Source organism: Agromyces litoreus (genome assembly GCF_040496015.1).
In the GTDB taxonomy this organism is placed as follows: Bacteria; Actinomycetota; Actinomycetes; order Actinomycetales; family Microbacteriaceae; genus Agromyces; species Agromyces litoreus.
On the sequence record NZ_JBEPKA010000006.1, the window covers coordinates 56525 to 111202 of the forward strand.

The following is a 54678-nucleotide window of genomic DNA, read 5'->3' on the forward strand; positions in this document are numbered from 1 at the left end:
CATGCTACGCCGGGGCGTCGAGGAGCTCGTCGCGATCCATCGGCCGGACGCGCCGGGATCCGCGTCAGCGTCCGGAGAGCCGGCGCCGCAGCAGCTCGATGCGCGACTGCAGCTGCGTCACCGTGGCCTGGGCGACCTCGGGGCCGCCGCACGCGCGTCGCAGCTCGGCGTGCACGAGCGAGTGCGCCTGCCCGGACTGCCGGGCGTAGAGGCCGACGAGGCTGTTCAGGAGGGTGCGCTGCTCCTTCAGCGTGCGGTAGAGCGCGACGGGCTCGGCCGCGCCGTCGTCGGCCGGCGCGTCGACGGTCGACGCCGCGTGACGTCGACGGTCGTTCGCGCGTCGCGCCTGCCGCGCCTGCCGGTGGCGCAGCAGCTCGGACACCTGCTCGGGCTCGAGGATGCCCGGGATGCCGATGAAGTCGAGCTCCTCGTCGCTGCCCGGCTCCGCGAAGGTGCCGAAGTCCGTCCCGTCGTAGACGACCCGGTCGAAGGTCGCGTCCGAGCCGAGCGCCTGCCAGGTGAACTCGTCCTGCAGTTCGTCGGACGCCTTCTCCTCCCGGTTCGCCGACTCGAGGAGGCCGTCCTCCAGCCCTGGGTCGTCCTCGTCGCCCGAGCGCCGGTCGAGCGCATGGTCGCGCTGCCGTTCCAGCTCGCCGGCGAGGGCCATCAGCACCGGGACGTTCGGGAGGAACACCGATGCGGTCTCGCCGCGACGCCGGGCACGGACGAACCGGCCGATGGCCTGCGCGAAGAACAGCGGGGTCGATGAGCTCGTCGCGTACACGCCGACGCAGAGCCGCGGCACGTCGACGCCCTCGGACACCATGCGGACCGCGACCATCCACCGGCTCGTGCCCGAGGAGAACTCCTCGATCCGGCTGGACGCCTCCTTCTCGTCCGAGAGGACGACGGTGACCTTCTCCCCGCTGATCCGCTGGAGGATCTCGGCGTAGGCGCGCGCCGTGGACTGGTCGGTCGCGATCACGAGCCCGCCGGCGTCCGGGATGGCGTGGCGCACCTCCGACAACCGGCGATCCGCCGCCTGCAGCACCGACGGGATCCATTCGCCGGTCGGCTCCAGCGCCGTCCGCCAGGCCGCGGAGTGGATGTCCTTCGTCGCGTCCTCGCCGAGGCGCGCCTCCATCTCGTCGCCGGCCCTGGTGCGCCACCGCATGTTCCCCGCGTAGACCATGAACAGCACGGGGCGCACGACGCCGTCCTGCAGGGCGCGGCCGTACCCGTAGTCGTAGTCCGTGCGCGAGAGGCGCACGCCCTGCTCGTCCGGCGCGTAGTCGACGAACGGGATCGGTGCGGTGTCGCTGCGGAACGGCGTGCCCGTCAGCGAGAGCCGCCGCGCCGCGGGCTCGAACGCCTCGCGGATCGCATCGCCCCACGACAGCGTGTCGCCGCCGTGGTGCACCTCGTCGAGGATGACCAGGGTGCGCCCGGAGAGCGTGAGCTCGCGGTGCAGCGCAGGGCGGACCGCGACCTGGGCGTACGTCACGGCGACGCCGTGGAAGTGACGGGCGGTGCGCCCGTGCGCGTTGCGGAACCCCGGGTCGAGCCGGATGCCGACGCGGGCCGCCGCATCGGCCCACTGACGCTTCAGGTGGTCGGTCGGGGCGACCACGGTCACCCGGTCCACGGTGCCGCGGGCGCGCAGCTCGGCGGCGAGGCGGAGCGCGAACGTCGTCTTGCCGGCACCCGGGGTGGCGGCGGCGAGGAAGTCGCGCGGCTCGGTCTCGAAGTACCGGTCCAGCGCCTCGGCCTGCCACGCACGGAGCTTCGAGGCCGTTCCCCAGGGCGCACGCGCCGGGAACGAGGGTGAGAGGTGCTCGGCCGCCGAGGTGCCCGGCAGGTGGGCGCCGGAGGGGGTCGCTGTACTCACTCTGCAGCACTGTAGTCGAGCCGGCCGACACGTTCGGCCCGGCGGCGGTGCGGCCGTGGACGACGCGCCCGGGCGGGCCGCCGACCTGTGCAGAATGGGGGGATGGTCACCCAGCAACACCCATGGTCGCGATACGTCGCCGTCGGCGATTCGTTCACGGAGGGCATCGGCGACCCCGAGCCCGAGGCGCCGGGCGGCCACCGCGGCTGGTCCGACCGGGTGGCCGAGGTGCTCTCCCGCGGCAGCGACGACTTCGCCTACGCCAACCTCGCGATCCGGGGCCGGCTGATCCAGCAGATCATCGACGAGCAGGTCGAGCCGGCCCTCGAACTGCGCCCCGACCTCATCACGATCTCGGCGGGCGGCAACGACGTCATCCGCCCCCGCACGGACCCCGACGAGATCTCGGCCCGGTTCGAGTACGCGATCGAGCGGCTGGCGCGCGACCGCGCCACGATCGTGATCTTCACGGGCGTCGACGTCGGCTTCTCCCCCGTCTTCCGCGGCATCCGCGGCAAGGTCGCGATCTACAACGAGAACCTCCGCGCCATCGCCCAGAAGCACGACTGCCTCGTCGCCGACCAGTGGGCGCTCGCCGAGATCCAGGACCAGCGGATGTGGGATCGCGACCGGCTCCACCTGAACTCGCTGGGCCACCACGAGGTGGCGCGGATGGTGCTCCGGGCCCTCAACGTCGAGAACGACCTGGAGCCGATGAAACCCGAGCCCCTGCCCGAGCGGTCCTGGCGCGATGCGCGCGTCGAGGACCTCTCCTGGGCGCGGGAGTACCTCGTGCCCTGGGTCATCCGCCGCATCCGCCACCAGTCGTCGGGTGACACCGTCACCGCCAAGCGACCCGAGGCGGGTCCCTTCGCCTCGCGGCCGACCGAGTCCGACTGACCCGCCGGCGGCGTCCCGCCCGGCGGCGTCCGACGCACCGCGACCCGGGTCAGCCGGCCGGCGTCGGACGCGGGGTGGGCGGGTCCGCCGCGACGCCCTCGTCGAGCCCGCCGGGGTTCGTCAGGCGCCAGACGGCACCGGGGTCGTCGATCGACGCGTCGAGCACGATCGGGATGCGGATCACCTCCGAGCCGGCCGTGACCACCGCGGTGCCCACCTCGTCGCCCTCGTCGGCCAGCCGAAGCGGCTCGGCCTCGACCGCGACGTCGACGGGCGTGTCGCCCCACACGAGGACGGTCGCGCCGTCGGCGGCGCGCGCCGAGGCCGCGTCGCCCCACGGCGTCGCGTACGCCGCGAGCGGCCGCCCGGCCTCGAGCGCCTGCACCTCGTGGAAGCCGGGTGCGATGGAGTCGATCAGTCCGGCCACCGCGTCGCGCACGAGCGCGTGCGTGTCGCCGCCGAGCACGACCCCGACGAGGGTGACCGTCGTGTCGGCGACCGGGACGTCGGCCGAGAACAGCAGGTTGGCCGCGTCGTCGGTCGTGCCCGTCTTGATCCCGTCGACGCCGTGCGTGCCGAGGAGCTTGTTCGAGTTGACCAGGGTGCCGAGCTCGGGGATCTGCGCCGACGACGTCGAGACGATGTCGGCGAGCGTCGGGTTCTCGAGCGCGAGCTCGCCGAGCCGAACGAGGTCGGCGGCGGTGCTCACGTCCTGCAGCGACAGTCCGCTCGTGTCGACCACCGCGGTCTGCGTCAGGCCGCGGTCGGCCAGCCAGGCGCCCGCGCGCGCGACGTACGCGTCGACCGATCCGAACGCCCAGTTCGCCAGCGAGATGCTGTAGTTGTTGCCCGAGGGGAGCATCATCGCCTCGAGGCTCTCCCGCAGCGTGAGCGACGACCCGGCCACGACGGGCGCGACCGAGCCGTTCTGGGCGACCATGTCCCAGTAGATGTCGACGTCGGCGTCGGTGTACGCGATCTCGGGGCCGCCCTCGCCCTCGCCGATCGGGTGCTCCTCGAGGATCACGAGCGAGGTGATGACCTTCGCGATGCTCGCCATCGGCATGGGCGTCTGCTCGCCGCCGGCCGCCATGAGTCCGTCGAAGCCCACCGCGCCGACCGCCCACGTCCCGAACCCGGGCTGCTCCAGGGCGGGCGCCTCGGGCGTGATCGGCGCGGGGTCGTCGACGGTCGGCCGTGCGGTCGGGATGGGCGCCCCGAGCGCCGAGGTGGCGTACAGCCCGCCGCCGAGCAGCAGCAGCAGCACCGTCGCCAGCGCGCCGAACACGACGATGCGACGACGGCGGTAGACCGCGGCGGACGGACGGGCGGGGCGGGCGGGGGCGGGCTGGGGCGTTCGGGACATCCGTTGCAGGATACTCAACCGGCCTCGGTGAGCGCGTAGAGCGCGACGGCGCCGGCAGCGGCGACGTTCAGGGAGTCCACCCCGTGCGCCATCGGGATCGTCACGATGGTGTCGGCGGCATCGAGCGCCCGTCGGGACAGGCCGTCTCCCTCGGCGCCGAGGACGAGGGCGAGCTTCGCCGGCGGATCGTCGGCGAGTGCGCGCAGCGTGACCGCGTCCTCGGCGAGTGCGAGGGCGGCGACGTGCACCCCGTGGGCGGTGAGCAGGGCGCGCGCCTCCGGCCAGTCGGGCAGGCGGGTCCACGGCACCTGGAAGACGGTGCCCATCGAGACGCGCACGCTCCGCCGGTACAGCGGGTCGGCGCAGCGCGGGGTCACCAGCACGGCGTCCGCGCCGAGGGCGGCGACCGATCGGATGATCGCGCCGACGTTCGTGTGGTCGACGATGTCCTCGAGGATGACGACCCGGCGCGCGTCGGCGAGCAGCTCGCCCGGGTCGGGCAGCGCGGGCCGTTCGAACGCGGCGAGCGCACCCCGGTGCACCCGGTACCCGGTGATGGCCTCGAGGCCCGCCGCGTCGGCGAGGTGGACGGGGATGTCGAACGGTTCGAGGTGCGGCGCGAGGTCGGCGAGCCACTTCTCCTCCATGAGCACCGACCGCGGCGTGCATCCCGAGGCGATCGCCCGCCGGATGACCTTCGCGGACTCGGCGATGAAGATGCCGCGCTCGGGTTCGGTGATGCTGCGCAGGGCCACGTCGGTCAGGCGCGCGTAGTCGGCGACGGCGTCGGATGCCGCGTCCGTGACGTGTTCGATGCGCATGGGTCCTCCCGGTTCTCGCGCGGTCGGCGGAAACATGCCGGAAAAGCCGCATGTCTAGAATCGCAGCACCGTCGAAGGGAGACGTTCGTGGTCACTGGGCTCGAGGCGCCGGCGCCGTCGGATGTGCTGCTCGACGAGGCTATCCGCCTCATGCGCGGCTCGCGCGTGGCGGTGCTCACCGGCGCGGGCGTGAGCACGGACTCGGGCATCCCGGACTATCGCGGCGAGGGCGCCCCGGTGCGCACGCCGATGACCGTGCAGACGTTCCTGGCGTCGGAGTCGGCGCGCAAGCGGTACTGGGCGGGCAGCCACCTGGGGTGGCGGAGCTTCGGTTCTGCTCGGCCGAACGACGGGCATCGCGCGCTCGCGGGCCTGGAGGCCGGAGGGGTCGTGTCGGGCGTGGTGACCCAGAACGTCGACGGGCTGCACCGCCGGGCCGGGAGCACCCACGTCGTCGAGCTGCACGGCGCCTCCGATCGCGTGGTGTGCCTGAGCTGCGGGCAGATGTTCGCGCGCCAGTCGGTCGCCGACCGGCTCGCGGAGCTGAATCCGCATGTCGACCTCGACGTCGCGATCCGGCCGGCGCCCGACGGCGACGTGGAGGTCGACGACGTCGACGCGATGGTGATCCCGTCGTGCACGGTGTGCGGCGGCATCCTGAAGCCCGACGTGGTGTTCTTCGGCGAGTTCGTGCCCACGCCCGTGTACCGGGCCGCGGCGGCACTCGTGCAGCGCGCGGACGTGCTGCTGGTGGCCGGGTCCTCGCTCGTCGTGAACTCGGGGGTACGGCTGCTGGAGATCGCGCGGCGTCGACGGGTGCCGATCATCGTGGTGAACCGCGGCATGACGAAGGGCGACAGCCGGGCGACGGTGAAGCTCGACGCTGGCGCGTCGGAGACGCTGACCGCGATGGCGAGCGCCCTGCGGTGACGGACCGCCTCCCGTCCCGTCCCGGGGACGGCCCGGGTCCGCATCCGACCGATGGGGTGACGATCGTGATGGTCCGTCACGGCGAGACCGACTGGAACCGCGAGGGCCGCATCCAGGGATCGACCGACGTTCCGATGAACGCGACCGGTCGCGCACAGGCCCGGCTGGCGGCCGCACGACTCGCCTCCCGCGGTCCGTGGTCCGGAATCGTGACGAGCCCGCTCTCCCGCGCCGCGGAGACCGCCTCGATCATCGCGGGCCGGCTCGGCCTGCAGGGGCCCGTCATCGAGGCCGGGATCGCCGAGCGTCGTCACGGCGCCCTCGAAGGCCTCACCGTCGCGGAGCGGCGCCGGGTCGAGGCCCGCGCAGTGCCGATCGCGGGGCTGGAGGCGCGGACCGCCGTCGTCGCGCGGGCCGTCCCTGCGCTGGCGGCGCTCGCCACGGCGCACCCGGGCGGCTCGGTCGTCGCGGTGACGCACGGCGGTGTCATCCAGTCGGTGCTGCTCCACCTGCTCGATCGGGCCGCGCTGCCGAGCGGCGCGGTCGCGAACGGCTCGTTGCACGTCGTTCGGGTCGCGCACGGCGTGCTCGAACTCGTCGCGACCGATGCACTGCCGGCCGAGGAGCCGTCCGCGACGGCGTGACCGCGATCCCCGTGGGGATCAGCGGCGCCGGCGCGCGTGGGCCGCGCGCCCGGTTCCCGACCCCACCTCGACGAGGAGCTCGAGGAGTCGCTCGGCCGAGGCGGCCCACGTGAACCGCGCGGCGGCGGCGAGGGATGCCTCGGAGCGGCGTTCCCACTCCCCCGGCAGGTCGAGTCCGGCGATGGCCCGGGCGGCGGCGTCGGCGTCGTCGACGGGGAAGTACGCGGCGGCGTCGCCGCCGATCTCGCGGAAGATCGGGATGTCGCTGACGACCACGGGGGTCCCGAGGCGCATCGCCTCGACCAGCGGGATGCCGAAGCCCTCCGCCTTGGACGCCGTCACGAGCGCGGTGGCCTCGGCGAGGACGGCGGCGTACTCCTCGTCGGATGCGCCGTCGTGGAACACGAGCCGCGCCTCGGGCGCGAGCCGGGTGAGCCGTCGACGCTCGTCGTCGGTGATGCGGCTCATGAGGTGCAGCTCGTGGTCCGGGAGCGCGGCGACGGCCCGCACGAGCGTGTCGACGCCCTTGTAGGGCATGAAGGAGCCCATGTAGACGAGCCGGCCGCCACCGGGTCGGCGGCGCGGCAGCTCGGGCGTGCCGAGGGCGTCGGCGGCGTTCGGGACGACGGTGAGCGGCCGGGACGTGAGCCGATGGCGCCGGATCAGCGCCGCCGTGGTGTCGGAGACGGTGACGACGGCGTCGGCGCGGTTCAACAGCATCCGCTGCGGCCACCAGGCCAGGTGGTAGAGGCGCCAGAGCGCGCGCACGAACACCGGGAGGTCGCGCGGCGGCGTGCGGTTCTCGTAGTAGATGAGGTCGTGCAGCGTGAGCACGAGGCCGTACGTGCGCCCCCACGAGCCCATCGTCTGCATGGGCGAGAAGACCACGTCCGGACGGAGCTTGCGGACCTGGCGCGCCACCCACGGCTCCCGCACGCTCGTCGGTGCGCTCACGAGCTCCCACGGCAGCGGCGGCAGCTTCGCCAGCTGCCGGCGGTCGCTGATGAGCATCGTGATGGGATGGCGCTCCGCGAGCTCTCCGACCAGGCCCGCGGTGAAGCGGCTGATGCCGTCGTGGTGGCCGACCCGGACGTACCGGCAGTCGACGACGATCCTCACGCGCGCTCCCCCTCGGCGAACACGCGGATGTGTCCCGCGGCCGCGTCGGGCGTCTCGTAGTGGATGAGGTGGCCGACGTCCGGGATCACGGCGAGCGTCGCATCCGCGAACAGCGGCCGGAGCCGGATCTGGGCGGCGAGCGGGGTGATGTCGTCCTGCTCGGCGACGACGAGCAGGGTGGGCACGTCGATCAGGGGCGCGTACTCGCGGACGTCGTGCCCGACCGAGGCCTCGAACGCCTCGAGGACCGCATCGCGATCCTCGAACGAGGAGAAGTAGCGGTCGTGCTGGTCGTGGATGAACCGCCGCAGCTCGGGGTCGCGGGTCTTGGCCATCGTGACGCTCATCACCCGCACGATCGCGGGGTTGCGCAGCAGGGCGAACCCCGCCCGCTCGGGCAGCGCGGCGGCGGCGCGGTAGTACGCGATCGCGAGGCGCGTCATGACGGCGCGCGGACCCTCGAGCGCGGGAGCGCCGATCGGATTGAGCAGGACCAGCCGGTCCGGCGCGAGTCCGGCGGCGACGGCGGCGCTCGTCACGATCGAGCCGAACGAGTGGCCGAGCAGCGTCCACTCCCCGCCGCGTGCGGAGACGTCGGCGGCGCCGCACGCGACCGCGAAGTCGGCGAGCCATTCGGCGTATGCCTCGATGTCGTGCGGGCCGCGTTCGAAGGTCGCCGACGCACCGAAGCCCGGCAGGTCGGGCACCGCGATCCGGTAGCCCGGCAGCTTCGCGACGACCGGCTCGAGGCCGTGGTGGTCGCCGCGGAAGCCGTGCACCGCGACGATGAGCGGTCCGTCCTCCGGGCCGTACTCCCACCATGCGGTCGAGCTGCCGCGGACCTCGGCGCGGTGCTCGCGGACCGGGATGCTCTCGAGGTCTGCGGCGTACGGTGAGGCGATCATCCGTGTCATCCTACGGCGCGGCACCTGAACGCTGTCGGGGGCCGCGGATACGGTGACCGGCATGGAGCACTCCCCCGTCGCATCCTGGGCCGACACGCTCGCCGTGTTCGACCTCGAGACCACCGGCATCGACATCGACACGTGCCGCATCGTCACCGCCCACGTCGGCGTGATCGGGCGCGACGGGGCCGTGCTCGAGCAGCGCCAGTGGCTCGTCGACCCGGGAGTCGAGATCCCCACGGCCGCCACCCTGATCCACGGCGTGACCACCGAGCGGGCACGCCTCGAGGGGCTGCCCGCGGTGCAGGGCGTCGAGGAGATCGTCGCGGCGCTGCGCGACGCGGCGCGGCGCGGCCTTCCCATCGTCGCGTACAACGCGGCGTACGACCTCTCGGTCCTGCGCCGGGAGGCCGAGCGATACGGCCATGAGCCGTTCCTCGGCCCGGGCCACGTCATCGACCCGCTCGTGATCGATCGCGCGGTCGACCGCTACCGGCCCGGCAAGCGCACGCTCACGGCCGCGTGCGAGCACTACGACGTCGAGCTGACCGCGGCGCACGACGCGGGCGCCGACGCGATCGCGGCGGGCCGGGTGGCGCAGGCGATCGCCCGCGCGTTCCCCGACCTCGCCGCCGTCGCCGTGGGCGACCTGCACGCCCGGCAGGTCGACTGGTCGCGCGAGCAGGCCGAGAGCTACCAGGACTGGCGGCGCCGCAACGGCGAGCCCGAGTTCACGACCACCGGCGCCTGGCCGCTGCGCTGAGGGCGGAGCCGCGCGGGCCGGAGGGCCTCGCGGTCGCGCCGTGCGCGTGCGATCCTTGCCCCATGACGGCACCTGTCCCCGATCGGTCCGCGATCGACGCCCTCGTCGAGGCGAGCGCGCTGTGGATCCTGGGCGACAGCCCGCCGGGGTTCCTCGTGGACGCCGCCGTCGAGGCGACCGTGGCCGGGCTCGACGCGCCGGCCCTGCACGAGCTCGCCGGCATGAGCGATGCCGACTCCCCGTGGGCGCTGCGCGACGCCCTCGGGCGTTCCCTCGAGCAGCTCGGGTCGGGCGTACCCGATCCCCTCGCCCCGGAGACGGTGCAGCTCGCTCTGCGCGAGCTCGCGGTGCAGTTCCTGCACGAGCGGATCTCGGTCCGCGAGCTCGTCGATCGGGCGCGGTCGGTGCTCGACGAGGGGACCGGCACCCCGACCGACGCGCGCGCGCTCGTGGCGGTCGGCGAGGCGTTGGACGCCGAACGGATCACGGCGCATCAGGCGCAGGTCGATGCGCTCGACTGGGCGGCCGGGCTCACGCGGGTCCCACGCCCCGGCGCCGACTGAATCGCGACGAGGCGCACCGCGCTGCGCGGGCATGACGAAGGGGCGGACGACCGGAGTCGCCCGCCCCTTCGTGGAGCGTCTTACGCGCCGAAGCCCTTGAAGCGCTTGTTGAACTTCTCGACGCGGCCGGCCGAGTCCATGATGCGCTGCTTGCCCGTGTAGAACGGGTGCGAGGCCGACGAGATCTCGACGTCGATCACCGGGTAGGTCTCGCCGTCGAGCTCGATGGTCTTGTCGCTGGTCACCGTCGAGCGGGTGAGGAACGTCTCGCCCGAGGCGAGGTCGCGGAAGACGACGGCGTTGTACTCGGGGTGGATGTCGGTCTTCATGAGAATCCTTGCTGGTCGGATGATGGGGTCGCCCTGCGCCGGGGCAGGGAAGCGTGTCGGCCGTCGGGCCAAAACACGATTCTAGCAGAGGCGCGACGTGCGATGCGTCACCGGGCGGCGCGCGCGGTGTAGCGCCCGTCTCGCTCGGTGAGCTCGATCGGCATGCCGAACGTCTCGGTGAGCGTCTCGGCCGTGAGCGCCTCGGCGATCGGACCGGCGGCGCGGATCTTCCCGTCGGCCAGCAGCATCGCGTGCGTGAAGCCCTCGGGGATCTCCTCGACGTGATGCGTCACCATCACGATCGCGGGCGACGATCCGGACGAGGCGAAGCCGCCGAGCAGTGCGACGAGCTCCTCACGGGCGCCCAGGTCGAGGCTGGCGGCCGGCTCGTCGAGCAGCAGCAGTTCGGGATCGGTCATGACCGACCGGGCGATCTGCACCCGCTTCTGCTCTCCGTCGGAGAGGCTGCCGAAGCGACGCTCGGCGAAGCCCTCGAGGCCCCACTCCTTGAGCACGCGCTTCGCGCGACGGTCGTCGATCGTCTCGTACTCCTCGTTCCAGCGCCCGGTCACCGAGTACGCGGCGGTGATCACGGAGTCGATCACGGTCTCGTTCTTCGGGATCTGCCGGGCCATCGCGGTCGAGGCGAAGCCGATCATCGGACGCAACTCGAACACGTCGACCTTGCCCAGCGACTCCTGCAGCACCTCGGCGGTGCCGCGCGTGGGGTGCATGGCCGCCGCCGCGATCTGCAGCAGCGTCGTCTTGCCGGCGCCGTTCGGGCCCAGGATCACCCAGCGCTCGTCGGACGTGACGCTCCAGTCGATGTCGTCGAGGATCGTGTTGCCGTCGCGGACCACCGACACATGCTGGAACTGGAGAACCGTAGACGCCATGGCTCCCATGCTAGTGGGACGCACGGGACGCCCCCGGCCACCCGTGGACGGCTCAGCGCCCCGCGAGCACGCGCTCGTAGAGCGCCCTGGTCTCGGCGGCGATCGCGTCCCACGCGAAGTGCTCCTCCGCGCGCCGACGGCCCGCCGCACCCATCTCACGGGCCCGCGCGGGGTCGGCGACGACGCGCTCGAGCGCCGCCGCGAGGTCGGCGACGAAGCGGTCGGGGTCCAGCGGCGTCCCGGTGCCGTCGTCATGCTGTTCGATCGGGACCAGCACGCCGGTGACCCCGTCGTCGACGACCTCCGGGATGCCCCCCGTCGCCGTCCCGACGACCGCCGCGCCGCACGCCATCGCCTCGAGGTTGACGATGCCGAGGGGTTCGTACACCGACGGGCAGACGAAGCAGGTGGCCGCCGTGAGCAGGGCCGTGAGCTCGCCGCGCGGCAGGTGGCGGTCGATCCACACGACGCCCTGGCGGGTCTGCGCCAGCTCGGCGACGAGACCCGACACCTCCGCCATGATCTCCGGGGTGTCGGGAGCCCCCGCGCACAGCACCAGCTGCACCTCGGGCGGCAGCGACCCGGCCGCCCGCAACAGGTACGGCAGGCCCTTCTGGCGCGTGATCCGACCGACGAACACGATCGACGGGCGGTCCGGATCCAGGCCGAGCGACCGGGCGAGGTCGGCGTCGGGGTTCGGCGTCCAATCCGCCAGGTCGATGCCGTTGTAGACGACCGAGACCCGCGCCGGGTCGATCCCCGGGTAGGACCGCAGGATGTCCCGCCGCATGCCGTCGCTCACAGCGATGACCGCATCCGCGTCCTCGAAGGCGGTCCGCTCCACCCAGCTCGACACGCGGTACCCGCCACCGAGCTGCTCCGCCTTCCATGGACGTAGCGGCTCCAGGCTGTGCGCCGTGACCACGTGCGGCACCCCGTGCAGCTGCTTCGCCGTGAATCCGGCGAAGTTCGCGTACCACGTGTGCGAATGCACGAGGTCGGTCCCGGCGGCGTCCTGGGCCATGAGCAGGTCGACGCCCATGGTCGAGAGCGCCGCGTTCGCCCCCGCGAACTCGGCCGGCGTGGCGTAGGCCGTCGTGTCGGGTTCCTCGCGCGGACCGCCGACGCAGCGCACCTGGACCTCGATGTCGTGGCGGAGCGCCCGGACGAGCTCGGCGACGTGCACGCCGGCGCCTCCGTAGATCTCGGGCGGGTACTCGCGCGTGAGCAGGTCGACTCGCATGCGGCCACGTTAGCCCCATGGGGACGCGAGGCGTCAACACCCCTGTCGCCCGCGGCGTCCCTCTGGCTACGCTGGGCTCATGGTTACGCGGAAGATCTTCGGCATCGTGCTCGCGGGCGGTGAGGGCAAGCGCCTCATGCCACTGACCGAGGATCGGGCCAAGCCGGGGGTCCCGTTCGGAGGGCAGTACCGCCTCATCGACTTCGCGCTGTCGAACCTGGTCAACTCCGGCCTGCGCCAGATGGTCGTGCTGACGCAGTACAAGTCGCACAGCCTCGACCGGCATGTGTCGCAGACCTGGCGGCTCGACGGCATGCTCGGCTCGTACATCGCCTCCGTGCCGGCGCAGCAGCGGCTCGGCAAGCGGTGGTTCTCCGGCTCGGCCGACGCGATCCTGCAGAGCCTCAACCTGATCTACGACGAGCAGCCCGACATCATCGTCGTGGTCGGCGCCGACCACGTGTACCGCATGGACTTCAGCCAGATGATCCAGGCGCACATCGACTCGGGCGCCGACGCGACCGTGGCCGCCATCCGTCAGCCGATCTCGCTCGCCGACCAGTTCGGCGTGATCGAGGTCGACTCGAAGTCGCCCGACCGCATCCACCGGTTCCTCGAGAAGCCGAAGGAGCCGGAGGGGCTCCCCGACTCGCCGGACGAGGTGCTCGCGTCCATGGGCAACTACGTGTTCAACGCCGACGCCCTGATCGACGCGGTGCTTCGCGACGGCGAGCGCACCGATTCGAGCCACGACATGGGCGGCGACATCATCCCGGCCTTCGTGGCGCAGGGCAATGCCGGCGTGTACGACCTCAAGCGCAACGACGTGCCGGGCTCGACCGACCGCGACCGGTACTACTGGCGCGACGTGGGAACGATCGACTCCTTCTTCGAGGCCCACCAGGACCTCATCTCGGTGCTCCCGGTGTTCAACCTCTACAACCAGGAGTGGCCGATCTTCAGCCAGCAGGTGAACTCGCCGCCCGCGAAGTTCACGCGCGACGCGCGCGGCTCCCTGGGCACCGTCATCGACTCGATCGTCTCGCTGGGGTCGGTGATCTCGGGCGCGCACGTCGAGCGCAGCGTGCTCGGTCCGTGGGCCATCGTCGGCTCGGGCGCGAACGTCTCCGACTCGATCCTGTTCGACCGGGCGCGCATCGAGGCCGGCGCCACCGTGCGCCGCGCCATCCTCGACAAGGAGGTCGTCGTCGAGGCCGGAGCGCACATCGGCGAGAACCGCGAGGAGGACCTCGCGCGCGGATTCGTCGTGACCGACAGCGGCATCACGGTGGTGGGCAAGGGGTCGCACGTCCGGAAGCACGCGTGAGCCCTGCGTCCCCGGGCCGCTCCGGCGGCCTCCTCGTCGTGCTCGACGCCGACTCGACCCTGATCCGCGAGGAGGCGATCGAACTGCTCGCCGAGGCGGCCGGCACCCTCGAGCACGTCGCGTCCGTCACCGAGCGCGCGATGCGCGGCGAGCTCGACTTCGCCGCGAGCCTGCGGGAACGCGTCGCGACGCTCGCCGGGCTCCCCGTCGCCGAGGTCGAGGCGGCGCGGTCGCGGCTCACGCCGACACCCGGCGTGCACGAGTTGATCGACGGCGTGCACGCGGCGGGCGGACGGGTCGCCGTCGTCTCGGGCGGCTTCCACGAACTGCTCGACCCGCTCGCCGAGCGGCTCGGCCTCGACTTCTGCCGCGCGAACCGGCTCGAGGTCGCGGACGGGCGACTCACCGGGCACGTGCTCGGCGACGTCGTCGACGCCGAGGCGAAGCGCCGCGCGCTCGAGGAGTGGGCCGCGGCCTCCGGGACGCCGCTCTCGCGCACGATCGCCGTCGGCGACGGCGCGAACGACCTCCGCATGCTCGATCGTGCGGCGCTCGGCGTCGCGTTCTGCGCGAAGCCCGTCGTGCGGGCGCAGGCGGATGTCGCGATCGATCGCGCCGACCTCAGCGGCGTGCTGGCGCTCGCGGGCCTGCGCGGCTGAGTCGATCGGGAGGCCCGGGCTGGGAGTCGCATCCGAACCCCGCCCGGCACCGACGGATGCGCCTAGCCTGACCCCATGACCAGCCGCACCGTCGCACGCTCGTCCGCCGCGGCCGCATTCGCCGCGCTCCTCGTCGCCGCCGTCGCCTCGCCGGCCGTGGCGGCACCGCCGTCCCACGCAGGCGGTGGCGCGGTCGAATCGGTCATCGCGCTGCCGGACGGCTTCCAGCCGGAGGGCATCGCGATCGCCCCCGGCGGCACCGCGTACTTCGGGTCGCTCGCGAACGGGGACATCTACGCCGCCGACCTGAAGACGGGGACCGGGGAGATCGTCAGCGACGGACCGGGGACGCCCTCGGTCGGACTCGACCTCGACGCGCAGGGGCGACTCTTCGTCGCCGGCGGTCCCGTCGGCGATGCGCGCGTCGTCGACCCCGACTCCGGCGAGGTGCTCGCGTCGTACCAGCTGACCACGGATCCGGCGTTCATCAACGACGTGATCGTGACGCGGGATGCGGCGTGGTTCACGAACAGCCAGGCCGCCGAGCTCTACCGGCTCCCGATCGGTCCGGGCGGAACGCTCCCCGACCAGTCCGAGGTCGAGACCGTGCCCCTCGGGGGTGAGTGGGTGCAGGTGCCCGGCTTCAACGCGAACGGGATCGTCGAGACCCCCGATCATCAGGCGCTGCTCGTCGTGCAGACGTCGACGGCCACGCTCTACCGCGTCGATCCGGCGACCGGCGACGCCACCGCCGTCGACCTCGGCGGCGCGAGCGTGCCGAACGGCGACGGGATGCTCGTCATCGGCCGCACGCTCTACGTCGTGCAGAACCAGCTGAACCAGGTCGCGGTGATCAGGCTCGACCCGTCCGGCACGACCGGCGAACTCGTCGACACGCTCACGAGCCCCGACTTCGACGTGCCGACGACCGTCGACTCGTTCGGCCACGGGCTCGTCCTGCCCAACGCCCGCTTCGGGACGCCGGCCACCCCGACGACGCCCTACCAGGCGGTGCGGATCGACCGCTGAGCCGCGCCGCGCGGTCGGGGTCGACTCCGCGCCCGCGACGCCCCGTGTCGTTCCCGACCCGAGGTCAGTGCCCCATGCCGAGGCCGCCGTCGACGGGGATCACGGCGCCGGAGACGTAGCCGGCGTCCTCGCCGGCGAGCCAGGTGACGACCCGCGCGACCTCGCCGGGCGTGGCGAAGCGACCGGCGGGGATGTTCTTCTTGTACTCGGCCTGCTGGGCCTCGGGGAGCGCGTCGGTCATGTCGGTCTCGATGAAGCCGGGCGCGACGACGTTGGCGGTGATGTTGCGGGCGCCGAGTTCGCGCGTGAGCGAGCGGGCCATGCCCACGAGGCCGGCCTTGGACGCGGAGTAGTTGACCTGGCCGGCCGAGCCGTACAGGCCCACGACGCTCGAGATGAGCACGATGCGACCGAAGCGCGACTTGAGCATGCCCTTCGACGCGCGCTTGACCACGCGGAAGGCGCCCGTGAGGTTGGTGTCCACGACGCTCGTGAACTCGTCCTCGCTCATGCGCAGCAGCAGGGTGTCGCGGGTGATGCCCGCATTCGCGACCACGACCTCGACCGGTCCGAACTCGGCCTCGATCTCGGTGAACGCGCGGTCGATCGAGTCCGCGTCCGTGACGTCGGCTCGGACCGTCAGGCTGCCCTCGGGCCCCTCGCCCGAGCGGGCGGTCACGGCCACGCGGTGGCCCTGCGCCACGAACTCCTCGGCGATGGCGTAGCCGATGCCGCGGTTGCCTCCGGTCACCAGCACCGTTCGGCTCGTGGTCATGGCGGGACTCCGTCTCTGTCGGGGAACGCGGCCGGCGTGCGTGCGGCGGCGCGATCGAGGTGAAGGCGCGGCCCGCGCGCCGCGTCCCAGCATAGAGGTTGCCGAGTGCGCGTCATCGGGCGGGTGCAGCGGACGTAGGCTTGACGGAGAGGAGCGCCGCAGTCCACGGCGACCACCATGAAGCACGAGCCCCTGCAGTCGATCACCTCGCTGCCGCCGTCCCCCGAGGAGGAGCGGCGGGCACGGATGATCAAGTACACGGTCATGATGTCGATCCGTGTCGTGTGCATCATCGCGCTGCTGTTCGTCCAGGGATGGTGGCTCCTCGTCTTCGCCGCCGGTGCCGTCTTCCTCCCCTACTTCGCCGTCGTGGTGGCCAACGTCGCGACATCGCGGCGCAGCGAGGTCGAGCGACCCGGCGGACTGGTGGCGCTGCGACGACCCGACGGCGGCACGGACTGGACCGAGGCCGACCCGGCTGCGGGCGACGGTGGAGCGGACTCCGCCGGGCCGTCATCGCACGACCGGGAGCGCGAGCCCGGCCGGCAGGAGGGCGACCGGTGATCGGCCTCTCCTCCGCCGCCCCCCAGGGCGGCTGCTCACGCGCGGGGTGCCGCGAGGCGGCGGCGTGGCGCATCGACTGGCGCAATCCCCGCATCCACTCGGAGGACCGGGTGAAGACCTGGCTCGCGTGCGACGAGCACGTCGACTACCTCCGCGACTTCCTCGCCTCGCGATCGTTCCCGGTCCGGGTCGAGGCGTTCGCGGCGACGGACGGCGGGCGCTCGTGAGCGACTGGCGCTTCCTGGCCTCGCCACGGTGGGCAGGCTACCTCGCACTCGTCATCGTGTTCGCGATCGCGTGCTCCGCGCTCGGCACGTGGCAGCTGAACCGGCGAGCGGAGGCGCTCGCCGAGGTCGCCCGCATCGACGCCAACTACGATGCCGCGCCCGTCCCGCTCGCGGACGCGCTCCCCGACCCGGCCGGGTTCGACATCGACCAGCGCTGGCAGGTGGTCGCCGCGACGGGCGAGTACCTCCCGGCGGAGGAGGTCGTCGTGCGCAACCGGCCGTACCGCGGCAGCACCGGATTCGAGGTGATCACGCCGCTCCGGCTCGCGGACGGCTCGGTCTTCATGGTCGACCGCGGCTGGATTCCCCAGGACTCGGATGGCCGTCCCTCCGCCGTGCCGGCGCCTCCGCCCGGCGAGGTCGAGGTGATCGCGCGGTTGAAGGCCGGCGAGGGCACGATCGCCGGGCGCACGTCCTCGGGCGCCGAGCTCGCGACGATCGACCTCGACGAGATGGCGGATCGGGTCGGTGCGCCGACGTACACGGGCGCCTACGGCATCCTGGTCTCCGACGGCGGTGGACCTGCGGAGGCTCCGGCGGCGCTGCCCCGCCCGATCCGCGACGAGGGCCCGCACCTCTCGTACGCCCTGCAGTGGTTCCTGTTCGCGCTCATGGCGTTCGTTGCGCTCGGATGGTTCGCCGACCAGGAGCGCAGGGCCATGCTCGCGGAGCCGGGCGAGGCCGGCGAGGCGGACGCGGACCGGCACGGACCCGGCGCGGCTCCGACCCGAACGGGTCCTCGGCCGCGGCCCGCGGCGACACGACGGCCCGGCAGGCCCGGGCGTCCCTCCGACGCCGACGTCGAGGACGAGATCCTCGACCGCCGCTGACGCCCGACCTCCGTTCAGCCGAGCGAGAAACCGCCGTCGCTCGTGAGCACCTGGCCCACGACCCAGGCGCCGGCGGGCGTGGCGAGCCATCCGATCAGCTCGGCCGGATCCTCGGGCCGGCCGTACCGGCCGAACGGGAGCGTCGCGAGTCGCTCCTGCAGCTCCTCGAGCGGCCGATCGGTGGTCTCGGGATCCAGGTAGCCGGTGTTCACGGGGCCCGGGTCGATCGTGTTCAGGATGATCCCGAGCTCGAGCAGTTCGGCGGCGACCGTCGCGGTCACTCCGGCGAGGGCCGCCTTGCTGGTCGCGTACGCGACCTCGCCGCGCATGGCCCCGTGGATCTGGCCGGACGTCATCCAGAACACCCGTCCCCGGGGCTCGGCGAACGGCCGCTCGCTCGGCACGAGCTCGCCGGGACGACGCCGGCTCCCCTCGGGCGCACCTGAGCGGGTCCGTGCGAACGCGGCCGTGAGGAGCAGGGTGGAGCGCGTGTTGGCGTCCCAGAACGCGTCCAGCCGGTCCGGGGTCATGTCGAGGATGCCGCCGTCATCGCCGCTCTTCGCATGGTTGCAGACGAGGAGGTCGAGTTCGCCCGTGAGGCCTCGCGCCGCCTCCAGCAGCGCCTCGATCCGGCCGGCGTCGGTGAGGTCGGCGCCGAAGTCGCCCATCGCCGCGCCGGGCGCGAGCGCCGACCGGACGCCGCCGCGGACCGCGTCGAGGTCGTCGCCGCCCCACGGCTGGTCGAGATCGTGCGGTCGGTGGTGGTGGATGAAGATGCTCGCGCCGAGCGAGGCGAGCCTGATCGCGACCGCGTATCCGATCCCGCGGCGACGTGAGACGCCGGTGACCAGTGCGGTCTTCCCGGCGAGCGGAAGGGAGTGGTCCATCGTGGGTCTCCTCGGTTCGGGGCGCGCGCCTGCGGGGCGGCCGGCTACGCCAGTTCGATGAGCTCCTGGTACTCGCGGCTCCAGTGGTCCTCGACGCCGTCGGGCATGATCAGCACGCGCTCGGGGTTCAGCGACTCGACCGCGCCGGGGTCGTGCGAGACGAGCACGACGGCGCCCTCGTAGTGCGCGAGCGCGTCGAGGATCTCGGTGCGGCTCGCCGGGTCGAGGTTGTTGGTCGGCTCGTCGAGCAGCAGCACGTTGGCGCCGGAGACGACGATGGTCGCGAGCGCGAGGCGCGTCTTCTCACCGCCCGAGAGCACGCCCGCGGGCTTGTGCACGTCGTCTCCGGTGAACAGGAAGGAGCCGAGCACCTTCCGCGCCTCGGTCTCGGTGAGGTTCGGCGAGGCGCTCACCATGTTCTGCAGGACCGTGCGCGAGACGTCGAGTGTCTCGTGCTCCTGCGCGTAGTACCCGATGCGCAGGCCGTGGCCGGCTTCGACGACGCCGGTGTCGGCCCGGTCGACGCCCGCGAGCAGGCGCAGGAGGGTCGTCTTCCCGGCGCCGTTCAGTCCGATGATCACGACCTTCGAGCCCCGGTCGATCGCGAGGTCGACGGCGGTGAAGATCTCGAGCGAGCCGTAGCTCTTCGACAGGTCGCTCGCGGTCAGCGGCGTGCGGCCGCAGGGCGCGGGGGTCGGGAACCGGAGCTTCGCGACGCGGTCGACGGCCCGCACCTCCTCCAACCCGGAGAGCAGCTTCTCGGCGCGGGCGACCATCTGGTGCGCCGCCGCCGCCTTCGAGGCCTTCGCCCCGAACTTCGCGGCCTGCTGGCGCAGCGCGTCCGCCTTCTTCTCGGCGTTGGCGCGCTCCTTCTTGCGTCGTTCCTCGTCGGCGGCGCGCTGCCGGAGGTAGTGCTTCCAGCCCATGTTGTAGACGTCGATCACCGACCGGTTCGCGTCGAGGTAGAACACCCGGTTCACGACTTCGCCGACGAGCTCGACGTCGTGGCTGATGACGATGACGCCGCCGCGGTAGCCCTTCAGGAACTCGCGGAGCCAGATGACGGAGTCGGCGTCGAGGTGGTTGGTCGGCTCGTCGAGGATCATCGTGTCGGCGTCGGAGAACAGGATGCGCGCGAGCTCGATGCGCCGGCGCTGCCCGCCCGAGAGCGTCTTCAGCGGCTGGTCGAGGATCCGGTCGGGCAGGTTGAGGTTCGAGGCGATCGAGGCCGCCTCCGCCTCGGCGGCGTAGCCGCCGAGGGCCGTGAACCGGTCGGTCAGCGTGCCGAACCGCTTCATCGCCTTCTCGGCGACGGCCGGGTCGGATGAGCCCATGCGCTCGGACGCCTCGTGCATGCCGAGTGCGATCGACCCGAGCCCGCGAGCGTCGAGGATCCTCGTCCGTGCGAGCATCTCCGGGTCGCCCGAGCGCGGGTCCTGCGGGAGGTAGCCGATCTCGCCGGAGCGGTCGATGCGTCCGTCGGTCGGCAGCGTCTCCCCCGCCAGCGTCTTGGTGAGCGTGGTCTTCCCGGCGCCGTTGCGACCGACGAGGCCGATCTTGTCGCCGGCGGAGACGCGGAAGCTCACGCCCTCCATGAGCAGGCGCGCGCCCACCCGGATCTCCAGGTCGTGGACGGCGAGCACGGTGACCTCCGGGTTCGGATGGGTTGGGGTTCGTGCCGACCGGCACAGCCCACCAGTCTAATCCCCGCGACCGGATGCCGCGTGTCGGCGGAGCACGGCAGACTGGCGCCATGCCGACCGGAACCTCCCCGCGGGCCCGCGCGCTCCGCCTGCAGTCCCACGGGTTCCGCGAGCCGGCCGCCGACGCGGTCGCGGTCGTGGAACGCCTGGGGGCGCTCCAGGCCCAGGACCTCGGGGCGGCGAAGTGGGCGATCGGGTCGCGCATGTCGCAGCCGAGCCTCGCGGCCGTCGACGTCGCGCTCGCCGATCGCCGTCTCGTGCGCTCCTGGCCGATGCGCGGAACCCTGCACGTCATGCCGGCTCGGCTGCTCCGGCCCACGCTCCGCCTGACCTCGGCGCGCGTCCTCGCGGGCGCACGCCTGCGACACGAGCGGCTCGAGCTCGGCGATGCCGAGTACCGGAGGACGCGCGAGTCCGTCGAGCAGTCGCTCGCAGGCGGACGCACGGCCACCCGAGACGAGCTGTCGGCGATCTGGGAACGTGCCGGCATCGCACCGAGCGGCCCGCGCACGTACCACCTCATCTGGTGGCTCGCGCTCGACGGCGTGCTGTGCGGCGGCCCCGTCGACGGGCGACAGCAGCACTTCGCGCTGCTCGACGAGTGGTCGCCGTCGAGCCCGGACGACCCGGACTCCCGCGAGGAGACGCTCGCGGCGCTGTTCGCCGCCTACGTCGCCGGTCACGGCCCGGTGACGCTCGCCGACTTCGCCTGGTGGTCGGGCCTGACCCTGCGCGATGCGCGGACCGGGCTCGACGCCGCGGGCGACGCCGTCGAACCCGTGCAGGAGGGGTCCGCCGCGGGCGATCGAGCCCGGTACGTGGCCGCCGGCGTGGCGGACGCCGCCGCGAACCGACCGCGCGGCGCGCTCGCGCTCGCGGCGTTCGACGAGTACTTCCTCGGCTACGCCGACCGGTCGACGGTGTGCGATCCGAGCTTCGCCGACCACGTGATCCCCGGCGGCAACGGCGTGTTCCAGCCGGTCCTCGTGCTCGACGGTCGCATCGTGGGCACGTGGCGCCGCGCGGGCACCGCGGCGAAGCCGCGCGTCGAGCTGCGGTGGTTCGGGTCGCCGGTCGCGGGTGCGACCGAGCGGTTCGAGCGCCCGATCAGGGTGTGGGCCGGGTTCCAGGGCCTCGAGTTGCACGGCATCGACGAGACCGTGCTCGGCCCGGTCGGCTGAGACCGGGCGCGGCGCGGTGCGCGGCGGCGGCCCCGGCCTCGGCGCATGACGAACGGGCCGCGCCCGGAGGGTGCGACCCGTTCGACATGGTGCTCGCGTGCGCCGCGAGCGTCGGCTCAGTCCTGGACCAGCGCCGCCTGCAGCTCGAGGGTGATGGTGACCTGCTCGCCGAGGAGCACGCCGCCCGTCTCGAGGGCCGCGTTGTAGCTCAGGCCGAAGTCCTCGCGGTTGATGACGGTCTTCGCCGTGGCGCCGGCCTTGTAGTTGCCGTAGGGGTCGCCGCCGAAGCCGCCGAAGTCGAAGTCGAAGGTCACGGGCTTCGTGACGCCGCGCAGGGTCAGCAGGCCGTCGACCTTGAACTCGCCGCCCTCGACGCGGACGCCGGTGGAGGTGAAGTCGATGGTCGGGTGCTCGTCCGCGGCGAAGAAGTCGCCGGTGCGCAGGTGCGCGTCGCGGTTCGGCTCGTTCGTGGTGATCGAGGCGACCTCGGCCGACGCGGTCACGCGCGACTCGAGCGGGTCCTCCGCGGTGATGAAGGTGGCGTCGAAGCGCTCGAACTTGCCCTTGACCTTGCTGATCATGAGGTGGCGGATGCTGAAGCCCACCTCGCTGTGCATCGGGTCGATCTTCCAGGTGCCGGCGCGGTAGCCGGGGATCTCGACGGTCGTCGCGGTCGTCGTCATGCGGTTCTCTCCCAGTGGTGTGCATTCGCGGCCGGTCGGCCACGATCAATGCAAACGTATCGAACCGCCCGAACTATTCCCGACCGGCCTCCACGAGTTCGCGGCGCAGCTCGAGCACCCGCGTGGCGGCGTCGTCCAGCCGCTCCCCCGGGATGCGACCGTCGGCGACGGCGGCGGCGATCGACGCGCTGAGTCCATCGACGCTGATGCCGAACTCGGACGGATCGGCCGGCAGCACGTACAGCAGCAGGTCGCTGCCGGCCGCGACCGCGCGAATCGCGTTCTCACCGGGGTCCTGGTACTCGGCCAGCCCGTTGTGCTGCAGCATCAGCATGTCGTCGGTGACGAGGACGCCGTCGAAGCCGAGCTCCTCGCGGAGGATCCGGTGCCACTCGGACGAGAGCGATGCCGGCGCCGCATCCACCGACGGGTACGCGAGGTGACCCGTCATGACGAGTTCGACGTCGGCGTCGATCGCGGCCTCGAACGGCATGGCCGGGCCCGCCCGCCACTGGTCGAGCGAGAGCGGGGCCGACGGCACCGAGACATGCGAGTCGCCGGGAGCGGCGCCATGCCCCGGGAAGTGCTTCACGGTGCTCGCGACCCGGCCGCGCTCTCCCTCCACGGCGGCCGCGACCCGCTGGGCCGCCCCCTGCGGCTCGGTGCCGAGGACGCGATCGTAGATGAACGAGCCGGGATCGTCCGTGACGTCGGCGACGATGCCGAAGTTGACGTTCACGCCGGATGCCGCGAGCGCGGCCGCGCGGGCGGCGAACGCATCGCGCGTGGCCGCAGGGTCCGCACCGCGCAGGTCCCACGGAGCGGGAGCCGGATCCCAGGCGATGCGGCTCACGATGCCGCCCTCCTGGTCGATCCCGATGAGCGTCGCCGCGTCGGGGTCCGCCTGCAGTTCGGCGGTCAGCGCGGCCAGGCCCGCCTCGTCCGCGGGGATGTTGTCGCCCATGAGGATGACGCCGGCGATACCCGCGTCGATCATCGTGCGCATCGCATCCGGCGTCGTGCCGGGCGCATGCAGCATCAGGAGGGACGCCGCCTTCTCGCGGTCCGTCATGGCGGCGACCCGATCCGCCGCCCACTCCGCGGCGGTCGGCGGCGTCGGGGTGGGCGTCGGCGACGGCGCCGGCGCCGCCGACGGGCTCGGCGCCGCCGCATCCGACGGCGCGCTGCAGCCGGCGAGGATCGCGGCGCCGATGACCGCGATCGCGACGGGGAGGAGTCTCGGAGCGCGACGCACCCGGCGAGTCTACGCGGCACGGCTGGGCGGCATCCGCACGAGAGGCATGGACACTGGAGGGGTGGACCACCGCCGCGCCGATGATCTCGCCATCCTCCGCCGACACGCGGCGGATGCGACGCTCATGGCCGGCGGCGCCGCCGCGATCCTGCTGCAGCTCGCCGACCCGAGGGTCGCCGCAGGCGTGGCCGGGCACAGCCGGTTCCGGGAGCGGCCGCTCGACCGCCTCGTGGCCACCCACGGCTACCTCACCGCCGTCACGTTCGGCGACGAGCGCACCATCCGCGGCGTCGTGCGTGCGGTCGACGGGCGGCACGCCTCCGTCCGTGGCGGGAGGGGGCCGGCGTACGACGCGCGCGACCCCGACGCGCAGCGCTGGGTCGCCGCGACGCTGCTGGCGGTCAGCCTCCGGCTCGAGGAGCGCTTGCAGGGTGCGCCGCTCGACGACCGCACGGCCGACGCGCTCGTGCGCAGCTACGGGGCCTTCGCCGCCCGGCTGCAGGGCGAGCCGGCGGGCTGGCCGGAGACCCGGGCGGAGTTCGATGGGTGGTGGGCCGACCGGCTGTCCGCGACCAGCGTGGGCGAGGACGCCCGCGCCGTCGCGCACGACCTGCTCGCCGGCACCGGCCTCCCGCCGGTGCTCGTCCCGCTCATGGCGCCCGTCCGACTGGTCACGGCCGCCCTGCTCCCCGCCGCGTTGCGCGAGGCGTACGGCCTCCACTGGACGCCGAGGGCGCAGCGTACGGCCGCAGGATGGTTCACCGCGCTCCGGGTGCTGCGACGCCTCGTGCCCGCCCGGGTCCGCGCCATCCCGACCCGTCGAACGCTCCGGCGGCTGGAGCGCCCGAGCCGGTACGCTGTGACTGACCCGCGAGGACGAGGATGACCCAGCACGCACCGCAGCACGGCGAACCGCTCGACGCGATCGACCGCCGAATCGTCGCAGAGCTCAGCCGCGACGGCAGACTCTCGGTGCGGACCCTCGCGGAACGCGTGCACGTGTCCCGCACCGCAGCGCACAACCGCGTGCTCGCGCTCCAGCAGCGGGGCGTGATCACCGGGTTCGGGGCGCAGATCGACCGCAAGGCGATCGGTCTGAACATCTCCGCCCTCGTCGTCGTGCGCATCGGCGACGTGTCCTGGGAGGCCATCGCCGCCAAGCTCGCGACCCTGCCCTTCGTCGAGAAGGTCCAGGCCGTCTCCGGCGACATCGACATCATCCTGACCGTCAGCGCGCCCGACCACGAGCAGCTGAGCCAGGCGATCCTGCGCGACATCCATGACATGCCGGGGGTCGTGTCCACCCGGTCGCACCTGATCCTCGAGGAGCTCGACGGCAGCCCGCCCGCGCAGTCCCTGGACATCTGGCGCCCCTGAGCCGCCGTCGACAGGACGAACGGCACGCGTTTCGCCCCTGCGGTGCCGTTCGTTCACGGTTGCTTCGCACCCCGAGCGCGACCCCTGCAGACTGGCGCACCATGGCCACATGAGCCTCAACGTCGAGCATCAGGACCAACGCGTCCTCCCCTCAGAGAAGCCCCTCCGACTCCTCGACAACGCGGGGCACGCCCTGCACGGCCGGGTCACCGGGGGCTTCGAGCTGCCGCCCGTCGAGACGCTGCTGGAGCTCTACCGGCGCATGGTCATCGCCCGCCGGTTCGACGTGCAGGTCACCGCGCTCACGAAGCAGGGGCGCCTCGCGACGTATCCGTCCGCGTACGGCCAGGAGGCGTGCGAGATCGGCGTGATCTCGGCGATCACCTCCGACGACTGGTTCTTCCCCACGTACCGCGACAGCATCGCGCTGCTCACCCGCGGCCTCGAGCCCGGCGAGATCCTGCAGTCCTTCCGCGGCGATTGGCACAACGGATGGGACCAGCACGCCCACCGCACCGCCGCGATGGCCACGCCCCTGGCCACGCAGGCCCTGCACGCCGTGGGCCTGGCGCATGCGGCGCGCCTGCGGCACGACCCGATCGTGACCCTCACGTTCCTCGGCGACGGCGCCACGAGCGAGGGCGACGCGCACGAGGCGTTCAACTTCGCCGCCGTCTGGCAGACCCCCACCGTCTTCCTCGTGCAGAACAACCAGTTCGCCATCAGCACGCCGCTCGCGCGCCAGTCGCACGCCGCCACGCTGGCCGACAAGGCCGTCGGCTACGGCATGCCCGGCTACCACGTGGACGGCAACGACATCGCCGCGATGTACGCGGTCGCCGCCGCCGCGGTCGAGCGCGCACGCGCCGGCGACGGCCCCACGCTGATCGAGGGCCTGACCTACCGGATCGAACCGCACACGAACTCGGACGACCCGACCCGGTACCGGCAGTCGCGCGACGTCGAGCACTGGAAGCGCCGCGACCCGATCGAGCGACTGGAGAAGTACCTCGTCTCCGAGGGAGCGCTCACCGACGAGACGCGCTCCGAGATCGCCGAGGCGGGCGAGGCGCTGGCGGCGCGTACGCGCGACGCGATGGGCGAGGCCCCCGACCTCGACCCGCTCGAGCTCTTCGACCACGTGTACGCGACGCCGCGCAGCGCCCTCGCTGAGCAGCGCGCCGCGCTCGAGGCCGAGCTCGCCGCGCACGCCGGCACCGCGTCGGAGGTGGCTCGATGAGCACGGCCGCGACCGAACGCACGTCACAGCCCGCGGCCTCCGAGGCGGCGCCGATGACGATGGCGGGTGCGCTCAACGCCGCCCTCCGCGACGCCATGGAGGCGGACGACCGCGTCGTCGTCTACGGCGAGGACGTCGGGCCGCTCGGCGGCGTCTTCCGCGTGACCGACGGCCTGCAGGCGAGGTTCGGAGACGAACGCGTGTGGGACTCCCCCCTCGCCGAATCGGGGATCGTCGGCACCGCGATCGGCATGGCCATGTACGGCATGCGCCCGGTCGTCGAGATGCAGTTCGACGCCTTCAGCTACCCGGCCTTCGAGCAGATCGTCTCGCACGTCGCGAAGATGCGGAACCGCACGAAGGGGCGGGTGAGCCTGCCCATGGTGATCCGCATCCCCTGCGCCGGGGCGATCGGCGGCGTCGAGCACCACTCGGACTCGTCCGAGTCGTACTGGGCGTCCACGCCCGGCCTGACCGTCGTCATGCCGTCGAACCCGGCCGACGGCTACTCGATGCTCCGCGAGGCGATCGAGAGCGACGACCCGGTCGTGTTCATGGAGCCGAAGAGCCGGTACTGGTCGAAGGCGGAACTCGCCCTCCCCGTGCAGACCGCGCCGATGAACCGGGCGCAGGTCGTCCGCGAGGGCTCCGACGTCACCCTCATCGGGTACGGGCCGACGGTCCGCACCGCGCTGGATGCCGCCGCCGCCGCCGAGGGCGAGGGGCTGTCGATCGAGGTCGTCGACCTGCGCAGCCTCTCCCCGTTCGACGACGAGACCGTGGGCGCTTCGCTGCGCAAGACGTCGCGCGCCGCCGTGATCCACGAGGCGGCCCAGTTCGGCGGGTACGGCGCGGAGGTGGCCGCACGGCTCACGGAGCGCAACTTCTTCCACCTCGCCGCGCCGGTCCTCCGGATCACCGGGTACGACGTGCCGTATCCGTCGCCGAAGCTCGAGGAGCACTACCTGCCGACGCCCGACCGGGTGCTCGACGCACTCGCCTCCTGGGAATGGGACCTCGCATGAGCGCTCGCGAATTCATCCTGCCGGACCTCGGCGAGGGCCTCACCGAGGCCGAGGTCGTCGCCTGGCTCGTCGCGCCCGGCGACGAGGTCGCCGTCGACCAGCCGGTCGTCGAGCTCGAGTCGGCCAAGTCGGTCGTGCAGCTCCCGACGCCGTTCGCCGGGGTGGTCGATACGCTCGGCGGCGAGGTGGGCCAGGTGCTGCACGCCGGCGACGTCCTGATGCGCCTGACCCCGGTCGGCGCGGCCGTCGAGACCGCGGATGCCGATGCCGGGACGTCGTCCGGCGCCACGGCGACGCAGGACCGGCCGGAGGCCGCCGAGCCCGGCATCGCCGTGCCGACCGAGGCCGCGGGCGAGGAGTCCGGAGCCGTGCTGATCGGATACGGCACGCGCGCGAGCACCGCGACCGCCCGGTCCTCGTCCGCGCCGTCGCGCTTCGGGCGGAGTCGCGGTACTGGGGCGGCCGAGCACGGCGCGCCCGCGCCGGCCGCCGAAGCCGCTCGGCCCACGGAGTCGCCGTCGCGCGCTCAGGCCGCTCCCTCGCCGTCCACGCCCTCCGGATCCGGCGACGAGGATGCCGCGGTCGCCGAGGCCCACGCCGCCCACACGCTCGAACACGGGCGCCACTCCCCCGTGATCTCCCCGATCGTGCGCCGACTCGCCCGCGAGAGCGGATTCGACGCGAGCGAGCTCCTCGGCTCAGGGCCGGACGGCCTGGTGACGCGCGGCGATGTCGAGGCGTTCATCGCGGAACTCGACGAGGCGCGTGCCGGCCTCACCGCGCCGCACGCCGGACTGCCGACCGCACCGTCCGCGTCCCCCGCACCGTCGCCCGCGCCCGCCGACCGACCCGGCACGCACCGCGTCCCGCTCGATCGCACCCAGCGCGCCGCCGCCGCCCACTTCAGCCGGTCGCGGCGCGAGATCCCCGAGGCGACCGTCTGGATGGACGTGGACGCCACGGAGCTGCTCGCCGCGCGCCGTCAGCTCAACGAGGCCACCGGGGAGCGCTTCGGCGTCACGGCGCTCGTGGCGCGCTTCGTGGTCGCGGCGCTGCAGCGCCATCCGTCGCTCAATGCCAGCTTCGACGCCGAGCGGAACGAGCTCCTCCTGCACGACGGGGTGAACCTGGGCCTCGCGGCGCAGACCCCGAGGGGCCTGATGGTCCCCGTGGTCCACGGCGCCGAGCGGATGTCGCTGCGCGGCCTGCGCGACGCCGTGCAGGCGCGCACCGAGCAGTCGGCGTCGGGTGCGTTCCCTCCGGACGCCCTGAGCGGCGGCACGTTCACGCTGAACAACTACGGCACCCTCGGGGTGGACGGCTCGGCGGCGATCATCAACCACCCCGAGGCGGCGATGCTCGGCATCGGGCGACTCGTGGAGCGGCCCTGGGTTGTCGACGGCGCGCTCGCCGTGCGGACGGTCACCGAGCTGACGATCTCCTTCGACCACCGCGTCTGCGACGGCGCGGAAGCCGCCGCCTTCCTGACGTACGTCGCGCGCTGCATCGAGCGGCCGATCTCGCTGCTCGCCGACCTCTGATCGGCCCCACCGGGTCCACGGGCATGGCGACGGCGCATCCGCATCGGATGCGCCGTCGTCGTTCCGGGCTCCCGCCGGTCTAGAAGAAGTCGTCCGACGTGCCGGCCGCACGCTCCACGTCTCGCGTCTCGATGCGCGCCGCCACGAGCTTGGCCACCGCGACGCGCAGTCCGGACTCCATCTGCGCGGCCCAGGCGTCGGACTCCCGCGCGCTCGTCTCGGCGGCGCGGGCACGCGCGTCGGCGGCCTCGGCGGCGCGTCGCGCGTCGGCGACCTGCCGCAGGGCGAGCGAGATGCCGTAGTACGCGGCCACCATCGTGGCGACGGGGGCGGCGATGATGGCGAGCGCGGCGATGCCGGAGGCATCGGGGCTGAACGCCACGACCAGGGCGAAGGAGAGGAACAGGGCGGCGATCGCCGCGAGCACGACGAGCATGAACCGCAGGTCGCGGCTCCAGGATCCGCGCTTCGCGGCTCCCGAGGACTCCGCGGGCTCGGGCTCGCTCTGGAACACCACCGTGTCGCCGTACGCGGGATCGGCGTTCGAGGCTTCGGCGGTTCGGACGGTCGTGTCGCTCATGTTCGCGCAGTCCCCCAGTAGTCGGATGTCCCCCAATTGTGGGCCGAGTGCGAGGGAGGGTCAAGCATGCGCGCCGCGGGCGGCGGGTCGCGATGTCGGCGGGTCATGAGAACCTCTCGACATGGGAATCGTCGAACTCACGCAGGCCAGGGAACTCGCCGCAGGCGACACCCTCGTCAGCGCCACCGGCGGCTCGTACGAGATCACGAGGGTCGCGCGCATCGGGCGCGGCATCCGGGTGCAGTACGTCACCGAGGCCGGGCGTCCCGGGCGCTTCACCGCTGCACCCGACTCCGTGGTGCGCGCTCGCCGGGGCCACGGGGCGCACGCCGCCTGATCCCCGCCGAGGCCACCCCGCTGTGTCGAACGGGTGCGCCATGGGCCCACGGACGACGAAACCCCCGAGCCGCGGGCTCGGGGGTTGCTCTGGAACTGATTCCTGTTGGTGGATCTGAGGGGACTCGAACCCCTGACCCCCTGCATGCCATGCAGGTGCGCTACCAGCTGCGCCACAGACCCATTCGGTGCTTCCGCCGCCCTTCCGGGCAACGAGATCAGCTTACAACAGCCCTCCGGCGGAAACGAAATCGAGGTGAACTCACCGCTGAGGGCCCCCGGCCGACGGCGCGGACGAGTCGTCGCGCTCGAGCATCGGGGCGACCGGGATCGCCGGGCAGTCGCGCCAGAGCCGCTCGAGGCCGTAGTACGTCCGCTCCTCGCGGTGGAACACGTGCACGACGAGGTCGCCGAAGTCGAGCAGCGCCCAGCGGCCGCCGTCGCGTCCCTCCCGCCGCAGCACCTCCTGCCCCTCGCCGTCGCGGAGGGCCTCGACGACGGCATCGGCGATCGCCACCACGTTGCGCTCCGCCGTGCCGCTGACGAGCAGGAAGACATCGGCGAAGGGCAGCGGCTCGGACACGTCGAGCGCGACGAGGTCCTCGCCACCCTTCGCGTCGGCCGCGCGTGCGGCGACCTCGAGCAGGTGACGTGCGTTCTCGGATGCGGTCATGTCCTCGACTTCCCGGAGGCCGACGGTGCGGTCACTCCCCTGGTGTCCCTCTCCCGCATCGCGACGTACGGGTCCATCACGCTCAGAACAGCCCTGCGACCGCGCCGACGATGAGCGTCGCGACGACGCCGAGCGCGAGCACGCCGGCCGTCACGGCGAGCACGAGCGGGACGTTCATGGCTTCCTTCGACGGCGGGGCCATCATGGCCTTGTTCGGCTGCTGCGTGCTGATCGCGCGGGTCGCCGAGATCGGGGCGACACCGGGCCCGGACACGTCCTCGACCGAGTCGAAGAGGCGATCGACGTCGCTGGAATCGACCTGGCTCGGGTGCACGCCGGTCGCGCCGTAGCTGCGCGGGAGGTCGATCGAGCCGGTGACGATGATCTCGCCGCTCGGAGCGAACGGCTGGCCGATGCCGCCGTCATCGGGCAGCGACGGGAGGATCAGGGCGTTCGTGGTCGTCGGGACGCCGCGCATCGAGCCGCCGCGCGAGAGCAGCTGGTCGTACGGCTCGGAGCGCTCCTCGGGGAGGTTCAGCTGCGACGTCCAATGACCGACCGGCTTCGGCGCCGCGACGGGCTCGTCGAGGCCGCCGTCGACGGTGGTGTGCGGCGCCGCGGCGCGCGACGGCGCCGCCTGGTGCGGAGGGCGCTGCGGGCGACCCTGCGGTGGGGCACCCCCGCCCGGTCGCGGCGGTCGCTGCGGCGCGCCGCCGCCGGGCGCCGGACGTCGTGCGGGCTCCGGCTCGGGTTCGTCGAGGTCGAAGCCATCGCCCGAGTGCGCCTCGAGCATCGCCCGGAGCTCTCGGCGCGTGAGCGTGCGTTCCGGAGTGGTCTGCGGAGCGGCCCCGCCGCGCGGCGGGCCCTGCGGTGGACGTGCCGGGCCGCCGTGCGACGGCCCCTGCGGCGGGTACGCGCGACCGTCGGCGGGCACCGGCATCGGACCGGATGCCGTCGCCGGGCGCGGTGTCGGCATCGGTCCCGACCGCGTCGGGCCGGCCGGCTGGCGCGGCCCCGGCTGACCTCCCGGGCGGCGCGGATCCTGCCAGCCCTGCGGCGGCGCCTGCGGAGGCCGCTGGCCCGGTGCCCCCGCCCGGTCGGCCGGTGCCTGCGGCGGCATGCCCTGATGAGGCATCCCCTGCTGGGGTGCCTGGCGCGGCGGCATCGGCCCTCGCGGATCGGGCTGCTGGGGGCGCTGCTGGGGCGGATACGGCTGCGGGGGTCGCTGCTGGGCGGCCGGGGGCTGCCCCTGCGATGGTCCTTGCGGCGGGTACGGCGGCTGCTGGGGCGGCGCGCCCGCGCCGGCGGCAGGCGGTGACGCCGCGGCACGCTGCTGCTCGCGCAGGCGCTCGCGCTCGCGCAGCTCACGTCGCGTGAGCGGCGGTTCCTGCGACGACGTCATTCGACACTCCGGTAGAGGTGGTGCTTGGAGATGTACTGGACGACCCCGTCAGGCACCAAGTACCACACCGGCGAACCCCGGTGCACTCGTTCCCGGCAGTCGGTCGACGAGATCGCCAGCGCTGGGACTTCCAGCAAGCTTACGTCCTGCTCAGGCAGACCCGAAACGGAGAGCGCATGTCCCGGACGACTCACAGCGACGAAGTGCGCGAGCCCCCAGAGCTCGTCGACGTCCTTCCAGGACAGGATCTGCGCGATGGCATCCGAGCCCGAGATGAAGAAGAGGTCCGCCTCCGGCCGTTCCCGACGGATGTCGCGGAGGGTGTCGATCGTGTACGTGGGCTTCTCGCGATCGAGGTCGACCCGGCTCACCGTGAACCTCGGGTTCGACGCCGTGGCGATGACGGTCATCAGGTACCGGTGCTCCGCCGGCGTCACCTCTCCCTTGTGGTAGGGCCGGCCGGTCGGGACGAACACGACCTCGTCGAGGTCGAACTCGTTCGCGACCTCGCTCGCCGCCACGAGGTGCCCGTGGTGGATCGGGTCGAATGTGCCGCCCATCACGCCGAGGCGGGATCGCCGTGCGTCCGAGGTCATCGCCTGGTCGCCGGGTCAGTGACCGCCGTGCTCGTCTCCCGCGTGCCGGGCGGCGTACGCCTCGGCCTTGGACCGGTGCCGGTTGGCGACGTCGCGGTACGAGTACGTCACGAACCCGAGGGCCACGAAGATCGAGAAGACGATCACGCCGAACCAGATCGGGTCGAACGGGAGCTCCCTCGCGTGGACGGTCTCGGTCAGGACCGTGCTCGTGTGCAGTGCGGTCGCCAGGCTCATCAGCCGTTCCTCCAGGTCTTTCGGGTGACGCTCAGGACAGTCTACCGGTGGGCGGGGTCCCGTCCACGTTCACGCGCGCACGTGGCCCGCGCCACGCACGATCCACTTGGTGCTCGTGAGCTCGGGCAGGCCCATCGGACCGCGCGCGTGCAGCTTCTGCGTGGAGATGCCGACCTCGGCTCCGAAGCCGAACTCGGCGCCGTCGGTGAACCGGGTCGAGGCGTTGACCATCACGGCCGCGGCATCGACCTCGTCGAGGAAGCGCTCCGCGTTGCCGAGGTCGTTGGTCACGATCGACTCCGTGTGGCGCGTCGAGTACCGCCGGATGTGCGCGAGCGCGTCGTCGAGCGAATCGACGACCCCGACGTTGAGATCGAGGCTCATGTGCTCGATCGCCCAGTCCTCGTCGGTCGTGGGCAGGGCACCGGGGTGGATGGCACGCACCCGCTCGTCGCCGTGCACGGTCACGCCCGAGGCCTCGAGCCGGGCGATCACGGGCGGCAGGAGCCGGTCGGCGGCATCCGCGTGCACCAGCAGGGTCTCGAGCGCGTTGCAGACGCTCGGCCGCTGCACCTTCGCATTGTGCACCAGGTCGACGGCCCAGTCCTCGCGCGCGCTCTCGTCGAGGAACATGTGCACGACGCCGGCGCCGGTCTCGATCACCGGCACGGTCGCCTCGTCGACCACCGCGCGGATGAGCGAGGCGCTCCCCCGCGGGATCAGGACGTCGACGTGCTCGCGCGCGCGCATCAGATGGCGGGCGCCGTCGCGTCCGAAGTCGTCGACGGTCTGGACGACGTCGCCCGGCAGCCCCGTCGAGGCGATCGCCTCGCGCAGCACGTCGACGAGCACGGCGTTCGTCCGCTCGGCGGCCGACCCGCCGCGGAGCGCCACCGCGTTCCCGCTCTTCAGCGCGAGGGCGGCGATGTCGACGGTCACGTTGGGACGCGCCTCGTAGATCGCCCCGACCACGCCGAGCGGCACGCGCACCTGCTCGATGCGGACGCCGTTCGGAAGGGTTCGTCCGCTCACGGTCTCGCCGACCGGGTCGCCGAGCTGCACGACGTCGAGCACGGCATCGGCGATGGCGTCGATGCGCGAGGCGTCGAGCGTCAGCCGGTCGAGCAGCCCGGTGCCGATCCCCGCGGCCCGGCCCGCATCGAGGTCAGCGCGGTTCGCCGCGACGATGTCGTCGGCCCGAGCCCGCAGCAGGGCCGCGATCGCCTCGAGCGCGGCATCCTTCTCGGCCGTGGTCGCTCGCGCGAGTCGTCGCGCGGCATCCTTCGCGGCGGCCAGGCGCGCGTCGAGCACCTCGGCGAGGTCGGCGGGGGCGGTGCGCAGGTCGGTCATGCTGCCAGCCTAGTTCGGCGTGCGGACCCGGATGCCGCCGTGTGACGTCAGTCGTCGGCCGGCTCGAACCACGTGCCGATGGGCGCACCGGCGAGCGCTTCGGCCACGAGCGACGTCGCGGTCACGAGGACGCCGGTCCCGGAGGCCGCCGCGATCCGAGCGGCGGAGACCTTGGTCTCCGCGCCGCCGGTGCCCACGCCCGCGCGACCGACCGATCCGATCTCGACGCCCGCGAGCTCGTCGCCGTACGGGACGTGCGCGATGCGCTCGGCGCCCTCGACATGCGGCGGACGGGTGTAGAGCGCGTCGACGTCGGAGAGGAGCACGAGCAGGTCGGCGCCGGTGAGCTCGGCGACGAGCGCCGCGAGCCGGTCGTTGTCGCCGAACCGGATCTCGTGGGTCGCGACCGTGTCGTTCTCGTTGACGATCGGCAGGATCCGGAGGCCCAGCAGCCGCTCCATCGCGCGCTGCGCGTTGAGCCGGTGCGTGGGGTTCTCGAGGTCGCCGGCCGTGAGGAGCACCTGCCCGGCCACGATGCGGTACCGGCGCAGCGACTCCTGGTACCGGAAGATGAGGATGTTCTGCCCGACGGACGCCGCGGCCTGCTGCGTCGCGAGGTCGTCGGGCCGGGCGTCGAGCTGCAGGTAGGGCATGCCGGTCGCGATCGCGCCCGACGAGACGAGCATGACCTCGGCGCCGCGCTCGTGCGCGGCCGCGAGGGCGTCGACGAGCGGGGCGATCTGCCCGACGTTCGCGCCGGAGATCGAGGAGGATCCGACCTTCACGACGATCCGGCGCGCCGAGGCGATGCCGTCGCGGGTCAGACGGGTCATGCCCGGTCCTCGTCCTCGTCGCTCCAGATCCCCGCCTCGCGCTCGCGCTCGAGCTCGGCACGCGCCTCGGCCTTGGCATCCATGCGCTCGTGGTAGTCGCTGCGACGCTCGGCTCGGGTCGCCCGGCGACGCTCGTCGAGTCGGTCGTCGGACCCGCGCGGCGACGTGATGAGCTCCGCGGTCGAGGTGAGGGTCGGCTCCCAGTCGAACACCACACCCGCGCCCGGGCCGATCACGACGGTCGACCCGGCGACGGCACCGGCGCGGACGAGTTCCTCCTCCACGCCCAGGCGCGCGAGCCGGTCGGCGAGGTAGCCGACGGCCTCGTCGTTCTGGAAGTCGGTCTGCGCGACCCAGCGCTCGGGCTTCGCGCCCAGCACGCGGTAGATGGTGCCGTAGCTGCCGCCCTCGGGGCGGACCACGAACTCGGCCTCCTTGACCGCGCGCGGGCGCAGCACGATGCGCGGCGCCTCGGGCTCGGCGGCCGCCTCCGCGCGGGCCGCGTCGACGACCTCGCCGAGCGCGAAGCCGAGCTGTCGCAGGCCCTCGTGGCTGACCGTGGAGATCTCGAACACGCGGTACCCGCGCGACTCCAGCTCCGGCCGCACGAAGTCCGCCAGTTCGCGCGCCTCCGGCACGTCGACCTTGTTGAGCGCGACGAGCTGGGGTCGCTGCAGCAGCGGCACCTGGCCCTCGGGGACCTCGTAGGCCCCGAGCTCCGCGAGGATGACGTCGAGGTCGCTGATCGGGTCGCGACCGGGCTCGAGCGTCGCGCAGTCGAGCACGTGCAGCAGCGCCGAGCAGCGCTCGACGTGGCGGAGGAACTCGAGTCCGAGGCCCTTGCCCTCGCTCGCGCCCTCGATGAGTCCCGGCACGTCGGCGACGGTGAACCGGTGGTCGCCCGCCTGCACGACGCCGAGGTTCGGGTGCAGCGTGGTGAAGGGGTAGTCGGCGATCTTCGGCCGTGCGGCCGACATCGCCGCGATCAGGCTCGACTTGCCCGCCGAGGGGAAGCCGACGAGGGCCACGTCGGCGATCGTCTTGAGCTCGAGGGTGACCTCGCCCTCGAAGCCGGGCGTGCCGAGCAGCGCGAATCCGGGCGCCTTGCGCTTCGTCGTCGCGAGCGCCGCGTTGCCGAGTCCGCCCTGACCGCCCTGGGCGATCACGACGCGCGTGCCCGGTTCGGTGAGGTCGGCGAGCTCGAGGCCGTCCTCGTCCTTCACGACCGTGCCGACGGGAACGGGCAGCTCGAGGTCGACGCCGGCGGAACCGGATCGGTTGTCGCCCTGGCCGGGCTGGCCGTTCTCGGAGGAGCGGTGCGGACGCCCGTGGTACGCGAGCAGGGTCGTCACCTGCGGGTCGGCGACGAGCACGATGTCGCCGCCGTCACCGCCGTTGCCGCCGTCGGGGCCGGCGAGCGGCTTGAACTTCTCTCGGCGCACCGAGACGCAGCCATTGCCGCCGTGACCGGCGCGCAGGAACAGCTTGACCTGGTCGACGAAGCTCACCATGCCGCTGCCCTCCTCTCAGGAAACGCGTGAGGGCGAGCCGAAGCCCGCCCTCACGAAACCGATCTCGCTTACGCGTCGACCGTGACGATGTTCACGACCTTGCGGCCGCCCTTCTTGCCGAACTCGACCGCGCCCGCCTCGAGGGCGAACAGCGTGTCGTCGCCGCCGCGACCCACACCCGCACCGGGGTGGAAGTGGGTGCCGCGCTGGCGGACGAGGATCTCGCCGGCCTTGACGACCTGACCACCGAAGCGCTTCACGCCGAGGTACTGCGCGTTCGAGTCACGACCGTTGCGAGTGGAGCTCGCACCCTTCTTGTGTGCCATTGTCCCTGTCTCCTCTGGCCGTTACTTGATGCCGGTGATCTTGACGCGCGTGAGCTCCTGACGGTGGCCCTGGCGCTTCTTGTAGCCGGTCTTGTTCTTGAACTTCTGGATCACGATCTTCGGACCGCGAAGGTCGTTCAGGACCTCGGCCGTGACCGTGATCTTGGCGAGCGACTTCGCGTCGGAGGTGATCTTGTCGCCGTCGACGAGGAGGACGGGCGTGAGCTGCACGTTGCCGTCCTTGTCGGCCTTGATCCGGTCCATCGTCACGATGGTGCCGACCTCGACCTTCTCCTGCCGACCACCGGCGCGCACTACTGCGTAAACCACTTCTCGTACCTATCTCTGGGGAGTCCATCGGACTCCGACTGCCTGGGATGGGATGTCACTGCGCGGATGACCCCAGCGGGAATGAGGGTCGTCACTGCCAGAAAACTGTGCGTGCCCGCCGGGATAAGCCGGTGGCACCAACGGGAGAGTCTACCGGAGGTTCCTGAGAGCGGTCAAACGCGCGCCGACCGCGTGTCGGCTCCCGGGTCTCGGGCACCGAACCGCGGCGTACACTCGCCGCATGGCCGTGCTCATCGACCCGCCCCTCTGGCCGAAGCACGGCACCGTGTGGTCGCACCTGGTGAGCGACACGTCGATCGACGAGCTCGTCGCGTTCGCGGACCGCGAGGGCATCCCGCGACGCGGCTTCGACCTCGACCACTACGACGTGCCCGCCGAGCGGTACGACGAGCTCGTCGCGGCCGGGGCGGAACCAGTACCGGCCCGCGAACTCGTCCGCCGCCTCGCAGCGAGCGGGCTCCGCGTCAGGCCGCGAGACCGGCGCCGATCACTCGGCGCCTGACTCCGCCTCCGAGTCCGCGGCGGGCTCGTCGGGCCGCGTGATCACCGGCGGTGCGCCCGTCGGGCTGAGCGCTGCGGTCGTCACGCGACGGCTCTTGGAACGCGAGCGCCCCTCCCCGGCCGCCTTCGGCGACGGCAGCGCGTCGAGCACCGAACCGAGGAGCGCCTCGGGGTCGCTCGTCCCCGACGGACGCTCGCGACGCGCGGGAGCCGCCTCGGGCAGGTCGATGATCGGGGCCGGCCGCTCCGCGGGAGCCTCGGATGCCGGAGCCTCCGACGCGGCGGCCGGGGCCGGCTCGCGCGACGCGCCGGCTCGACCGGCCTCCGCGGCACGCTCCTCGCCGCTCGTCCGCTCGCCGCCCTGCGGGGTCGTCCCGGATCCACGCGAGGCTCGGCGACGACCGCGGCGACCCGAGCGCGAGGACCCGCCCTCGCTGCGCGGCGCATCGGACGACGCCGCGGCGGGCGCGGACCCCTCGGCCGTGCCCGCCGGGGCGACGGCAGCGCCGTCGGCCTCCGCGGCGGGCCGCTGCTCCTGGTGCGAGACCGTCGACGCCGCGATCTGCGCGAGCGCGTTCTTCACGTCGTCGGTGATGCTGTGGGTGCCCTGATGCGCCTTGTCGACCGCCTGCTGGGACTGCGAGGCTCCGCCGCCGCCACTCCCACCGGCGGCGCCGCCGCCTCCGCCGCCGCCGCGGTTGCGCCGGCGCTCGACCTGCTGCGGTGCGCGGTGCTTGGCGATCGGCTCGTGGTGCACGATGATGCCCCGTCCGGCGCACACCTCGCACGGCTCGCTGAACGACTCCAGCAGGCCCAGGCCGAGCTTCTTGCGGGTCATCTGCACGAGGCCGAGCGAGGTGACCTCCGCGACCTGGTGCTTCGTCCGGTCGCGCGACAGGCACTCGACCAGACGCCGCAGCACGAGGTCGCGGTTGGACTCGAGCACCATGTCGATGAAGTCGACGACGATGATGCCGCCGATGTCGCGCAGGCGCAGCTGGCGGACGATCTCCTCGGCCGCCTCGAGGTTGTTCTTGGTGACGGTCTCCTCGAGATTGCCGCCCGAGCCGACGAACTTGCCGGTGTTGACGTCGATGACCGTCATCGCCTCGGTGCGGTCGATGATCAGCGAGCCGCCGGACGGCAGCCACACCTTGCGCTCGAGCGCCTTGTCGATCTGCTCGCTGATGCGGAACTCGTCGAACGCGTCGCGCTCGCCCTCGTAGGCCTCCACGCGCTCGAGGAGGTCGGGTGCGACCTGGCCGAGGTACTTCTCGATCGTCCGACGCGCGTCGTCGCCGGAGATGATCATCTTCTGGAAGTCCTCGTTGAAGACGTCTCGGACGATCTTGATGAGCAGGTCGGGCTCCGAGTGCAGCAACGCCGGAGCCTGCACCTTCTCGACCGTGGCGGAGACGTCCTTCCACTGCGAGACCAGGCGATTGACGTCGCGCGTGAGCTGCTCCTCGGTGGCGCCCTCGGCCGCGGTGCGGACGATCACGCCCTGGTTCTCGGGGAGGACCTCCTTGAGGATCTTCTTCAGGCGCGCGCGCTCGGTGTCGGGGAGCTTGCGGCTGATGCCGTTCATCGAGCCGTTGGGCACGTACACGAGGTAGCGGCCGGGCAGGGAGATCTGGCTGGTGAGGCGCGCGCCCTTGTGACCCACCGGGTCCTTGGTGACCTGGACGAGCACGCGGTCGCCGGGCTTCAGCGCGAGCTCGATCCGGCGCGGCTGGTTCTTCTCGCCGTTCTCGGCGGCGGCGTCCCAGTCGACCTCGCCCGAGTACAGGACCGCGTTGCGGCCCCGGCCGATGTCGACGAACGCGGCCTCCATCGAGGGGAGCACGTTCTGCACGCGACCGAGGTAGACGTTGCCGATGAGCGACGCGTCCTGGTTGCGCGCCACGTAGTGCTCGACGAGCACGTCGTCCTCGAGGACGCCGATCTGGATGCGGCCGCCCTTCTGCCGCACGACCATCTGCCGGTCGACGGACTCGCGGCGGGCCAGGAACTCGGCCTCGGTGATGACGGCCCGGCGGCGGCCGGCGTCGCGGCCGTCCCGGCGGCGCTGCTTCTTCGCCTCGAGGCGCGTGGAGCCCTTCACCTTCTGGGGCTCGGTGATGAGCTCGGGCTCGCGGGGCTTGCGGACCTTGACGACGGTGTTCGCGGGGTCGTCGCCGTTCGCGCGCGACTCCTCGCCGCTACGGCGACGGGACCGACGGCGCACGTTCGAACCCTCGCGCTCGGCCGCCTCGCGCTCGCCGGAGCGGTCCCCGCGATCGCCGCGCTCCGTGCGCTCGCGCTGGGCGGGCAGCTCGAACACCGGCGGAGCATGGAAGATCAGCGAGGTGGTGCTCAGCTCCGACGGGATGGGCGACCCGGCCTCGGGCTCGCCGCCGTCCTCGGCCGCGTCGGTCGTTCCGGAGCCACCCCCGGTGGCGTCGGCGTCGGCGTCTCCGTCAGCCGGCTCGGGCGCTCGAGGCGTCGCGTCATCGGCGTCGGCCCGGTCGTCGGCCGGCGCGTCCGACGCCACGTCCTCAGCGTCGTCCGCGTCCGACGACTGGCGCTCGTCCGCCGTCGGCTCGGTCGGCTCGGAATCGGCCTCCGCCGTCGCCGGCGTCGCCTCGGAGGCGACGCGGCCGGCGGTGGTCGCCGCGTCGACGCCGTCCGCGACCGCGGCCTCGTCGACCGGGGCCGCCGCGTCGTCGGCGGCACGCGGCACGACCTGGGCTCGGCGGGACCCTGCCCGGCGCGAGCCGAACAGGCTGCCGCGTCGGCGGGTCGAATCACCCTCGGGTGCGTTCGGCGGTGTTGCGTTGTCTTCCACCATCTCTGGTGCACTCCTACACCGGGATCGACGGCCGCGCCATCGTTCCCGTACTCCTCGGAGCGGCCCTCACGCGACTCGCGCTGGGCCACCAATCCTTACTCTGCTGCGCCCGGCGGGTGCCGGTGACGCCAAATCTCGCGGTTCATCCGCGGGGTGGGATGCGGTGCATCCTCGAAGCCTCCGTTGGCGCCGCTCCGGGCGCGGCCCGGGCGACTGCATCGATTATCGCACGCTCTCCCGGTGGACCGTCGAACCGGCGTGCCAGAATCGGGTCATGCCCGACTCCCCCCGCTCGTCCAGGCCCGTCGCGTTCGCCGTCTTCCTCGTCGTCGCGGGGGCACTCGGGCTCCTCGCGACCTTCGAGCTCTCGCTCGAGAAGGTGCTCACGCTGGCCGACCCGACGCACGTCCCGAACTGCAACGTCGGCGTGCTCGTCGGCTGCAGCACGAACCTCGCCTCGTGGCAGGGCAGCGTGTTCGGCTTCCCCAACCCGTTCGTCGGCCTCATGGCCTGGCCGGTCGTCATCACGATCGGCGTGGCGCTGCTGGCTGGGTCGCGGTTCCCCCGGTGGTTCTGGATCGGGTTGAACGCCGGCGTGGCCGGCGCGCTGGTGTTCGTCGGCTGGCTCATCTACCAGAGCATCTACGTGCTCGACGTGCTCTGCCCCTGGTGCATGCTGACCTGGGCCGTGACGATCCCCACGTTCTGGGCCGTGACCTTCCGCAACCTCCGCGAGGGCGTCTACGGCGACGCCCCGGGAGCTCGGCGGTTCGGCGCGGTCGGGCTGAACTGGATCGTCGTCGTGACGGCGGTGACGTACGCGATCGTGATCGTGCTGGCCCAGGCGCAGATGAACGCGATCCCCCGCGTCCTCATCGACCTGCAGAACCTGTTCTGACCCGGAGCGCGTCGCTCGGAGCGGTGCCGCGGGCGGCGGCGGGGCCGCGGCATCCGGCGCACCGGACGTCGCGGCCCCGCAGGCCGAGCACGCGCCGCCTCAGGCGAACCAGAGTGCGAGCTCGCGCTCGGCGGACTCCACCGAGTCGGAGCCGTGGATGAGGTTCTGCTGCACGGCGAGCCCCCAGTCGCGGCCGAAGTCGCCGCGGATGGTGCCGGGGAGGGCCGTGGTCGGGTCGGTGGCGCCCGCGAGCACGCGCACGCCCTCGATGACCCGGTTGCCGGCCACGCGCATGGCGACGACGGGGCCCGACTCCATGAACTCGAGGAGCGGCTCGTAGAAGGGCTTGCCCTCGTGCTCGGCGTAGTGCTCGGCGAGGATGTCGCGGCTGGGCTGCACCATCCGGATGTCGACGAGCGAGTAGCCCTTGTCCTCGATGCGACGGAGGATCTCGCCGGTGAGGTTGCGGGCCACCCCGTCGGGCTTCACGAGGACGAGGGTCTCTTCGATGGCGGTGGTCATGAGGGTTCCTTTCCTTGGTCCTGCTCCGCGGCGGCCTGGGCCGCCCGGGCACGGTCGATGCGCGCGCCGACGATCATGCAGTAGGCCCACATGCCGCCGAACAGCGCGCCGACGACGAACATCGCGGGGTTGAGCAGCCCGGACGCGAGGAGCAGCACCTGCAGGGCCCAGCCCAGCAGGTACCCCCATTCGTACCGGAGCAGCGGGATGGTGAGGGCGAGGCCGGCGATGACGAGACCGCCCGCGACCAGCGGCGCCCACGAGGGCAGCCCGAACGCGCCGCCGTCCTCACGCGAGAGTCCCCAGATCACGAGGGCCGCGAGGAAGACGACGACGACCTCGAAGACGAGCACGATCGACGCGAGGCTCTCGCGCACCGAACGCTCGCGGCGCGCCCGCCGCGCGTCGCCGGTCACCGGCCGCTCCAACCGCGGTCCTCGGCGATCTCGAGGACGTCGGCGACGAGCGTGACCGAGCCGGTCACGACCACGCCGCGCTTCTCGCCACGCGATGCCCACTCCCGCGCCTCGTCGAGCGCGTCGTCGAGTCGCTCGGCGGTCCCGACCCGGTCGGGTCCGAGCACCGGAGCGATCCGCTCGGCGAGTCGCTCCGGGTCGATGGCACGATCGGAATCGGACCGGGTCGCGATCACGTGCGCACCGGTCGGCGCCAGCGCGCTCGCGATGCCCTCGGCGTCCTTGTCGCCGAGCACGCCGAGCACGATGACGAGCTCGTCGAAGTCGAAGTACTCCTCCAGCGCCTGGACGAGCGCCGCGGCGCCGTGCGGGTTGTGCGCGGCGTCCACGAGGACGGTCGGATCGGTGGAGACGAGGTGCAGCCGGCCGGGCGAGGTCACCTCGGCGAACCCGGTCTCGAGCACCTCGTCGGCCAGGCGCACGGCGCGGCCGAGGAACGCCTCGGCGGCCGCGACCGCCACGGCGGCGTTCTCCGCCTGGTGACGCCCGTAGAGCGGCAGCGCGAGGTCGCGGTACTCCCCCGCGAGCCCGCGGATGGTGACGAGCTGGCCGCCGACGGCGACCTTCGAATCGAGCACGGCGAACGCGCCGCCCTCGACCGCGAGGCTCGCCTCGTTGCGCTCGGCCGCATCGCTCAGCGCCTGCAGCGCCTCGGGCTCCTGGAAGGCCGTCACGACCTCGGCGCCCGGCTTGATGATGCCGGCCTTGGTGCAGGCGATCTCCGCCACCGTTCGTCCGAGGCGGTCGGCGTGGTCGATCGCGATCGGCGTGATCACGGCGACCTGCCCGTCGGCGACGTTCGTGGAGTCCCACTCGCCGCCCATCCCGACCTCGAGCACGACGACGTCGACGGGTGCGTCGGCGAACGCGGCGAAGCCCAGTACCGTGAGGGCCTCGAAGAAGGTGAGGGCCGCCTCGCCGCGCGCGATGAGCTCGGCGTCGACGAGTTCGATCACGGGAGTGATCTCGTCCCAGATGCGAGCGACCGCCTCGTCGGCGATGGGTTCGCCGTCGATCCGGATGCGCTCGGTGAAGCGCGAGAGGTGCGGGCTCGTGAGCAGCCCGGTCCGCAGGCCCTGCGCGCGCAGGATCGACTCGATCATGCGACTCGTCGAGGTCTTGCCGTTCGTGCCCGTGAGGTGGATGACGGGAGCCGCGCGGTGCGGGTCGCCGAGCAGCTCGACGGCCCGCTGCGTCGCGTCGAGTCGCGGCTGCGGAGCGGCCTCGCCGATCCGGTCGAGCAGCGCCGCGTAGACGGCGTCGGCCGCGTCGCGGTCCTCGGGCGTGGACTCGATCGTCATGCCTTCTCCACCCCGATCCGTACGCGCGTGCCTCCGGCGAGCGGCTTGACCGCGTCGGCCTCGGCGTCGTCGAGGTCCCGGACGTCCAGGTCGACCGCGAGCGTCTCGCCGGTGATCAGGTCGCGGTGCGCCCGGGCCGCGGCGGCGCTCGGCGCATCGAGTGCGAGCGTCAGCCGGATCCGGTCGCCGACCTCGAGGCCCGCCGCCTTGCGCGACTCCTGCACCGCGCGGACGATGTCGCGCGCCATGCCCTCGGCCTCCAGTTCGGGCGTCGTGGCGATCTCGAGCAGCGCGAACCCGCCGTCGGCGAGCAGCCCCAGCGCCGACCCGTCGGCGTCGGCGCCGCCGGCCTCGAGGACGAGGTCGTACTCGCCGGGCTCGAGCGCGATGCCGCCCGCGACGACCGCGTCGCCGTCGACCGACCAGTCGCCCGACCGGGCGGCGCCGATGGCCTGCTGGACCTGCTTGCCGAGACGGGGGCCGGCGGCGCGCGCGTTGACCGTCAGGCGCTTGGTCACGCCGTAGGCCGCCGCGCTGGACTCGTCGAGGGCGACGAGCTCGACGCGCTTGACGTTGAGCTCGTCGCGCAGGATCGCCTCGAACGGCGCGAGGGCCGCGGCATCCGCCGTCACGACCGTGAGCGACGCGAGCGGCAGGCGCACCCGGCGCCCCGCCTGCTTGCGCAGCGCGAGCACCGCACCCGTGACCTCGCGCACCGCGTCCATCGCCGCGACGAGCTCGGGGTCGGCCGGGAACTCCTCCGCCTCCGGCCAGTCGGCCAGGTGCACGCTGCGGCCGCCGGTGAGCCCGCGCCAGACCTTCTCGGTCACCAGCGGGAGCAGCGGCGCCGCGAGGCGCGTGAGCGTCTCGAGCACGGTGGCGAGCGTGTCGAACGCCTCGGCGCCCGTGCCGTCCTCGCCGACGCCCTCCCAGAACCGGTCGCGCGAGCGGCGCACGTACCAGTTCGTGAGCACGTCGCCGAAGTCGCGCAGCTTCTGCGCGGCCAGGGGCGAGTCGAACGCCTCGAGGTCGGCCGTGACGGACTCGACGAGGTCGCGCAGCTTCGCGAGCAGGTACCGGTCGAGCACGTCGGTCGAATCGGTGCGGCGTGCGGCCTCGTAGCCGCCCTCGCGCGCCGAGTTGGCGTAGAGCGAGAAGAAGTACCACGTGCTCCAGAGCGGCAGCATGAACTGCCGCACGCCCTCGCGGATGCCCTCCTCGGTGACGACGAGGTTGCCGCCGCGGAGCACCGAGCTGGACATCAGGAACCAGCGCATCGCATCGGAGCCGTCGCGGTCGAAGACCTCGTTCACGTCGGGGTAGTTGCGCAGCGACTTCGACATCTTCTGCCCGTCGTTGCCGAGCACGATGCCGTGGCTCACGACGTTCTCGAACGCCGGGCGGTCGAAGAGCGCCGTGGAGAGCACGTGCAGCGTGTAGAACCAGCCGCGCGTCTGCCCGATGTACTCGACGATGAAGTCGGCCGGGCTGTGGGTGTCGAACCACTCGCGGTTCTCGAACGGGTAGTGCACCTGCGCGAACGGCATCGAGCCGGAGTCGAACCACACGTCGAGCACGTCGGGGATGCGGCGCATCGTGCTCCGCCCCGTCGGGTCGTCGGGGTTCGGCCGGGTCAGCTCGTCGATGTACGGCCGGTGCAGGTCGGGCTCGCCGTGCTGGTTCAGCGGCAGTCGGCCGAAGTCGCGCTCGAGCTCCTCGAGCGATCCGTACACGTCGACGCGCGGGTACGCCGGGTCGTCGCTCTTCCACACCGGGATCGGCGAGCCCCAGTAGCGGTTCCGGCTGATCGACCAGTCGCGCGCGCCCGCGAGCCACTTGCCGAACTGGCCGTCCTTGACGTTGGCGGGCACCCACTCGACCTGCTGGTTCAGCTCCTCCATGCGCCCGCGGAACTCGGGCACGCGGACGAACCAGCTCGACACGGCGCGGTAGATGAGCGGGTTCCGGCAGCGCCAGCAGTGCGGGTAGGAGTGCTCGTAGCTCGCCTGGCGCAGGAGCCGGCCCTCGGCCCTGAGCAGCTGCGTGAGGGGCTTGTTCGCGTCGCTCCAGAGGAGCCCCGCGACATCCGTCACCTCGGGCAGGAACCTCCCGCCCTCGTCGACGGAGAGGATGACCGGGATGCCGGCCGCCTCGCACGCCTTCTGGTCCTCCTCGCCGTAGGCGGGGGCCTGGTGCACGATGCCCGTGCCGTCCTCGGTCGTGACGTAGTCGGCGACGAGGATGCTCCACGCGTTCTCGAGGCCCCAGCGCTCGACGTCGGCGTAGTAGTCGAAGAGACGGTCGTAGGTGACGCCCTCGAGCTCGGCACCGCGCACGGTGCGCTCGATCGCGGCGCGCGCGTCGTCGGCCGACTCGTAGCCGAGCTCCTTCGCGTAGTTGCCGACCAGGTCGCGCGCGATGAGGTACTCGGCACCGAGCACCTCGGTGTCGGATGCCGCGTCCGAGCCCTCGCGCAGCACCGTGGCGTCGGGCGTGCCGTTCGGGCCCGCCGGCACGACGGCGTACTCGATGTCCGGTCCGACCGCGAGGGCGAAGTTCGTCGGGAGCGTCCACGGCGTCGTCGTCCAGGCCAGAGCCCGCACGGCCGTCAGGCCGAGCGACTCGGCCTTCGCACCGGTGAGCGGGAAGGTGACCGTGACGGTCTGGTCCTGGCGCATCTTGTAGACGTCGTCGTCCATGCGGAGCTCGTGGTTCGACAGCGGCGTCTGGTCGCGCCAGCAGTAGGGCAGCACGCGGTGCCCCTCGTAGGCGAGCCCCTTCTCGTGCAGCTGCGCGAAGGCCCAGATCACCGACTCCATGAAGGTCACGTCGAGCGTCTTGTAGTCGTGCTCGAAGTCGACCCATCGCGCCTGCCGGGTGACGTACGCCTCCCACTCCTCGGTGTAGCGGAGCACGGCGTCGCGGGCGGCCTGGTTGAAGGCCGCGATGCCCATGCGCTCGATCTCGCTCTTGTCGGTGATGCCGAGCTGCCGCTCGGCCTCGAGCTCGGCGGGCAGGCCGTGCGTGTCCCAGCCGAACCGACGGTGGACCTGCTTGCCGCGCATGGTCTGGAAACGCGGGAAGACGTCCTTCGCGTATCCGGTGAGCAGGTGGCCGTAGTGCGGCAGCCCGTTCGCGAACGGCGGGCCGTCGTAGAAGACCCATTCCTCGGCGCCGTCGCGCTGGTCGATCGAGGCCTGGAAGGTGGCGTCGGCCTTCCAGTGGGCGAGCACCTCCTGCTCGATCGCCGGGAAGGACGGCGACGGCGTGACGGACTGCTGCTCGGGATCGTGGCCCTTGGGGTACAACGCTCGCTCCTGGTCGGGATTCGCCGGTTCACGAGGACGGCGGGTTCGTCGAACCCCTCCGCGGTACCACCCCGCTTGCCCCGGCGATGCCGGAGCCGCTCGTTCGTCAGCTGTGACGGGCTGGACCCGTTCGGTTCTACTGACGGCCCGGCCGCCGGGGCGGCCGTTCCGCGTTCTTCCGAAGACTCCCCGGTGATGGCCGGATCGATGTCGTTGCCGACCATCGTACCGTGCGGCGCGGTGCCGTCGCTCGCCGGAACCGCGTCCTCGCGCTCAGCGCCAGGCCGCGCGCACGAGCGCGAGCAGCGCGGGCTCGTCCACCCCGTTCAGCCGGGCCTCCTCGACGAGGTCGTGGATGGCGCCGGCGAGCGCGGTGTGGTGTCCGAGCCGCTTGGCGACCGTGGCCCCGCGCCCGGGATGCAGGTCGATGAACCCCTCGTCGCGGAGCATCCGGTAGGCCCGCAGCACCGTGTGGACGTTGACGTCGAGCGTCCGGGCGAGCGCCCTCGCCGGGGGCAGTCGCTCCCCGTATCCGATGCGGCCGTCGACGATCGCCGCACGGACGGCGTCGGCGAGGCGCTCGAAGATCGGGCCGGGCGCGGCGGGGTCGAGTCGGATCCGCACGCCTCGACGGTACGCCCGTCGACCGCGCAGTTCAATGCCTTGTGCTAGTGCGAATAGTTCAATCGGCTTGTCCCGCCCTCCCCGCGCTGTCAGGATGGCTCCCCGTGACCACCGCACCCCCCTCCCCCACGTCCCTCCCGCCCGCCTCGTCGCCCGTGCGCCGCGTGGCCTGGGCGTCGATGATCGGGACCTCGCTCGAGTCCTTCGACTTCTACGTCTTCGCGTACTTCAGCGCCTACTTCATCGGTCCCCTGTTCTTCGACCCGCTCGGGCGGTTCGGCGGCACGCTCGCCGCGTTCGCGACGGTCGGCGTCGCCTTCGTCGTGCGCCCGCTCGGCGCGGTGATCTTCGGCCACATGGGCGACCGCCTCGGCCGCCGGGCGACCCTGCTCTGGACCGTCGCGATCATGGGCGTCGCCACGGGCCTCATCGGCCTGCTGCCGACCTACGCCCAGGCCGGGTGGCTCGGCGCCGTGCTGCTCGTACTCCTGCGCGTCGCACAGGGCCTCTCCCTCGGCGGCGAGTGGGGCGGCTCCATCCTGCTCGCGACCGAGCACTCGAGCCCGGTCAAGCGCGCGTTCTACGCCGCCGTCCCGCAGCTCGGCTCGCCGGTCGGCTCGATCCTCTCCGCCGTCGTGTTCATCGTCATGACCCTGGCGCTGCCGGCCGAGGAGCTCGCCGCCTGGGGCTGGCGCATCCCGTTCCTCCTCGCGATCCCGCTGCTGCTCGTCTCGCTCTACCTCCGGCTCACGATCGACGAGACGCCGGTCTTCAAGACGGTCGTGTCGGAGCAGCGCCGCGACCGCGTGCCGTTCGCGACCATGTTCCGTGCGCAGCCCGTCGCACTGGTCGTCGCGTTCGGCGCCGCCCTGCTCGGCATCGGCTCGTACTCGCTGATGAACACGTACACGATCAACTACGGCGTCGGCACGCTGGGCTTCAGCTTCCAGGACCTGCTCGTGGCGACGACGATCGGCGGCCTGCTGCAGCTGGTGACGATCCCGCTCTTCGGCTGGTGGGCGACGCGGATCGGCTCCGCGCGGGTCGTCGCCTACGGCGCGATCGGCACCCTGCTGATCACGTTCCCGATGTACTGGCTGCTCCAGTTCGCGAGCTTCCCCGTGCTCGTGGGCACGATGATCGTCGGCGGCATCCTGCCGACCATGTCGTGGGCCGCGCTCGGCGGGCTCATGAACGACCTCTTCGCCGACCACTACCGCTACTCGGCGCTGTCGGTCGCCTACGCGGTGGCCGCGGCCGTGAGCGGGTTCATCCCGCTGCTCACGACGCTGCTCGGCGAGTCGACCGGATACGTGTGGTGGCACCCCGGCGTCGTGCTCGCACTGCTCTCGGCGATCACGCTGGTCTCCGCGTGGGCGGCGAGCCGCATGCGGCACGCCCCGATCGCCGAGGACGGCCGCGAGGTCGAGCCCGCCGCGGCCTGACGCGCACCGGATGCCGCGGGGACGTGTCGCCCCGCGGCATCCGCCGTGTCCGCCGTCGGATGTCGCCGGTCAGCGCGGTGTTCGGCGCACTCCGCTAGGCTTGATCGTCGCACATTCAGGCACCCCAACGGACTCGGTGCCGCACATACCGAATCGGAGCATCATGACCGACACCGCGCGCATTCCCGACAAGCCCGCCCTCGAGGGCCTCGAGACGAAGTGGGGCGGGGTCTGGGAGACCGAGGGCACCTACCGGTTCGACCGCACCGGGGCGACGCGCGAGTGCATGTACTCGATCGACACTCCGCCGCCGACCGCGTCCGGCTCCCTGCACATCGGGCACGTGTTCTCGTACACGCACACCGACCTCGTGGCGCGCTTCCAGCGGATGCGGGGCAAGCACGTCTTCTACCCGATCGGCTGGGACGACAACGGCCTTCCCACCGAGCGCCGGGTGCAGAACTACTACGGCGTGCGCTGCGACCCGTCGCTGCCGTACGAGGCCGACTTCACGCCGCCGCACGAGGGGGGCGAGGGCAAGAGCATCAAGGCCGCCGACCAGAAGCCGATCAGCCGCCGCAACTTCATCGAGCTCTGCGAGCGCCTCACCGCCGAGGACGAGCAGCAGTTCGAGGCGCTGTTCCGCCAGCTCGCGATCTCGGTGGACTGGACTCAGACGTATCGCACCATCGCCGACGAGGCGCTCTTCACCTCGCAGCTCGCGTTCCTCCGCAACGTCGAGCGCGGCGAGGCCTACCAGGCCCTCGCGCCCACCCTGTGGGACGTCACGTTCCGCACCGCCGTCGCGCAGGCCGAACTCGAGGACCGCGAGCAGCCCGGGCACTACCACCGGGTCGCCTTCGCGAAGCCCGACGGCGGGCACGTCGAGATCGAGACGAGCCGGCCCGAACTGATCCCCGCGTGCGTGGCCTTGGTCGCGCACCCCGACGACGAGCGATACCAGCCGCTCTTCGGCACGACCGTCACCACGCCCGTGTTCGGCGTGGAGGTCCCCGTCGTGGCCCACCACCTCGCCCAGAAGGACAAGGGCACCGGCATCGCCATGATCTGCACGTTCGGCGACGTGACCGACGTCGTCTGGTGGCGCGAGCTGAACCTGCCCAACCGCGCGATCATCGGCTTCGACGGCCGTGTCATCGCCGAGGCGCCCGAGGCCATCACCACCGAGGCCGGACGCGAGGCCTACGCGAAGCTCGCCGGCAAGACCCCGTTCTCCGCCAAGCAGGCCGTGGTCGACCTCCTTCGCGAGTCCGGCGATCTCCTCGCCGACCCGAAGGCGATCACCCACCCGGTCAAGTTCTTCGAGAAGGGCGACCGCCCGCTCGAGATCGTGTCGACGCGCCAGTGGTACATCGTCAACGGCGCACGTGACGAGGCGTTGAAGTCGAAGCTGGTCGACCGCGGCCGCGAGATCGACTGGCACCCCGACTTCATGCGCGTGCGCTACGAGAACTGGGTCGGCGGCCTGTCGGGCGACTGGCTCGTCTCGCGCCAGCGCTTCTTCGGCGTGCCGATCCCGGTCTGGTACCCGATCGACGGCTCGGGCGACCCCGTGTTCGACGAGCCCATCCTCGCCACCCCGGAGATGCTGCCGATCGACCCGTCGTCGGCGCCGGCCCCCGGCTACGAGGAGTCGCAGCGCGGCGAGCCGAACGGCTTCATCGGCGAGCACGACGTCATGGACACCTGGGCCACGTCCTCGCTCACGCCGCAGCTCGCGGGCGGCTGGGAGCGCGATCCCGAGCTGTTCGACCTCGTGTTCCCGTACTCGCTGCGGCCTCAGGGGCAGGACATCATCCGGACCTGGCTGTTCTCCACGACCCTGCGCGCCGAGCTCGAGCACGACCTGGCCCCCTGGGCGAACGCGGCGGTCTCCGGCTTCATCGTCGACCCGGACCGCAAGAAGATGTCGAAGTCGAAGGGCAACGTCGTGACGCCCGCCGGGCTCCTCGACCAGCACGGGGCCGACGCGGTGCGCTACTGGGCGGCATCGTCGCGTCTCGGAACCGACGCGGCCTTCGACCCCCAGAACCCGACGCAGGTGAAGATCGGCCGGCGACTCGCGATCAAGGTGCTGAACGCCGCGAAGTTCATCCTCGGCTTCGAGGGCGCCGCCGACGCGCCCGTGACGGTCCCCGTCGACCGCAGCATGCTCGCGGGGCTCGCGACCGTGGTCGAGCAGGCCACGCGCGCGCTGGAGTCCTACGATCACGCCCGCGCGCTCGAGCTGACCGAGACCTTCTTCTGGACCTTCTGCGACGACTACCTCGAACTCGTCAAGGAGCGCGCCTACGGCGAGGCCAGCCCCGAGCAGGCGTCCGCGGTCGCCGGGCTGAAGACCGCGCTGAGCGTGATGCTGCGGCTGTTCGCACCCGTGATCCCGTATGCCGCGGAAGAGGCCTGGAGCTGGTCGAACGAGGGCTCGGTGCACGTGGCATCCTGGCCGACCGTCGACGAACTGTCCGCCCGCGGCGACGCGGGAGTGGAACTGCTCGAGCTCGCGAGCCTCGCACTCACCGGCATCCGCCGCGCCAAGACCGATGCGAAGGCCTCGCAGAAGACGCCGGTCGCGTCGGCGGTCATCGCCGCGCCGGAGTCCGCGGCGACGCTGCTCGCCTCGGCCGAGGGCGACCTGCGCGCGGTGGGCCGCATCGCCGATCTCCGGTTCGCCGACGGCGAGGAGCTGCAGGTCCGCGACGTGGTCCTCGAGACCGCGCAGGAGGAGGCGCGCGCATGACGGTGACGGTTCGCGAGGTCGCCGAGAACGACTTCTTCGGGTGGCTGCCGCTCTTCGACGCGTACTGCTCGAGCCGCGGCGTGCAGGTCGACGACACGAAGGCGCTCATCGTCTGGTCGTGGGTCCAGAACCCGGGCAGCGCGCTGCGAGCGGCGGTCGCGGTCGACGACGCCGGAGAGCTGGTCGGGCTCGTGCACTTCCACCCCGAGCCGCGCACGCTCGACTCGACCATCGGCATCGAGGTCGACGACCTCTTCGTCGTCGAGGCGCATCGGCGTGGCGGCGTCGCGGCGCAGCTGCTCGAGCGCGTCCGCCAGGTTGCACGCGAGGTGCATGCCACGCGCATCACGTGGGCGAACGATCCGGGCGACGCCGCGGGCCTCTCGATCTCCCAGCAGGTCGCCCGACGGTCCGACGCGGTCGTCTTCGAGATGGCGCTCTGATGCAGCTCGGTACGCGCTGGGCGTTCGGCGAGGAGCCCCCGCGGTCGGTTCCGATCGAGATCCGGCCGGGCATCGCCGCGGCCGAGGCGGACGCCGCGGACGGGGCCGGCCGGCACTGGACGTTGACCTGGCTCGAGGGGCGCCCGATCGCGGAACTCGACGACGGCACGACGGTGACGATCGAGCCCGACCCCGGCGTCGTGTCCGACGTCGACGACGCCGACGGGTGGTGACCCGACCCCCGTCGCGATGACCGGCGGCGTGCCGCACGCCGGGACGGGACGGCGCCGCGTCAGGCGCGTGCGACCACCTCGCCGTGCGGCATGAGCAGCCAGCCGTCGGGGTCCGCCGCCCAGCGCAGCCACGCGGCGGAGATCGCCTCGAGTTCGGCGCGCGACGAGTGGCCGGACTCGATGGCGTGCACCGCGAACGCCGACTCGAGCGTACGTTCCGCCCAGCTGCCGCCCCACCACTCCCGGTCGCTCGCCGACGCGAAGACCCAGACCGACCCCGTGGCCTGCAGTTCGGTGAATCCGGCCTCGCGGACCCACCTGGTCAGCTGGCGGCCGGCATGGCCGTCGCCGCCGTTCCAGGCGCAGATGGCCTCGTTGAGCGCACGCCAGCGCTCGAGTTCGGCCGACGCGGGGCTCCACAGGATCCCCCCGTAGTCGACGTCGCGGACCGCGACGATCCCGCCGGGCCGGAGCACGCGCCGCGCCTCGCGCAGGGCATCCAGCGGACGCGCGAGGTGCTGCAGCACCTGGTGGGCGTGCACGACGTCGAAGGCGGCGTCGGCGAACGGCAACGCGTACGCGTCACCGACCCTGAACTCGGCGTTCGGGACGGCCTCGCTGCGGGCGAGCCCGTTCGCGCGCTCGACGACCTCGACCGACGCATCGAGCCCGATCACGCGGCCGGGGCGCACCCGGTGCGCGAGGTCGAGCGTGATGGTCCCGGCCCGCTGCCGAGGTCGAGGACGTCGAGCCCGGCGCGCAGGTGCGGCAGCAGGTACGCCGCGGAGTTCTCGGCCGTTCGCCACGCGTGCACCCGCAGCACGCTGGCGTGATGCCCGTGGGTGTACGCGTCGCGCGGCGGCACGGCTGGCTCGGTCATCTCTCGACCCTATTGCGCCGATCCGGGGGTCGGCCGGGTCGACCGACCCGTCGAGGTGCGACGGCGCGGACTCCCGGGAGACGACGAGGGGAGGCTCCCTCCGGAGCCTCCCCTCGTCGAGCTGAGCGTCAGATCGCGAAGCCGAGTGCGCGCATCATGTCGCGCCCGTCGTCCGTGATCCGCTCGGGGCCCCACGGCGGCATCCACACCCAGTTGATGCGGAAGCGCTCCACGGTGCCGTCCAGCGCCTCGGCGGTCTGCTCCTCGATGACGTCGGTCAGCGGGCAGCCGGCGCTGGTCAGGGTCATGTTGACCACGAGCGCGTCATGCTCGTCGTCCCAGTTCAGGTCGTAGATGAGCCCCAGGTCGACGATGTTGACGCCGAGCTCGGGGTCCACGACGTCCTTCAGCGCCTCGCTGATCTCGTCGTAGCGCTCGGGTGCGAGTGAGGTGACCATGTCCGTCAGGATACGCCCGGTTACTGGGTCGCCGACTCGGCGACGTGGTAACGGTCGTAGCCCTCCTCCTCGAGGCGATCGGCGAGCTCGGGGCCGCCCTGCTCGGCGATCTTGCCCGCGACGAACACGTGCACGAAGTCCGGCGTGATGTACCGGAGGATGCGCGTGTAGTGGGTGATCAGCAGGATGCCGAGGCCGGTGTTCTCGTGGGCGCGGTTCACGCCCTCCGAGACGACCTTGAGCGCGTCGACGTCGAGTCCCGAGTCGGTCTCGTCGAGCACCGCGAACTTCGGCTTCAGCAGCTCGAGCTGCAGGATCTCGTTGCGCTTCTTCTCGCCGCCCGAGAAGCCCTCGTTGACGTTGCGCTCCGCGAAGGCGGAGTCCATCCGCAGGTTCGTCATGGCCCCGCGGACGTCCTTCAGCCACGTGCGGATCGAGGGCGCCTCGCCGTCGATCGCCGTCTTCGCGGTGCGGAGGAAGTTGGTGACGGTGACGCCGGGGATCTCGACCGGGTACTGCATCGCGAGGAACATCCCGGCGCGGGCGCGCTCGTCGACCGACATCTCGAGCACGTTCTCGCCGTCGAGGAGGATCTCGCCCTCGACCACGGTGTACTTCGGGTGGCCGGCGATCGTGTAGGCGAGGGTCGACTTGCCGGAGCCGTTCGGCCCCATGATGGCGTGGATCTCGCCCTCGCGGATGGTCAGGTCGACGCCGCGGAGGATCTCGCGGGTGCCCTGGTCGGTCTCGACGTTGACGTGCAGGTTCTTGATCTCGAGCACGGACATGGTATTCGGTGGTCTCTTTCGTTCGTGGCGGCCGCGTCGGGCCGGATGTCGGTGAAGTCGGTGGTCAGACGGCGAGGGTGACCGTCGGGTCGATGAACACGCCCCCGTCGGTGATCTCGACCTGGTAGACGGGAACGGGCTCGTACGCGGGGAGCGTCAGCGGCTTGCCGGTGAGGAGCGAGAACTTGGAGCCGTGGGCCCAGCACTCGAGCGTGTCGTCCTCGACGAAGCCCTCGGAGAGCGAGATGTCGCCGTGGGTGCAGGTGTCGCCGATGGCGAAGATGTCCC

The 54678-nt window shown here is 72.4% G+C and carries 57 protein-coding genes, 1 tRNA gene and 1 pseudogene (2 of these 59 only partly in view); 24 read left to right on the forward strand and 35 right to left on the reverse strand.

Annotated features, from left to right (window positions below; genetic code table 11):
- Together ABME01_RS06495 and ABME01_RS06500 are read right to left on the reverse strand one after the other, a co-directional pair.
- Nucleotides 1–3, reverse strand: partial view of an MFS transporter gene (locus ABME01_RS06495; RefSeq protein WP_436407408.1) — the start only. The gene continues 1479 nt to the left of window position 1, outside the view; 3 of the gene's 1482 nt are visible here — the first part of the coding sequence; the start codon lies at nt 1–3; its stop codon lies off the left edge, out of view.
- Between the two features lie 61 nt (nt 4–64).
- Nucleotides 65–1888 carry a DEAD/DEAH box helicase gene (locus ABME01_RS06500; RefSeq protein WP_353827562.1) on the reverse strand — a complete coding sequence of 608 codons (1824 nt, stop codon included), beginning with the start codon at nt 1886–1888 and terminating at the stop codon, nt 65–67.
- A gap of 102 nt (nt 1889–1990) precedes the next feature.
- On the opposite strand from ABME01_RS06500, the gene ABME01_RS06505 reads away from it, so the two are divergent.
- Nucleotides 1991–2788 (forward strand): SGNH/GDSL hydrolase family protein, encoded by a 798-nt coding sequence (locus tag ABME01_RS06505; protein ID WP_353827563.1) that lies wholly within the window; start codon nt 1991–1993, stop codon nt 2786–2788.
- A 49-nt stretch (nt 2789–2837) separates the two neighbouring features.
- Here the strand turns inward: ABME01_RS06505 and ABME01_RS06510 are convergent, their stop codons facing one another.
- Complete coding sequence (locus ABME01_RS06510; RefSeq protein WP_353827564.1) at nt 2838–4154, reverse strand: D-alanyl-D-alanine carboxypeptidase family protein; 1317 nt, start codon at nt 4152–4154, stop codon at nt 2838–2840.
- 14 nt (nt 4155–4168) lie between these two features.
- Nucleotides 4169–4975: a TrmH family RNA methyltransferase gene (locus tag ABME01_RS06515; RefSeq protein WP_353827565.1), complete on the reverse strand. Its 807-nt coding sequence runs from the start codon at nt 4973–4975 to the stop codon at nt 4169–4171.
- A gap of 150 nt (nt 4976–5125) precedes the next feature.
- Between ABME01_RS06515 and ABME01_RS06520 the strand changes: the two genes are divergently transcribed.
- Complete coding sequence (locus ABME01_RS06520) at nt 5126–5905, forward strand: Sir2 family NAD-dependent protein deacetylase (protein ID WP_353827662.1); 780 nt, start codon at nt 5126–5128, stop codon at nt 5903–5905.
- Nucleotides 5906–5973: 68 nt separating this feature from the next.
- Nucleotides 5974–6549: a histidine phosphatase family protein gene (locus ABME01_RS06525; RefSeq protein ID WP_353827663.1), complete on the forward strand. Its 576-nt coding sequence runs from the start codon at nt 5974–5976 to the stop codon at nt 6547–6549.
- Between the two features lie 18 nt (nt 6550–6567).
- Here the strand turns inward: ABME01_RS06525 and ABME01_RS06530 are convergent, their stop codons facing one another.
- Nucleotides 6568–7668: a glycosyltransferase family 4 protein gene (locus ABME01_RS06530; protein WP_353827566.1), complete on the reverse strand. Its 1101-nt coding sequence runs from the start codon at nt 7666–7668 to the stop codon at nt 6568–6570.
- Entirely contained in the window at nt 7665–8573 is a 909-nt protein-coding gene (locus ABME01_RS06535; RefSeq protein ID WP_436407409.1) for an alpha/beta fold hydrolase, read from the reverse strand. The genes ABME01_RS06530 and ABME01_RS06535 overlap by 4 nt, the downstream gene beginning before the upstream one ends.
- A 61-nt stretch (nt 8574–8634) precedes the next feature.
- Between ABME01_RS06535 and ABME01_RS06540 the strand changes: the two genes are divergently transcribed.
- Nucleotides 8635–9336: an exonuclease domain-containing protein gene (locus ABME01_RS06540; protein WP_353827568.1), complete on the forward strand. Its 702-nt coding sequence runs from the start codon at nt 8635–8637 to the stop codon at nt 9334–9336.
- 62 nt (nt 9337–9398) lie between these two features.
- Nucleotides 9399–9899: a hypothetical protein gene (locus tag ABME01_RS06545; RefSeq protein WP_353827569.1), complete on the forward strand. Its 501-nt coding sequence runs from the start codon at nt 9399–9401 to the stop codon at nt 9897–9899.
- A gap of 80 nt (nt 9900–9979) precedes the next feature.
- On the opposite strand, the gene ABME01_RS06550 is transcribed toward ABME01_RS06545, so the two are convergent.
- The 3 genes from ABME01_RS06550 to glgA all read right to left on the reverse strand — a co-directional run bounded on the left by ABME01_RS06550 (nt 9980) and on the right by glgA (nt 12367).
- Nucleotides 9980–10228, reverse strand: coding sequence for a type B 50S ribosomal protein L31 (locus tag ABME01_RS06550; RefSeq protein ID WP_129233276.1), 249 nt, complete (start codon nt 10226–10228; stop codon nt 9980–9982).
- 107 nt (nt 10229–10335) lie between these two features.
- Entirely contained in the window at nt 10336–11124 is a 789-nt protein-coding gene (locus tag ABME01_RS06555) for an ABC transporter ATP-binding protein (protein WP_353827570.1), read from the reverse strand.
- A 52-nt stretch (nt 11125–11176) separates the two neighbouring features.
- Nucleotides 11177–12367 (reverse strand): glycogen synthase, encoded by a 1191-nt coding sequence (gene glgA / locus ABME01_RS06560; protein ID WP_353827571.1) that lies wholly within the window; start codon nt 12365–12367, stop codon nt 11177–11179.
- 79 nt (nt 12368–12446) lie between these two features.
- On the opposite strand from glgA, the gene glgC reads away from it, so the two are divergent.
- The 3 genes from glgC to ABME01_RS06575 all read left to right on the forward strand — a co-directional run bounded on the left by glgC (nt 12447) and on the right by ABME01_RS06575 (nt 15382).
- Nucleotides 12447–13694 carry a glucose-1-phosphate adenylyltransferase gene (glgC, locus tag ABME01_RS06565; protein ID WP_353827572.1) on the forward strand — a complete coding sequence of 416 codons (1248 nt, stop codon included), beginning with the start codon at nt 12447–12449 and terminating at the stop codon, nt 13692–13694.
- Nucleotides 13691–14353, forward strand: a complete 663-nt coding sequence (serB, locus tag ABME01_RS06570) for a phosphoserine phosphatase SerB (RefSeq protein WP_353827573.1) — start codon at nt 13691–13693, stop codon at nt 14351–14353. The genes glgC and serB overlap by 4 nt, the downstream gene beginning before the upstream one ends.
- 75 nt (nt 14354–14428) lie before the next feature.
- Nucleotides 14429–15382 (forward strand): SMP-30/gluconolactonase/LRE family protein, encoded by a 954-nt coding sequence (locus ABME01_RS06575; RefSeq protein ID WP_353827574.1) that lies wholly within the window; start codon nt 14429–14431, stop codon nt 15380–15382.
- A gap of 64 nt (nt 15383–15446) precedes the next feature.
- Here the strand turns inward: ABME01_RS06575 and ABME01_RS06580 are convergent, their stop codons facing one another.
- The gene (locus ABME01_RS06580; RefSeq protein ID WP_353827575.1) at nt 15447–16157 is read right to left on the reverse strand and encodes a beta-ketoacyl-ACP reductase; all 711 of its coding nucleotides are present in this window, start codon (nt 16155–16157) and stop codon (nt 15447–15449) included.
- Between the two features lie 177 nt (nt 16158–16334).
- Here ABME01_RS06580 and ABME01_RS06585 point away from each other — a divergent pair, with 177 nt between their 5' ends.
- Genes ABME01_RS06585 through ABME01_RS06595 form a run of 3 tightly spaced genes read left to right on the forward strand, consistent with a single transcriptional unit; the run spans nt 16335 to nt 17838 of the window.
- Nucleotides 16335–16721 (forward strand): DUF3099 domain-containing protein, encoded by a 387-nt coding sequence (locus ABME01_RS06585; protein ID WP_353827576.1) that lies wholly within the window; start codon nt 16335–16337, stop codon nt 16719–16721.
- Nucleotides 16718–16948 carry a hypothetical protein gene (locus ABME01_RS06590; RefSeq protein ID WP_436407410.1) on the forward strand — a complete coding sequence of 77 codons (231 nt, stop codon included), beginning with the start codon at nt 16718–16720 and terminating at the stop codon, nt 16946–16948. The genes ABME01_RS06585 and ABME01_RS06590 overlap by 4 nt, the downstream gene beginning before the upstream one ends.
- On the forward strand, nt 16945–17838 hold the full coding sequence (locus ABME01_RS06595; protein ID WP_353827577.1) for an SURF1 family cytochrome oxidase biogenesis protein: 894 nt from the start codon (nt 16945–16947) through the stop codon (nt 17836–17838). Before ABME01_RS06590 ends, ABME01_RS06595 begins: the two co-directional genes overlap by 4 nt.
- Nucleotides 17839–17852: 14 nt before the next feature.
- Here ABME01_RS06595 and ABME01_RS06600 read toward each other — a convergent pair whose 3' ends face one another.
- Both ABME01_RS06600 and ABME01_RS06605 read right to left on the reverse strand, forming a co-directional pair.
- Nucleotides 17853–18725, reverse strand: coding sequence for an SDR family oxidoreductase (locus ABME01_RS06600; protein WP_353827578.1), 873 nt, complete (start codon nt 18723–18725; stop codon nt 17853–17855).
- Between the two features lie 44 nt (nt 18726–18769).
- Nucleotides 18770–20368, reverse strand: a complete 1599-nt coding sequence (locus ABME01_RS06605) for an ABC-F family ATP-binding cassette domain-containing protein (protein ID WP_353827579.1) — start codon at nt 20366–20368, stop codon at nt 18770–18772.
- A 110-nt stretch (nt 20369–20478) separates the two neighbouring features.
- Here ABME01_RS06605 and ABME01_RS06610 point away from each other — a divergent pair, with 110 nt between their 5' ends.
- Nucleotides 20479–21609 carry a winged helix DNA-binding domain-containing protein gene (locus ABME01_RS06610; RefSeq protein ID WP_353827580.1) on the forward strand — a complete coding sequence of 377 codons (1131 nt, stop codon included), beginning with the start codon at nt 20479–20481 and terminating at the stop codon, nt 21607–21609.
- 116 nt (nt 21610–21725) lie between these two features.
- Here the strand turns inward: ABME01_RS06610 and ABME01_RS06615 are convergent, their stop codons facing one another.
- Both ABME01_RS06615 and ABME01_RS06620 read right to left on the reverse strand, forming a co-directional pair.
- Complete coding sequence (locus tag ABME01_RS06615) at nt 21726–22292, reverse strand: YceI family protein (protein ID WP_353827581.1); 567 nt, start codon at nt 22290–22292, stop codon at nt 21726–21728.
- 73 nt (nt 22293–22365) lie between these two features.
- Nucleotides 22366–23547, reverse strand: coding sequence for a glycoside hydrolase family 3 N-terminal domain-containing protein (locus ABME01_RS06620; protein WP_353827582.1), 1182 nt, complete (start codon nt 23545–23547; stop codon nt 22366–22368).
- Between the two features lie 61 nt (nt 23548–23608).
- On the opposite strand from ABME01_RS06620, the gene ABME01_RS06625 reads away from it, so the two are divergent.
- From ABME01_RS06625 to ABME01_RS06645, 5 genes are all read left to right on the forward strand, one after another.
- Nucleotides 23609–24433 (forward strand): oxygenase MpaB family protein, encoded by an 825-nt coding sequence (locus tag ABME01_RS06625; protein WP_353827583.1) that lies wholly within the window; start codon nt 23609–23611, stop codon nt 24431–24433.
- Nucleotides 24430–24924 carry an Lrp/AsnC family transcriptional regulator gene (locus ABME01_RS06630; protein WP_353827584.1) on the forward strand — a complete coding sequence of 165 codons (495 nt, stop codon included), beginning with the start codon at nt 24430–24432 and terminating at the stop codon, nt 24922–24924. Before ABME01_RS06625 ends, ABME01_RS06630 begins: the two co-directional genes overlap by 4 nt.
- A gap of 109 nt (nt 24925–25033) precedes the next feature.
- Nucleotides 25034–26164, forward strand: coding sequence for a pyruvate dehydrogenase (acetyl-transferring) E1 component subunit alpha (pdhA, locus tag ABME01_RS06635; RefSeq protein WP_353827585.1), 1131 nt, complete (start codon nt 25034–25036; stop codon nt 26162–26164).
- Complete coding sequence (locus tag ABME01_RS06640; protein WP_353827586.1) at nt 26161–27189, forward strand: alpha-ketoacid dehydrogenase subunit beta; 1029 nt, start codon at nt 26161–26163, stop codon at nt 27187–27189. Before pdhA ends, ABME01_RS06640 begins: the two co-directional genes overlap by 4 nt.
- Nucleotides 27186–28730, forward strand: a complete 1545-nt coding sequence (locus tag ABME01_RS06645; protein ID WP_353827587.1) for a dihydrolipoamide acetyltransferase family protein — start codon at nt 27186–27188, stop codon at nt 28728–28730. The genes ABME01_RS06640 and ABME01_RS06645 overlap by 4 nt, the downstream gene beginning before the upstream one ends.
- Nucleotides 28731–28809: 79 nt before the next feature.
- On the opposite strand, the gene ABME01_RS06650 is transcribed toward ABME01_RS06645, so the two are convergent.
- Entirely contained in the window at nt 28810–29310 is a 501-nt protein-coding gene (locus ABME01_RS06650) for a hypothetical protein (RefSeq protein WP_353827588.1), read from the reverse strand.
- Nucleotides 29311–29431: 121 nt separating this feature from the next.
- On the opposite strand from ABME01_RS06650, the gene ABME01_RS06655 reads away from it, so the two are divergent.
- Nucleotides 29432–29647, forward strand: coding sequence for a hypothetical protein (locus ABME01_RS06655; RefSeq protein ID WP_353827589.1), 216 nt, complete (start codon nt 29432–29434; stop codon nt 29645–29647).
- A gap of 106 nt (nt 29648–29753) precedes the next feature.
- On the opposite strand, the gene ABME01_RS06660 is transcribed toward ABME01_RS06655, so the two are convergent.
- The 10 genes from ABME01_RS06660 to rplU form a co-directional block, all read right to left on the reverse strand.
- Nucleotides 29754–29829 (reverse strand) — tRNA-Ala (locus ABME01_RS06660).
- Between the two features lie 79 nt (nt 29830–29908).
- Nucleotides 29909–30319, reverse strand: coding sequence for a ribosome silencing factor (gene rsfS, locus ABME01_RS06665; protein ID WP_353827590.1), 411 nt, complete (start codon nt 30317–30319; stop codon nt 29909–29911).
- Nucleotides 30320–30401: 82 nt separating this feature from the next.
- Entirely contained in the window at nt 30402–31112 is a 711-nt protein-coding gene (locus ABME01_RS06670; RefSeq protein WP_353827591.1) for a hypothetical protein, read from the reverse strand.
- Between the two features lie 605 nt (nt 31113–31717).
- Nucleotides 31718–32317: a nicotinate-nucleotide adenylyltransferase gene (gene nadD / locus ABME01_RS06675; RefSeq protein WP_353827592.1), complete on the reverse strand. Its 600-nt coding sequence runs from the start codon at nt 32315–32317 to the stop codon at nt 31718–31720.
- Nucleotides 32318–32332: 15 nt separating this feature from the next.
- On the reverse strand, nt 32333–32554 hold the full coding sequence (locus ABME01_RS06680) for a hypothetical protein (RefSeq protein ID WP_353827593.1): 222 nt from the start codon (nt 32552–32554) through the stop codon (nt 32333–32335).
- 69 nt (nt 32555–32623) lie between these two features.
- Nucleotides 32624–33904 (reverse strand): glutamate-5-semialdehyde dehydrogenase, encoded by a 1281-nt coding sequence (locus ABME01_RS06685; RefSeq protein WP_353827594.1) that lies wholly within the window; start codon nt 33902–33904, stop codon nt 32624–32626.
- 47 nt (nt 33905–33951) lie between these two features.
- Nucleotides 33952–34737: a glutamate 5-kinase gene (gene proB / locus ABME01_RS06690; RefSeq protein ID WP_353827595.1), complete on the reverse strand. Its 786-nt coding sequence runs from the start codon at nt 34735–34737 to the stop codon at nt 33952–33954.
- Nucleotides 34734–36248, reverse strand: a complete 1515-nt coding sequence (gene obgE / locus ABME01_RS06695; protein ID WP_353827596.1) for a GTPase ObgE — start codon at nt 36246–36248, stop codon at nt 34734–34736. The genes proB and obgE overlap by 4 nt, the downstream gene beginning before the upstream one ends.
- Before the next feature lie 68 nt (nt 36249–36316).
- Nucleotides 36317–36574 carry a 50S ribosomal protein L27 gene (gene rpmA, locus ABME01_RS06700; protein ID WP_353827597.1) on the reverse strand — a complete coding sequence of 86 codons (258 nt, stop codon included), beginning with the start codon at nt 36572–36574 and terminating at the stop codon, nt 36317–36319.
- A 21-nt stretch (nt 36575–36595) separates the two neighbouring features.
- A complete protein-coding gene (rplU, locus tag ABME01_RS06705) occupies nt 36596–36904 on the reverse strand; it encodes a 50S ribosomal protein L21 (RefSeq protein ID WP_353827598.1) in 309 nt (102 codons plus the stop codon).
- A 241-nt stretch (nt 36905–37145) separates the two neighbouring features.
- Here rplU and ABME01_RS06710 point away from each other — a divergent pair, with 241 nt between their 5' ends.
- The gene (locus ABME01_RS06710) at nt 37146–37427 is read left to right on the forward strand and encodes a DUF4031 domain-containing protein (RefSeq protein WP_353827599.1); all 282 of its coding nucleotides are present in this window, start codon (nt 37146–37148) and stop codon (nt 37425–37427) included.
- Here ABME01_RS06710 and ABME01_RS06715 read toward each other — a convergent pair.
- Entirely contained in the window at nt 37413–40148 is a 2736-nt protein-coding gene (locus ABME01_RS06715) for an Rne/Rng family ribonuclease (protein ID WP_436407411.1), read from the reverse strand. The two genes, ABME01_RS06710 and ABME01_RS06715, sit on opposite strands and share 15 nt — an antisense overlap.
- A 382-nt stretch (nt 40149–40530) precedes the next feature.
- Here ABME01_RS06715 and ABME01_RS06720 point away from each other — a divergent pair, with 382 nt between their 5' ends.
- The gene (locus tag ABME01_RS06720; RefSeq protein WP_353827601.1) at nt 40531–41154 is read left to right on the forward strand and encodes a vitamin K epoxide reductase family protein; all 624 of its coding nucleotides are present in this window, start codon (nt 40531–40533) and stop codon (nt 41152–41154) included.
- Between the two features lie 99 nt (nt 41155–41253).
- Here the strand turns inward: ABME01_RS06720 and ndk are convergent, their stop codons facing one another.
- From ndk to ABME01_RS06745, 5 genes are all read right to left on the reverse strand, one after another.
- Nucleotides 41254–41676 carry a nucleoside-diphosphate kinase gene (gene ndk, locus ABME01_RS06725; protein WP_353827602.1) on the reverse strand — a complete coding sequence of 141 codons (423 nt, stop codon included), beginning with the start codon at nt 41674–41676 and terminating at the stop codon, nt 41254–41256.
- Complete coding sequence (locus ABME01_RS06730; protein ID WP_353827603.1) at nt 41673–42092, reverse strand: DUF4233 domain-containing protein; 420 nt, start codon at nt 42090–42092, stop codon at nt 41673–41675. The genes ndk and ABME01_RS06730 overlap by 4 nt, the downstream gene beginning before the upstream one ends.
- Entirely contained in the window at nt 42089–43453 is a 1365-nt protein-coding gene (locus ABME01_RS06735) for a bifunctional folylpolyglutamate synthase/dihydrofolate synthase (protein ID WP_353827604.1), read from the reverse strand. The genes ABME01_RS06730 and ABME01_RS06735 overlap by 4 nt, the downstream gene beginning before the upstream one ends.
- Nucleotides 43450–46761 (reverse strand): isoleucine--tRNA ligase, encoded by a 3312-nt coding sequence (ileS, locus tag ABME01_RS06740; protein ID WP_353827605.1) that lies wholly within the window; start codon nt 46759–46761, stop codon nt 43450–43452. The genes ABME01_RS06735 and ileS overlap by 4 nt, the downstream gene beginning before the upstream one ends.
- A gap of 273 nt (nt 46762–47034) precedes the next feature.
- Entirely contained in the window at nt 47035–47385 is a 351-nt protein-coding gene (locus ABME01_RS06745; protein ID WP_353827606.1) for a GntR family transcriptional regulator, read from the reverse strand.
- 104 nt (nt 47386–47489) lie between these two features.
- Between ABME01_RS06745 and ABME01_RS06750 the strand changes: the two genes are divergently transcribed.
- From ABME01_RS06750 to ABME01_RS06765, 4 genes are all read left to right on the forward strand, one after another.
- A complete protein-coding gene (locus ABME01_RS06750; protein ID WP_353827607.1) occupies nt 47490–48830 on the forward strand; it encodes an MFS transporter in 1341 nt (446 codons plus the stop codon).
- 163 nt (nt 48831–48993) lie between these two features.
- Nucleotides 48994–51588 carry a valine--tRNA ligase gene (valS, locus tag ABME01_RS06755; protein ID WP_353827608.1) on the forward strand — a complete coding sequence of 865 codons (2595 nt, stop codon included), beginning with the start codon at nt 48994–48996 and terminating at the stop codon, nt 51586–51588.
- A complete protein-coding gene (locus ABME01_RS06760) occupies nt 51585–52031 on the forward strand; it encodes a GNAT family N-acetyltransferase (RefSeq protein ID WP_353827609.1) in 447 nt (148 codons plus the stop codon). The genes valS and ABME01_RS06760 overlap by 4 nt, the downstream gene beginning before the upstream one ends.
- The gene (locus ABME01_RS06765) at nt 52031–52264 is read left to right on the forward strand and encodes a hypothetical protein (RefSeq protein WP_353827610.1); all 234 of its coding nucleotides are present in this window, start codon (nt 52031–52033) and stop codon (nt 52262–52264) included. Before ABME01_RS06760 ends, ABME01_RS06765 begins: the two co-directional genes overlap by 1 nt.
- 59 nt (nt 52265–52323) lie before the next feature.
- Here the strand turns inward: ABME01_RS06765 and ABME01_RS06770 are convergent.
- The 4 genes and pseudogenes from ABME01_RS06770 to ABME01_RS06785 form a co-directional block, all read right to left on the reverse strand.
- Nucleotides 52324–53144, reverse strand: a pseudogene (locus ABME01_RS06770) (methyltransferase domain-containing protein).
- A 128-nt stretch (nt 53145–53272) separates the two neighbouring features.
- The gene (locus ABME01_RS06775) at nt 53273–53602 is read right to left on the reverse strand and encodes a metal-sulfur cluster assembly factor (protein WP_344369016.1); all 330 of its coding nucleotides are present in this window, start codon (nt 53600–53602) and stop codon (nt 53273–53275) included.
- Between the two features lie 20 nt (nt 53603–53622).
- A complete protein-coding gene (sufC, locus tag ABME01_RS06780) occupies nt 53623–54390 on the reverse strand; it encodes a Fe-S cluster assembly ATPase SufC (protein WP_353827611.1) in 768 nt (255 codons plus the stop codon).
- Nucleotides 54391–54454: 64 nt separating this feature from the next.
- Nucleotides 54455–54678, reverse strand: partial view of a non-heme iron oxygenase ferredoxin subunit gene (locus ABME01_RS06785; protein ID WP_353827612.1) — the 3' portion only. Its footprint extends 103 nt past the window's final position; 224 of the gene's 327 nt are visible here — the last part of the coding sequence; its start codon lies off the right edge, out of view; its stop codon occupies nt 54455–54457.

What these genes read in the sequence shown, in the direction of transcription:
- ABME01_RS06505 (WP_353827563.1), top strand. Translation starts at nt 1,991, where the DNA reads ATGGTCACCCAGCAACACCCATGGTCGCGATACGTCGCCGTCGGCGAT.
- ABME01_RS06510 (WP_353827564.1), bottom strand. Translation starts at nt 4,154, where the DNA reads ATGTCCCGAACGCCCCAGCCCGCCCCCGCCCGCCCCGCCCGTCCGTCC.
- ABME01_RS06515 (WP_353827565.1), bottom strand. Translation starts at nt 4,975, where the DNA reads ATGCGCATCGAACACGTCACGGACGCGGCATCCGACGCCGTCGCCGAC.
- ABME01_RS06520 (WP_353827662.1), top strand. Translation starts at nt 5,126, where the DNA reads ATGCGCGGCTCGCGCGTGGCGGTGCTCACCGGCGCGGGCGTGAGCACG.
- ABME01_RS06525 (WP_353827663.1), top strand. Translation starts at nt 5,974, where the DNA reads ATGGTCCGTCACGGCGAGACCGACTGGAACCGCGAGGGCCGCATCCAG.
- ABME01_RS06535 (WP_436407409.1), bottom strand. Translation starts at nt 8,573, where the DNA reads ATGATCGCCTCACCGTACGCCGCAGACCTCGAGAGCATCCCGGTCCGC.
- ABME01_RS06540 (WP_353827568.1), top strand. Translation starts at nt 8,635, where the DNA reads ATGGAGCACTCCCCCGTCGCATCCTGGGCCGACACGCTCGCCGTGTTC.
- ABME01_RS06545 (WP_353827569.1), top strand. Translation starts at nt 9,399, where the DNA reads ATGACGGCACCTGTCCCCGATCGGTCCGCGATCGACGCCCTCGTCGAG.
- ABME01_RS06550 (WP_129233276.1), bottom strand. Translation starts at nt 10,228, where the DNA reads ATGAAGACCGACATCCACCCCGAGTACAACGCCGTCGTCTTCCGCGAC.
- ABME01_RS06555 (WP_353827570.1), bottom strand. Translation starts at nt 11,124, where the DNA reads ATGGCGTCTACGGTTCTCCAGTTCCAGCATGTGTCGGTGGTCCGCGAC.
- glgA (WP_353827571.1), bottom strand. Translation starts at nt 12,367, where the DNA reads ATGCGAGTCGACCTGCTCACGCGCGAGTACCCGCCCGAGATCTACGGA.
- glgC (WP_353827572.1), top strand. Translation starts at nt 12,447, where the DNA reads ATGGTTACGCGGAAGATCTTCGGCATCGTGCTCGCGGGCGGTGAGGGC.
- ABME01_RS06575 (WP_353827574.1), top strand. Translation starts at nt 14,429, where the DNA reads ATGACCAGCCGCACCGTCGCACGCTCGTCCGCCGCGGCCGCATTCGCC.
- ABME01_RS06580 (WP_353827575.1), bottom strand. Translation starts at nt 16,157, where the DNA reads ATGACCACGAGCCGAACGGTGCTGGTGACCGGAGGCAACCGCGGCATC.
- ABME01_RS06585 (WP_353827576.1), top strand. Translation starts at nt 16,335, where the DNA reads ATGAAGCACGAGCCCCTGCAGTCGATCACCTCGCTGCCGCCGTCCCCC.
- ABME01_RS06600 (WP_353827578.1), bottom strand. Translation starts at nt 18,725, where the DNA reads ATGGACCACTCCCTTCCGCTCGCCGGGAAGACCGCACTGGTCACCGGC.
- ABME01_RS06610 (WP_353827580.1), top strand. Translation starts at nt 20,479, where the DNA reads ATGCCGACCGGAACCTCCCCGCGGGCCCGCGCGCTCCGCCTGCAGTCC.
- ABME01_RS06615 (WP_353827581.1), bottom strand. Translation starts at nt 22,292, where the DNA reads ATGACGACGACCGCGACGACCGTCGAGATCCCCGGCTACCGCGCCGGC.
- ABME01_RS06630 (WP_353827584.1), top strand. Translation starts at nt 24,430, where the DNA reads ATGACCCAGCACGCACCGCAGCACGGCGAACCGCTCGACGCGATCGAC.
- pdhA (WP_353827585.1), top strand. Translation starts at nt 25,034, where the DNA reads ATGAGCCTCAACGTCGAGCATCAGGACCAACGCGTCCTCCCCTCAGAG.
- ABME01_RS06640 (WP_353827586.1), top strand. Translation starts at nt 26,161, where the DNA reads ATGAGCACGGCCGCGACCGAACGCACGTCACAGCCCGCGGCCTCCGAG.
- ABME01_RS06645 (WP_353827587.1), top strand. Translation starts at nt 27,186, where the DNA reads ATGAGCGCTCGCGAATTCATCCTGCCGGACCTCGGCGAGGGCCTCACC.
- ABME01_RS06650 (WP_353827588.1), bottom strand. Translation starts at nt 29,310, where the DNA reads ATGAGCGACACGACCGTCCGAACCGCCGAAGCCTCGAACGCCGATCCC.
- ABME01_RS06655 (WP_353827589.1), top strand. Translation starts at nt 29,432, where the DNA reads ATGGGAATCGTCGAACTCACGCAGGCCAGGGAACTCGCCGCAGGCGAC.
- rsfS (WP_353827590.1), bottom strand. Translation starts at nt 30,319, where the DNA reads ATGACCGCATCCGAGAACGCACGTCACCTGCTCGAGGTCGCCGCACGC.
- ABME01_RS06670 (WP_353827591.1), bottom strand. Translation starts at nt 31,112, where the DNA reads ATGCTCGAGGCGCACTCGGGCGATGGCTTCGACCTCGACGAACCCGAG.
- nadD (WP_353827592.1), bottom strand. Translation starts at nt 32,317, where the DNA reads ATGACCTCGGACGCACGGCGATCCCGCCTCGGCGTGATGGGCGGCACA.
- ABME01_RS06680 (WP_353827593.1), bottom strand. Translation starts at nt 32,554, where the DNA reads ATGAGCCTGGCGACCGCACTGCACACGAGCACGGTCCTGACCGAGACC.
- ABME01_RS06685 (WP_353827594.1), bottom strand. Translation starts at nt 33,904, where the DNA reads ATGACCGACCTGCGCACCGCCCCCGCCGACCTCGCCGAGGTGCTCGAC.
- proB (WP_353827595.1), bottom strand. Translation starts at nt 34,737, where the DNA reads ATGACCCGTCTGACCCGCGACGGCATCGCCTCGGCGCGCCGGATCGTC.
- obgE (WP_353827596.1), bottom strand. Translation starts at nt 36,248, where the DNA reads ATGGTGAGCTTCGTCGACCAGGTCAAGCTGTTCCTGCGCGCCGGTCAC.
- rpmA (WP_353827597.1), bottom strand. Translation starts at nt 36,574, where the DNA reads ATGGCACACAAGAAGGGTGCGAGCTCCACTCGCAACGGTCGTGACTCG.
- ABME01_RS06710 (WP_353827599.1), top strand. Translation starts at nt 37,146, where the DNA reads ATGGCCGTGCTCATCGACCCGCCCCTCTGGCCGAAGCACGGCACCGTG.
- ABME01_RS06720 (WP_353827601.1), top strand. Translation starts at nt 40,531, where the DNA reads ATGCCCGACTCCCCCCGCTCGTCCAGGCCCGTCGCGTTCGCCGTCTTC.
- ndk (WP_353827602.1), bottom strand. Translation starts at nt 41,676, where the DNA reads ATGACCACCGCCATCGAAGAGACCCTCGTCCTCGTGAAGCCCGACGGG.
- ABME01_RS06735 (WP_353827604.1), bottom strand. Translation starts at nt 43,453, where the DNA reads ATGACGATCGAGTCCACGCCCGAGGACCGCGACGCGGCCGACGCCGTC.
- valS (WP_353827608.1), top strand. Translation starts at nt 48,994, where the DNA reads ATGACCGACACCGCGCGCATTCCCGACAAGCCCGCCCTCGAGGGCCTC.
- ABME01_RS06760 (WP_353827609.1), top strand. Translation starts at nt 51,585, where the DNA reads ATGACGGTGACGGTTCGCGAGGTCGCCGAGAACGACTTCTTCGGGTGG.
- ABME01_RS06765 (WP_353827610.1), top strand. Translation starts at nt 52,031, where the DNA reads ATGCAGCTCGGTACGCGCTGGGCGTTCGGCGAGGAGCCCCCGCGGTCG.
- ABME01_RS06775 (WP_344369016.1), bottom strand. Translation starts at nt 53,602, where the DNA reads ATGGTCACCTCACTCGCACCCGAGCGCTACGACGAGATCAGCGAGGCG.
- sufC (WP_353827611.1), bottom strand. Translation starts at nt 54,390, where the DNA reads ATGTCCGTGCTCGAGATCAAGAACCTGCACGTCAACGTCGAGACCGAC.